Origin of the sequence: Flavobacterium sp., assembly GCF_043780635.1 — a bacterium.
Lineage (GTDB): Bacteria > Bacteroidota > Bacteroidia > Flavobacteriales > Flavobacteriaceae > Flavobacterium.
This window is the reverse complement of the sequence record NZ_JAYWCK010000112.1, coordinates 1-44428: the sequence shown is the minus strand read 5'-3', so window position 1 is coordinate 44428 and position 44428 is coordinate 1. Positions and strand designations below refer to the sequence as shown.

Annotated in this window: 34 protein-coding genes; 11 read left to right on the top strand and 23 right to left on the bottom strand. The window is 33.5% G+C overall.

Annotation, left to right across the window (positions count from 1 at the left end):
• The 4 genes from ACH2BV_RS10285 to ACH2BV_RS10270 all read right to left on the bottom strand — a co-directional run.
• Positions 1-1008 (bottom strand): DUF3857 domain-containing protein (locus ACH2BV_RS10285; RefSeq protein ID WP_395050637.1); only part of this gene is annotated, 1008 nt, incomplete at its 3' end.
• A complete protein-coding gene (locus tag ACH2BV_RS10280; protein WP_395050636.1) occupies positions 1008-2942 on the bottom strand; it encodes a DUF3857 domain-containing transglutaminase family protein in 1935 nt (644 codons plus the stop codon). The genes ACH2BV_RS10280 and ACH2BV_RS10285, both read right to left, overlap by 1 nt.
• Complete coding sequence (locus ACH2BV_RS10275; protein WP_395050635.1) at positions 2917-6174, bottom strand: hypothetical protein; 3258 nt, start codon at positions 6172-6174, stop codon at positions 2917-2919. The genes ACH2BV_RS10280 and ACH2BV_RS10275 overlap by 26 nt, the downstream gene beginning before the upstream one ends.
• Positions 6175-6239: 65 nt before the next feature.
• Complete coding sequence (locus tag ACH2BV_RS10270; RefSeq protein ID WP_395050634.1) at positions 6240-6683, bottom strand: DUF4268 domain-containing protein; 444 nt, start codon at positions 6681-6683, stop codon at positions 6240-6242.
• Between the two features lie 87 nt (positions 6684-6770).
• Between ACH2BV_RS10270 and ACH2BV_RS10265 the strand changes: the two genes are divergently transcribed.
• Positions 6771-7409 carry an NUDIX hydrolase gene (locus ACH2BV_RS10265; RefSeq protein ID WP_395050633.1) on the top strand — a complete coding sequence of 213 codons (639 nt, stop codon included), beginning with the start codon at positions 6771-6773 and terminating at the stop codon, positions 7407-7409.
• A 53-nt stretch (positions 7410-7462) separates the two neighbouring features.
• Positions 7463-8272 carry a lysophospholipid acyltransferase family protein gene (locus tag ACH2BV_RS10260; RefSeq protein WP_395050632.1) on the top strand — a complete coding sequence of 270 codons (810 nt, stop codon included), beginning with the start codon at positions 7463-7465 and terminating at the stop codon, positions 8270-8272.
• A gap of 23 nt (positions 8273-8295) precedes the next feature.
• Here ACH2BV_RS10260 and ACH2BV_RS10255 read toward each other — a convergent pair whose 3' ends face one another.
• The 3 genes from ACH2BV_RS10255 to ACH2BV_RS10245 all read right to left on the bottom strand — a co-directional run bounded on the left by ACH2BV_RS10255 (position 8296) and on the right by ACH2BV_RS10245 (position 10659).
• Positions 8296-8925, bottom strand: coding sequence for a hypothetical protein (locus tag ACH2BV_RS10255; protein WP_395050631.1), 630 nt, complete (start codon positions 8923-8925; stop codon positions 8296-8298).
• A 5-nt stretch (positions 8926-8930) separates the two neighbouring features.
• On the bottom strand, positions 8931-9425 hold the full coding sequence (locus ACH2BV_RS10250) for an RNA polymerase sigma factor (protein WP_395050630.1): 495 nt from the start codon (positions 9423-9425) through the stop codon (positions 8931-8933).
• Positions 9426-9597: 172 nt separating this feature from the next.
• Positions 9598-10659, bottom strand: a complete 1062-nt coding sequence (locus ACH2BV_RS10245; RefSeq protein WP_395050629.1) for a DUF3810 domain-containing protein — start codon at positions 10657-10659, stop codon at positions 9598-9600.
• A 100-nt stretch (positions 10660-10759) separates the two neighbouring features.
• Between ACH2BV_RS10245 and ACH2BV_RS10240 the strand changes: the two genes are divergently transcribed.
• Positions 10760-12223 carry an aminoacyl-histidine dipeptidase gene (locus ACH2BV_RS10240; RefSeq protein ID WP_395050628.1) on the top strand — a complete coding sequence of 488 codons (1464 nt, stop codon included), beginning with the start codon at positions 10760-10762 and terminating at the stop codon, positions 12221-12223.
• A 365-nt stretch (positions 12224-12588) separates the two neighbouring features.
• On the opposite strand, the gene ACH2BV_RS10235 is transcribed toward ACH2BV_RS10240, so the two are convergent.
• The 7 genes from ACH2BV_RS10235 to ACH2BV_RS10205 form a co-directional block, all read right to left on the bottom strand.
• The gene (locus ACH2BV_RS10235) at positions 12589-12936 is read right to left on the bottom strand and encodes a DHCW motif cupin fold protein (RefSeq protein WP_395050627.1); all 348 of its coding nucleotides are present in this window, start codon (positions 12934-12936) and stop codon (positions 12589-12591) included.
• A gap of 39 nt (positions 12937-12975) precedes the next feature.
• Positions 12976-13857: an amidohydrolase family protein gene (locus ACH2BV_RS10230; RefSeq protein ID WP_395050626.1), complete on the bottom strand. Its 882-nt coding sequence runs from the start codon at positions 13855-13857 to the stop codon at positions 12976-12978.
• Between the two features lie 71 nt (positions 13858-13928).
• Positions 13929-15104 (bottom strand): MFS transporter, encoded by a 1176-nt coding sequence (locus ACH2BV_RS10225; RefSeq protein WP_395050625.1) that lies wholly within the window; start codon positions 15102-15104, stop codon positions 13929-13931.
• A gap of 183 nt (positions 15105-15287) precedes the next feature.
• Complete coding sequence (secA, locus tag ACH2BV_RS10220; RefSeq protein ID WP_395050624.1) at positions 15288-18638, bottom strand: preprotein translocase subunit SecA; 3351 nt, start codon at positions 18636-18638, stop codon at positions 15288-15290.
• 87 nt (positions 18639-18725) lie between these two features.
• Positions 18726-18947, bottom strand: a complete 222-nt coding sequence (locus ACH2BV_RS10215; RefSeq protein WP_007138072.1) for a DUF2795 domain-containing protein — start codon at positions 18945-18947, stop codon at positions 18726-18728.
• A gap of 162 nt (positions 18948-19109) precedes the next feature.
• Positions 19110-19679 (bottom strand): cob(I)yrinic acid a,c-diamide adenosyltransferase, encoded by a 570-nt coding sequence (locus ACH2BV_RS10210; RefSeq protein WP_395050623.1) that lies wholly within the window; start codon positions 19677-19679, stop codon positions 19110-19112.
• A gap of 54 nt (positions 19680-19733) precedes the next feature.
• Positions 19734-20420, bottom strand: coding sequence for an ABC transporter ATP-binding protein (locus tag ACH2BV_RS10205; RefSeq protein WP_395050622.1), 687 nt, complete (start codon positions 20418-20420; stop codon positions 19734-19736).
• Between the two features lie 291 nt (positions 20421-20711).
• Between ACH2BV_RS10205 and ACH2BV_RS10200 the strand changes: the two genes are divergently transcribed.
• Positions 20712-21383 carry a hypothetical protein gene (locus ACH2BV_RS10200; protein WP_395050621.1) on the top strand — a complete coding sequence of 224 codons (672 nt, stop codon included), beginning with the start codon at positions 20712-20714 and terminating at the stop codon, positions 21381-21383.
• 67 nt (positions 21384-21450) lie between these two features.
• On the opposite strand, the gene ACH2BV_RS10195 is transcribed toward ACH2BV_RS10200, so the two are convergent.
• Positions 21451-22230, bottom strand: coding sequence for an O-methyltransferase (locus ACH2BV_RS10195; RefSeq protein WP_395050620.1), 780 nt, complete (start codon positions 22228-22230; stop codon positions 21451-21453).
• 122 nt (positions 22231-22352) lie between these two features.
• On the opposite strand from ACH2BV_RS10195, the gene ACH2BV_RS10190 reads away from it, so the two are divergent.
• Entirely contained in the window at positions 22353-23900 is a 1548-nt protein-coding gene (locus ACH2BV_RS10190) for an SDR family NAD(P)-dependent oxidoreductase (protein WP_395050619.1), read from the top strand.
• A 243-nt stretch (positions 23901-24143) separates the two neighbouring features.
• Here ACH2BV_RS10190 and ACH2BV_RS10185 read toward each other — a convergent pair whose 3' ends face one another.
• Both ACH2BV_RS10185 and ACH2BV_RS10180 read right to left on the bottom strand, forming a co-directional pair.
• Complete coding sequence (locus ACH2BV_RS10185) at positions 24144-24599, bottom strand: FKBP-type peptidyl-prolyl cis-trans isomerase (RefSeq protein ID WP_395050618.1); 456 nt, start codon at positions 24597-24599, stop codon at positions 24144-24146.
• A gap of 99 nt (positions 24600-24698) precedes the next feature.
• Entirely contained in the window at positions 24699-25397 is a 699-nt protein-coding gene (locus tag ACH2BV_RS10180) for a hypothetical protein (RefSeq protein ID WP_395050617.1), read from the bottom strand.
• 268 nt (positions 25398-25665) lie between these two features.
• Here ACH2BV_RS10180 and ACH2BV_RS10175 point away from each other — a divergent pair, with 268 nt between their 5' ends.
• Positions 25666-26430 carry a hypothetical protein gene (locus tag ACH2BV_RS10175; protein WP_395050616.1) on the top strand — a complete coding sequence of 255 codons (765 nt, stop codon included), beginning with the start codon at positions 25666-25668 and terminating at the stop codon, positions 26428-26430.
• A gap of 412 nt (positions 26431-26842) precedes the next feature.
• Here the strand turns inward: ACH2BV_RS10175 and ACH2BV_RS10170 are convergent, their stop codons facing one another.
• Together ACH2BV_RS10170 and ACH2BV_RS10165 are read right to left on the bottom strand one after the other, a co-directional pair.
• Entirely contained in the window at positions 26843-28705 is a 1863-nt protein-coding gene (locus ACH2BV_RS10170; protein ID WP_395050615.1) for an ABC-F family ATP-binding cassette domain-containing protein, read from the bottom strand.
• Between the two features lie 81 nt (positions 28706-28786).
• Positions 28787-29740, bottom strand: a complete 954-nt coding sequence (locus ACH2BV_RS10165; protein ID WP_395050614.1) for a T9SS C-terminal target domain-containing protein — start codon at positions 29738-29740, stop codon at positions 28787-28789.
• Between the two features lie 198 nt (positions 29741-29938).
• Here ACH2BV_RS10165 and ACH2BV_RS10160 point away from each other — a divergent pair, with 198 nt between their 5' ends.
• Entirely contained in the window at positions 29939-30946 is a 1008-nt protein-coding gene (locus tag ACH2BV_RS10160) for a 3-oxoacyl-ACP synthase III family protein (RefSeq protein ID WP_395050613.1), read from the top strand.
• A 129-nt stretch (positions 30947-31075) separates the two neighbouring features.
• On the opposite strand, the gene ACH2BV_RS10155 is transcribed toward ACH2BV_RS10160, so the two are convergent.
• Positions 31076-35329, bottom strand: coding sequence for a choice-of-anchor L domain-containing protein (locus ACH2BV_RS10155; protein WP_395050612.1), 4254 nt, complete (start codon positions 35327-35329; stop codon positions 31076-31078).
• A 238-nt stretch (positions 35330-35567) separates the two neighbouring features.
• Here ACH2BV_RS10155 and argS point away from each other — a divergent pair, with 238 nt between their 5' ends.
• Complete coding sequence (gene argS / locus ACH2BV_RS10150) at positions 35568-37346, top strand: arginine--tRNA ligase (RefSeq protein WP_395050611.1); 1779 nt, start codon at positions 35568-35570, stop codon at positions 37344-37346.
• A gap of 2 nt (positions 37347-37348) precedes the next feature.
• On the opposite strand, the gene ACH2BV_RS10145 is transcribed toward argS, so the two are convergent.
• From ACH2BV_RS10145 to ACH2BV_RS10135, 3 genes are read right to left on the bottom strand one after another with little or no spacing between them, the layout of a single operon-like run.
• On the bottom strand, positions 37349-39889 hold the full coding sequence (locus ACH2BV_RS10145) for a carboxypeptidase-like regulatory domain-containing protein (RefSeq protein WP_395050610.1): 2541 nt from the start codon (positions 39887-39889) through the stop codon (positions 37349-37351).
• Positions 39890-40789, bottom strand: a complete 900-nt coding sequence (locus ACH2BV_RS10140; RefSeq protein WP_395050609.1) for a FecR family protein — start codon at positions 40787-40789, stop codon at positions 39890-39892. It abuts the gene before it with no gap.
• Between the two features lie 44 nt (positions 40790-40833).
• The gene (locus tag ACH2BV_RS10135) at positions 40834-41352 is read right to left on the bottom strand and encodes an RNA polymerase sigma factor (protein WP_395050608.1); all 519 of its coding nucleotides are present in this window, start codon (positions 41350-41352) and stop codon (positions 40834-40836) included.
• 280 nt (positions 41353-41632) lie between these two features.
• On the opposite strand from ACH2BV_RS10135, the gene ACH2BV_RS10130 reads away from it, so the two are divergent.
• The 3 genes from ACH2BV_RS10130 to ACH2BV_RS10120 form a co-directional block, all read left to right on the top strand.
• On the top strand, positions 41633-42664 hold the full coding sequence (locus tag ACH2BV_RS10130) for a hypothetical protein (RefSeq protein WP_395050607.1): 1032 nt from the start codon (positions 41633-41635) through the stop codon (positions 42662-42664).
• 46 nt (positions 42665-42710) lie between these two features.
• On the top strand, positions 42711-43427 hold the full coding sequence (locus tag ACH2BV_RS10125; RefSeq protein WP_395050606.1) for a hypothetical protein: 717 nt from the start codon (positions 42711-42713) through the stop codon (positions 43425-43427).
• 141 nt (positions 43428-43568) lie between these two features.
• Positions 43569-44428: signal recognition particle protein (locus tag ACH2BV_RS10120; RefSeq protein ID WP_395050605.1), on the top strand; the 860-nt coding region annotated here is incomplete at its 3' end.

Below are 44428 nucleotides of genomic sequence, written 5' to 3'. Positions count from 1 at the left end.
AATATCAGTTTGATTGGCTTGTTTTGTTACAATAATATCGGATAAAGTTTCCTTGGCATCAATGTATCTGTCGTAAGCGATGGTTTTTTTGATTTTGTTTTCAATGTTCCAAATCTGCTCTTGTAAATCATCTGATTTTGGAATCGTCTTGCAAAAATCTTCAAGGGATTTTTGTTGTTTTTTATCCAATTCAGGATTTAGTCTTTCATATAAATTGGTTGCAAATTCCTTAAAGTTATTTAGGTTTTTACTCCCGTTATAGGTGTTTTCGTCTAGTTTGTAGCGAAACAATTTTAATTGTAATACCCAATTAGAGTATTGTTCATCGTTATCCAAAGCGGGAATATTTTTCTCTGAAATAGATAAAACAGTTTTGTTTTCAATCTTTTTTGAATCAATTATAGGCTCACCTAAACCGTTGTAAGACTTTGTTTTGAAAACAAGGTGATTTGGATAAATCAACTCAAAATTTATGTTGACAATTGGATATTCATCTTGCATTTTAATGGTTTGTCCTGAAAATTCCGGTCTTTCTTCAAGAACGTAAATTTTTTCAATTACGGCTCCTTTTTCAAGACCATGGACAGCAAAATAGCTGTATTTCATTCCCTTTTCCTGGTCAACATCCTCTTTAATATCTTTTTGGTCTAAATTAATAACTGTGCCGTTTTTGAGAATAACTCTGGCTTTATTTACCAAAACACTTTCGTTCAAACTAAAAGGAATGTAAATTTTATTGTTGCGTTCTATGGCATCATCGGAGTTGATATAGATTTTTTCGTGTAATAATTGGTATTGTTTTGCTTCTTTTCCAGTTACGACAAACTCAATTTTTGTGGTTCTATCCAGAATGACTTCTTTCTCGTTTTTGTATTTTTCCGGAATGTCAACTTTCGTCTCTTTTTCATTCCAATCGTAATTTTTAAAGGAATAGTCCTGAGCAAAAAATACCGAAGTGCTTAAGATAGCAGCAAAGGTGAAAAAGGTTTTTAGGATGTTATTTTTCATTATTTTTCTAATAAAATTAGGGTTTCAGTATACTTATTTTTTAAGGTTTTTATCGTTTTGTTCCAAGGTTCAAAATCAGATTTGTCGAGCAATAACTTCTTTTGTTTTATCTGAATATTTAATACTATTTTATTGTTTTTGACTTCATAGACAAAATCTGCTTTTACATAATCATTATCTAAACTAAAGTTCTTTGGAAGATATTTCACTGTGCAATTTTTAGGAATTTCCATTTCGTAGTGACTGTTTACGAAAGTTAAATAGTCAAATTCAAATTTAGAAACACGGTCTTTTTCTATAATTAATTTTTCAAAAGGTTTTTCGAGAAATAGATTAACATAGATTTCATTATCAGCCTTTATGATATAATTTCCCAAATCAAAATTATAGTTTATTTGATACGGTTTGTCTCTGTCTTTTATGTTTTCTTCGGTAAAATCTTTTAAATTAAACTTGTTATTCCCTTTGAGAACAAGACTTTTTATCATTTCGAATCTGGTTTTGTTTGTAGCATCACCTATTCGTAGTAAAATATGACTTCGGCTGTAACCGTTGAATTGAACTTTTCCAGAACCAACGAGTTTGTCTTTTTCAATAGTAAATTTTACTTGCTCGTTTACCTCATTTCTCTCGGCAGGAACAATTGGAACCGGAATTATTTTATAGTTATGTCCATCTCCATATAAGGCTTCTTTTCCTTGGATAAAAGCGGTGGGAATCCCATAAAGTGTTTCCTTGTCTGTACCATCTAGAAAAATGTATTGATCTCCCTTTTTATATACGGCAATCATATGATTGTCAACTGCCGGAGTCGCTAATTCGTTATAAGAATAAGGGATTTCACGGGTACCAATCCAAGAAACATTAACTCCTTTAACATTAGCATATTTCGCCATTTCAGTGATTATGCTTGCCATATCTTTGCAATCACCAAATTTTCTTTCGCAAATTAAGCCAGCTTCTCTAGGAATAAAACCTTCATAACCATTTTCGAAAGCGATGTATTTGATATTGTCTTTTACCCAATAGAAAATACTTTTTATCTTGTCTTCGTCAGTGGTTAGATTTGCGGTAATATCGAGCGTAATTGCTTTTAAAGTGGGGTCTTCGGTTTGATTTAAATTTTTTGTAAAATCCTTGTAATACGAATATAGTTTGTTTACATCATCCAAAACTTCTACCTTATTATTGTTGATGGTATAGTCTTTTATATAAATATTTATGTGTGGAATTACATATAAATATCCTGGAGAATTTTCTTCAAGTTTTACAGGTTTCACATCTTTCATCGTCCATTTATAAATCCATTTTCCTTTTTTTTCTGTTTTCGAAAATTCAATTAAATGTGATTCGTCATTAAAAATTTTGTAACCGATGTTGATGTTTTTATCTGTTTTTATTTCCAATGATGAGTTTTTTATTGGAAATCCCCCTCCGAAAATAAATTTATGCAGTAAAAAAGGATCTACAAACTCTGTTTGATAATTATATACTTTTTTTGCTCCGGCTTCAAGATTTGGAAAAATAATCTGACGTTCTTTTACATCATCATAAAAAACGGAGCCCTGCCCAGATTGGATTTCATTGGTTTGGGTAACTTTAATTTTCCTTTCCTTACCATTATCATTGATAACTGTGTAAGCTTCGTAGCCTAAAAGTTTGACTAATTCAGAATAAGTAAACGATTCTTTATTATTTTGAATACCGTTGTCCGTTAGGATTATGGATTCATATTGATTGTTCTGAATGACTTTCAGTTTATTGTTTTCAATCGAAAAATCGTATGATTGACTGTCATTTATAACCAATTCATTATAATCGGGGTATGTTTTTTTGTATTCTTCTAGTGAACTTTGAGCCTTTGTGGCAAATGCAAAAAGTATGCAAAAAGCAATGCTATAGATAAGTTTATTTGATAATTTCAACCAATTCATCCGAATCATATTTTTTAGTTAATACTACTTTGCCTTCATTGTAAATTAAAACATTTCCTTGTAATTCGTCATTTTTATATTCTGCCGTTATCCAAGGTTTTCCGTCTTCTTTAAAATATTCTTGAAGCCCTTCAAAATCGCTGTTTTTAAAGTATTCTTTTTTATAAACGTTACCGTTTGAATAATATTCTATGCGATTTCCATTTAACAAATTATTGGAATTATTGGACTCGTATTCTGGTTTCCCTAGTTCATTGTTGATCAGTAATTTCCCTTCTACATTTCCTTTTACATAGTTAATTTGAATGGCTATTTTTCCGTTAGGATAAGAAGAAGAAATAGTAGCAGTTTCACCAATTATTTCTATTTTCTCATTGAGTTCACCGGTTTTATTTTTCTTGATATAATATTTAATTCTGTTCTCTTGGTATCCAATTATCAAAATTGGTTCTCCTTTTTGATTGAGATAGATGTAATCGCCTTCGATTGAGCCATCTAATTGAATGCACTCCTGCATCTTCATTTTATTGTGGTAGTAACGAGTTAATTTCCCGTTTTCATCTCCAAAAGTGTTTTCGTCTGTATATCTCAAATTGCCAACAATATCATATATTTTGTCAATACCATTCAATTTTCCTGCATAATAGGTACTTTCTCTGTATATCGTTCCCAGCGGACTATAATTTTTATAAGTACTATGTCTCATACCATTGATGAATTCTGTTTCTGTTATTGGATTATTGAATTTGTCTTTTTCCAAAGATTTTCCATTCAATTCACCATTTACCAATTCATTAATTATTGTTGTTGTACCATTATTATAACTTTTGGTAAATTTTCCTTTTTGGGTTTTGAAATTAGTTTCATTTTCTTTTTCCTCTTTTAAATTATAGGTTTTTGAAGAAGTCATAGCATCTTCTATGTATTCTTCTTTTTCTGAAATAGTACCATTTTGTCGGTAACTTAGTTTTTCATAATTCGTGCCACCATTTATAAGAAATCCTTCAGATTTTAATGAGCCGTCAGTATAAAATGTTTTATATGGTCCATTCTGTTTTCCACTATCATAAGAATAATTCCGATCTAATTTTCCACTCTCGTATACTTCATAAAGACCATTTATGGTGTCATTTGAATAGTTTTTTATTCCATTTATTAATCCATTTCTATCATAATCGTGACTTAGACCAATTTGATTTCCTTGAGAATAAAATTCTTGTAGCCTCTTAATTCCCGAAGGATAGTAATGATTCCATTCACCTGTTTTTTTTCCTTTTTCGAAATTACCTGCGGCCAATTGGTTTCCTTCAAAGTCTTTCATAACAAATGATTTACTGGATAAACTGATTTCAACAGGATTTGGATTATTTTTTGAAAACTGAAGTGCTGATTTTAATTCTCCTGATTTGTATTTTTCTTCAAAGTATTTGTTACCATTACTGTCAAAATAACTGTAAGTTTCTATTTCTTCTTTGTCATTATAGATGGATTCGGTTGATTTTTTGCCATTAGAAAAATAGTTGGCTGATTTTTTTATTTTTCCATCTTCATAAGTATTCTCCTTTTTTAAAGTGGAGTTGCTGTAATAACTTTTGTAAGTGCCCTGAATCTTGCCATTGGCATAAACAGCTTCTGATTTTACTGTTTTACCATCAAAATATTCCAAATATTTACCATCAATTAAGTCGTCTACGGAACTATAACTTTCAGTCAAATCTCCGACTTCATTATAGCTTAAATAAGGACCATTCAATTTTCCGTTTACATAATTTCCTTCTGTTTTTTTGCTTCCATTAGGATAATTGCACGTCAATTTTCCTTCGCGTTCACCATTAACAAAGTTAACTTCGCATTGTTTTCCGCCATTTACATAATACGAAGTTCCAATGCCATTTAGAACATCATCTTTGTAATTTTCGACTACACTTAACGAGCCATTTGAATAATATGCGGTTCTTGTTCCGTCAACTTTTCCGTTTTTAAAAGATTTTTCTTCAGTTAAATTTCCTTTTTCATCGTAATATTTTTGAATTCCATCCAATTCATTGTTTTTAAAATTCAATTGACCGGCAAGATTTCCATCTTCGTTGAGGTATTTATATTTCCCTTGGCTTTTTTCATTAATTTGAGAACCAATGAGGTATGGAACCCGGTTTTTTATGGAAACAATAACTTCTTGTTGAGACCCAAAAAGGTCTAATTTTCTTTTTCCAAATGAGTTCCAAAAACTACCTCCAATGACATAATTATCATTAAAATCTGTTACTATTTTCTTTTTTGAGGTTAGTTTTTTACCTATTTTTTCTTGCATTCCCTGCAAAATATAATAAGAATAGGCTTCAAATCGTTGCTTTTCCATCATATCTTTAATCCATGGAATATACATAGTTTCAAAAAAACCATCGCCCATTTTATGCTCCTGAGAATATTCGGCGACAGCCTGAATTTGGCGAATAACAACATCGTCAATATCAGATTTAACCTTGTATGCTGGCTTTAAAGCGAGTTGGTTCCTTAGAACAACCTCGATTTCCTCAAAATTATCTCCTGATTTAGAGAAAATAAGTTTGCTATTTCCCAGATAATTTTCACCGAATTTTGCATTCAAATTTAAGATTGCTTTTTCGGCATATCGTCCTTGCGGAGCTATCATTAAATAGCTCATCATCGCTAATGTCGCTTCCGCTATTTTGCCATTATCGAGTGCAATTACTCCTAATAGATAATGTGAAGAACCGTGATTTGGGTCATTGGTGATAATTCGTTCTAATAAATCGACACTTTTTTGAGATTCTTCTTTTCGGATGTATAGAATCGCAAAATTGTATAAAAAATTTGATGAGTTTGGGAGATATTTTTCTCCTTCCTTAAATATTTTTTCTGATTGGTCGTACTCTTTTTGGTCACTCAAAAAACTTCCGTAAAGGGTATATAATGTTGGGAATTCTGGCATTAGATTTTTATTGTACAAATCTTCAAAAAAGGATTTTAATTCTTCTTTTTTGTCTAAGGCAGAAAGGGCCATTGCTTTTTCATACTGAGCATTCAAAAATTTCGGATCTACTCGATTGATTTTATCGTACTCTTTTATAGCATCTGCATATTTCTCTGCTTCATATAGCGAAACGCCTTTTTTTATTATTAAATCATTATTGTAAACAAATAAATAATCAGTTTGGGAATAAGAGCTGGAAAAATATCCAAATAAAAGGATAAAAAGTATTTTCTTCATTACGAATTTAGTTTTGCCAAATATAGATTTTTTGGCGAATAGTTGTAAGGTTTTTAATATTTTTTTTAGGTGTTAATTTTCAAATCCCGAATGTAATCTCCGTATTCCAAATAGAACATTTCGACGGCATGCATTTTCTCGTTGAAGAAGCCGAATATTTCATCCCAGTACTTTCTATTGCTGATACTTACTCCATTTTTTTCAACCCAAATACGACTGATGGTTTTGCCATTTTCAAGCACAAAGTCTTTCTCGAAAACAAGGTCTTTTACAAAATCATCTTCCAAAACGTTTCTTAAAGATTCCAGTTTTTCAAAATAGATTTTTCGTTTGTCGTCACTTCGATGCTCAATATCAATTAGAACCTGAGCTTTTTTGTTGTCAACATAAAATTTAAAAGAAAAGTCCTTGATTTTTGTGTCATACAAGACCCATTTTCGGGGATATTTTTCTGCAAAATCCACCCAGAATTCCCGCTTTAATCTTTGAGTTTCTTCTTTACTATACATTTTATTCGTTAGTTTTTAATTTGGTAAATTTGTAAAACGCTATATTTATATTTTAATACTTTTAGTATACAAAAATAGACTTTGATTATGGATTTTCAAGACTTTTTAAAATATGTTCCTAAATTTTTAGAAGTAACTCTTCCTGCCAGTGAAGCACATTTCAGAATGGCTCCATTAGATAGAATTGAGGGAATGAAAAACCTCAATATTAAAGATAAAAACCCAAAAATTGCAGCGGTAATGATGTTGTTTTATCCAAAAAAAGGGAGGACTCATTTGGTTCTTATTGTACGGAATTCATATGAAGGTGTCCATTCTGCCCAAATAGCATTTCCTGGCGGAAAATATGAAGCTGAAGATCAAACTTTTGAGCAAACAGCTTTGCGTGAAACCCACGAAGAAATAGGAATTCAACCCGATAGTATTGAAATCATAATGCCTTTTACCAATTTATACATTCAACCCAGTAATTTTTTGGTATATCCTTATCTGGGAATTTGTAGAGAGGAAATTTTTTTTGTTCCTGATGTTAATGAAGTGGCGAAAATAATCGAATTACCTTTATCCGAATTTTTAGATGATAATTTAGTTGTAAGTACCAAAATTACAACTTCTTATGCTGAAAACATGGTTATTCCAGCTTTTAAAATTAATGAGCATATAGTTTGGGGAGCAACTGCAATGATGTTGAGTGAATTGAAAGAAGTCATAAAAAAAGTGCTTTAATTTATTACTTTTCGTAAGTTTGTCCTCCAAATATACACAAAACACAATTTTTTATGGGATTATTTAAGAGAAATCCATTTGGGCACATCCAATTTATTAAAAAATTTTTAATCAGGGTTTTTGCGGTTTTAACCCACAGACGCTATAGGGGATTCAATAGTTTGAAGATAGAAGGTTCAGAAATCATCAAAACGTTGCCAGAGACAAATGTCCTTTTTATTTCGAATCATCAAACCTATTTTGCTGATGTGGTAGCAATGTTTCACGTTTTTAACGCTAGTTTAAGCGGTCGTGAGGATTCCATAAAAAATATTGGATACATTTGGCAACCTAAAATGAATATCTATTATGTCGCCGCAAAAGAGACCATGAAAGCTGGCTTATTGCCAAGAATTTTATCGTATGCTGGCGCAATTACCGTAGAAAGAACCTGGCGTTCTTGTGGCAAAGATGTGGATGAAAAAAGGGAAGTAAATCCAAACGACACTGAGAATATTAAAATTGCGCTAAAAGATGGCTGGGTAATTACTTTTCCACAAGGAACAACAAAATCATTTAAACCCGTACGAAAAGGAACAGCGCATATTATCAAACAATACAGACCCATTGTGGTTCCAATTGTAATCGACGGATTCCGTCGTTCGTTTGACAAGAAAGGGTTGCGGATGAAAAAGAAAGATATTCTGCAATCATTCATCATCAAACCTCCATTAGAAATTGATTATGAGAATGATACTATTGATCAAATTGTCGAAAAAGTAGAATATGCCATTGAGCAACATCCTTCATTTTTAAAAGTTATTCCTGCCGAAGATTTAAAAGCAGCTGAAGAACTAAACAAATTAAGAAAATGGGAATACTAATAAAAAGCTTTAAGCCTCTTTTTTTATAAATCTATTTTCTTTAATTCGTTATAATTTCTATATAGTCTTTTGAGTAAAATTCCATAAAGCAATTTGTAAAATAGCCAAAATAAACTCAAAAAAACAGCAATTGTTAAAATCAATATTCCTATCGTGATTGCTAATACCTTACCGTCACTGGCGACTTTATCTCTTAAAATCATTACTTCTGGATTGGAAGTAAATGCAATAAAAAAACCAATTATTAAACTCAAAGCTACCATTCCAAGATTATACCAAACATAGCATTGCACTGTTTTACGGGTTTTAAGAATATCTTTCATCAACTGTTTTGTAGAAACGGTAGCTGTAATAATGACGTAGTTTTTATAAAATAAATATATAAAAACTAATATCACCCCATAATTTAAAAAGTTTAATGCTTGGAAGTATACCTCAAATTCTTCATATTTTGTGTTTTTAAGATAATCGTCAGTATTAAAAAACACACTAATTGATGTCCAAAGCAAAATCTCCAGAATACTGATAATAAAAATCCACTTCACAATCGAAGACGATTTCATATGCAGCATCTTGTAAATTTCGCCTTCCGAAACTTGTTCAAAAGCGTCCTTTTTTTGCCAATCTTTTTTTAATAAATCCAGCTCTTTCATATTTCTTAAGGATTTAATATTTTTTTTAATTTCCCTTTAATTCTATTCATTTTCACCCGCGCATTAACTTCTGAAATTCCCAAAGTCTCAGATATTTCAGTATAATCCTTTTCTTCTAGATACATAAAAATTAGTGCTTTTTCAATATCATTTAGTTGATAAACTGCCTGATACATTAGCTTTAGCTGTTCTTCTTCTTCATAATTATATTCATCCTGACTAATAAAAAATTGCTGTTTTTCATAATCCACGGTCTTAACCATTCGCGTACTTTTTCGGTACAAAGTAATCGCCGTATTCAACGCTACACGATACGCCCAAGTCGAAAACTTGCTGTCGCCACGAAACTTCGGGAACGCCTTCCACAACTGGATTGTGATCTCCTGAAACAAATCCTTGTGCGCATCCTCACCATTTGTATACAACCTACAAATCTTGTGGATTATATTCTGATTGGTCTTTAATTGCTGCACAAATGATTGTTCTAAATCGTCGCTCATAGTTTTATTAGTGGGTAAAAAGTATAATTTGTTACAAATTATGTAATTTTATTTTGGAGCACAACGTCTCTTGTTTTTAATCGGCAGTTGTCCCGCTGTTATTCCAATCTCGCCAAGAAAAAATGGCGAGGATTTTCCCTTCCATCAGGGCTATTTAATAACTTTATTTTTCTTAAAGTTCTTTATCTTTATAATAATTCACAATCAAATTCACGAATTTGCTATAACTTTCCATTCCGTCTTTTTGCTGATTCATTTTCAGGAAATTGTCGTAAAAAATATGGAATCCTTTATCGATAAAAGTGTCATATTGTCTCCAGAAATCCTCACTTTCCTGATAGTTTTTCAAGATTCCGGGATGAACGGTTTTTAGTAATTGGTCATAAATTTTTTCATTACGTACATACCAATTGCCCAAACAATAACGCAAAGCAAAACTATATCCTGAATATTTAAAACACAAGTTATCATTCTTCACCGATGCCATAAACCCAATAAAATTACATTCACTTTCGCTGGCAAAACCCATTTGGTGCGCCATTTCGTGGCAAGAAGTCGTCGGGGAATTGTACATTGGCATCAAATAATTTACCTGTGCTTCATTGGTAAACGGATTCAAATAGCCGCCAAAACCCATATAGGTCAATGGCAAACTAAAAAGTGATTTCTTGATGCTTGGATTCGTGTAAGTGAAAAAAGGATATTGGTCGGAAAGCGTTTTATATCCATTTAAATTCATTTCAAAAACTTGTTCGTTTGAGTATGGAAAAACCACTTTCAAACTATCATTTTTTGTGATTTGAGTTTGGATTTCGTTAGTTTTGGCAATCAGTTTTTTGGTAAAAGTCAATAAGTCTGCATCGGTGTAATCTCTTTCGATGTTCATTTTTTCGAAAAGGGGTTGGCGGTAATAATTCATTGCCCACAAAAAATGAAACAGGAAATAAACTACCGAAAGAACACTTAAAATTTTTAAAACTTTATTTTTCCATTCTAACTTCCATTTTTTTCTAGTGTTCCAAATCGATTTTAGAATATATAAAATTACAATTCCATAGATAATATCACCTACAGAAAACGGGATTTTACCCAATGTTACGCGAGAAATTTTCGAAACTAAAACATACAAACCATTGCTGTAAAATCGTTCCACAAATTCCGGAAAAAAGGCAATTGTTTTGAGAAACAAAATTTGAATCAGGAGGAATAGTGGAAGAATGTATTTGCGTTGCATTGAAAATGAATTTGTGTAAAATTAGCATAAAATAAATGACTTTTAAAATTCATTATTCTAACTTTGAACTTTCAAACTATAATTAAAAAATAAATAAATAATGAGCCAAGAAATAAGAAATCTGGAACCAAAAGCACTTTGGAACAAATTTGCCGATTTAAATGCAGTTCCTCGTCCATCCAAAAAAGAAGAACGTGTTATCGAGTTTATGAAGAACTTTGGAGATTCATTAGGATTAGAAACTTTTGAAGACGAAATCCGTAACGTAATTATACGCAAACCTGCGACTGCTGGAATGGAAAATCGCAAACCAATTGTTCTACAAGGTCACTTGGATATGGTACATCAAAAAAATTCAGATACCGTTTTCGATTTTGACAAACAAGGAATTGATATGTATGTCGATGGCGACTGGGTTCGTGCTCGCGGAACTACACTTGGCGCTGATAATGGACTTGGAGTTGCTATGATAATGGCAATTTTAGAATCTAAAACCATCAAACATCCGGCGATAGAAGCTTTGTTTACAATTGACGAAGAAACTGGAATGACGGGGGCTTTAAATCTAAAAGGTGGAATTCTTAAAGGCGAAATTCTATTGAATATGGATACCGAAGAAGATGACGAAATCGACATTGGATGCGCTGGGGGAATTGACGTTACTGCAACAAGGGAATATCACGAAGAGGAAACTCCAGAGGATTCTGTTGGTTACACAATTACTGTTAAAGGTTTAAACGGAGGACATTCCGGAATGGATATTCACAAAGGATTGGGTAATGCCAACAAAATTATGAATCGTTTGTTGTTTGATGCTTTCGAAAATTTTGGACTTCAAGTTTCAGAAATCAACGGAGGAAGTTTGCGCAACGCCATTCCGAGAGAAAGTGTTGCCAAAGTGATTGTAGCCGGAATGTATGACGAAGCATATATTTTTGATATGCAGGAAATCATCAACGACATTAAAACTGAATTCAAAACAACCGAACCAAACCTGACTATTGAAATCGTGAAATGCGATTTACCAAAAAAAGTAATGGATTTGGGTGTTCAAGAAGGAATTATTCGTTCTATTTATGCCGCGCATAATGGTGTTTACAGAATGTCTGCCGATATGGAAGATTTAGTGGAAACTTCTAATAATGTGGCAAGAGTAATCATCAAAGATGGTGAAATTTCTATTGGGTGTTTAACGCGTTCTTCGGTGGAAACTTCTAAGTTTGATTTGGCAAATGCCTTGCGTTCTGCTTTTGAATTAAGTGGCTGCGAAGTAAATTTTGCAGGTTCTTATCCAGGTTGGACTCCAAATGTTAAATCCGAAATCTTGGATTTATTGGTTAAAATCTATGCGAAACAAAACAATGAAAAACCAAAGGTAGTCGCTTGTCACGCTGGTTTAGAATGTGGAATTCTGGGAACGAATTATCCTGATATGGATATGATTTCTTTTGGACCAACAATTCAAGGAGCGCATTCACCAGATGAAAGAGCAAGTATTGCATCTTCTCAGAAATTCTTCAAATTTGTGTTGGAAATTCTGGAGAATATTCCGGTGAAAAAGTAATCAGATTTCAGACAGCAGATTTCAGGTTGCAGTACATAGAATTAAGATAATTATATATATAAAAAGCAGTTTAAAGATGATTCATTTCATTTTTAAACTGCTTTATTTCTGCCACCTGTAATCTGTGACCTGCACCCGAGACCAAAGGACGAACTGGCGAAGCAAACTAATCCCTTTTAGGACTGTTTTTCTTTTCTCTTTTTTCCTCTTTCTTTTCCTTGGCGGTTTTAAGAGGTTCTTTTTTTACGGTTTTTTTTGCGTCTTGACTTTTTGCCATAATAGGTATATTTAAAGGTTAACTTTTCTGTTTTTGATGGAGTAAATATAAAGAATATTTTTTATAAGAAAAAGGTTTCAGGCATTTTTCATACTTGGTCTAATTTCAAGAAATCGCCATCAATTATTAACAAAGTAACGCCATTGTTAGTAAGGGAACGATGCGAACTCAAATCGTCAGAAACAATATAGGTCATTCCTTTCGATAGAAAAAATTGCTCACCGTTTTCCAGTTCGCTGATAAATTCACCTTCGAGGCAATGCACAATATGTCCTTTTTGGCACCAATGATCCGCCAGATAGCCTGAAGAGTATTCCACTTTACGAACTCGAAGTCCATTGAATTTTACAGTTTGCCAATAAGCAATTCCGGTTTCACCTTTGTGTTCCGTTTTTTCTATTTTGCACCAGTCTATGGTTTGGAATGGGATGTTCATTTGAAATGGTTTTATTACTTTAGCAATTGCTGATTTTGGTTAATTCTTTATCCCAAGAAACTTCTTTGCGTTTTTATAGAATATCATTTCTTTTTCCTCCTTTGTTAAAAAGTCCAAAGCGTTTAAGAAGTCTATTGAGTTTGTAATTGCTTCAGGCCAAACCATCTGGTCGGAACCAAACATTACCCTATCAAGAACTCTATATTCTTTCGCAGATTTTAAAAACTTAATTGCAAAATCTTTTGTCATAGGATGCAACCACATTTCCACACCCAAGTCCGCATAAAGGTTTGGGTAACCATCCATCATTCGGAGTGTATTTTCATAGAAGTTTTCACCAGCGTGCATTAAGTAAAGTTTTAATTTTGGATATTTTACTAAAACATCTTCAATCAAAAAAGGGTCGCCAAATTTAATTCTATAGTTTGGCCATCCTAAATTTTGTGCATTTGGAAAACTTCCTCCCGAATGATAGCCAACAGGAATGCCATATTTCTCACAAATTGCTAAATAAGGTTGATAGCTTGGGTCAGCAAGTGTTTTTCCTTTGTAAACAGCCATTACTTCTCCAAATACTTTGATTTTACCTGATTTTATATATTCCTCAAATTGCTTCAGGGGAACAAGAGTTTCTTCACTATCCTGATATCCTGGAATAAATCTTTTGTCAGCCTTGGTGTATACTTCTAAACTTTCAATTGACCCGCAAACAACAGCAAATTCAATGTTATATTGGTTCATTTTTTGAATAGTTTGTTCAAGTGTTTCTTTTGCTGTTTTACTTGATGCTAAGCCATTTCTTGCCGTCCCAACCCAAAAGGTTTTCTCAGTATAGCTGTGCATATGCATATCTATTATCTGTCCAAAAGAGATTTCGCTACCAATGGTAATGAATATCAAAAGCAATATTATTTTTCTCATTTCAATTTAGTTTATCCTATTATCTCGCTAATATAATCAAAATAACAATCGAATTCAGATTGTAAAACGTACTACTTCTTCTCTTTCAACCTAACCCAAAACACAAAATAAAACAAAATCAAAATAGTCGCAATTCCCGTTATCATAAAGGTTTCGCTTGCACCAAATCGATACCAAATCAATCCAGCCAATGAACTAGCGAGCATCGTACAAATACTTTGAAAACCGGAATAAGTTCCTATTGCCGTAGCCGTGTCTTTTTTGTCGGTAATGTTGCTGATCCAGGCTTTGGCAATGCCTTCGGTGGCAGCGGCGTAAATTCCGTAGAGTAAAAATAGTCCAACCAGAACGTAACTGTTCGTGTTTAATCCCATTCCTAAATATACGATTATGAATAGTGATAATCCGGAAATAAACATTTTTTTCAATCCAATTTTATCTGCTAGAATTCCAATTGGGAAAGCACACAAGGCATAAATCAAGTTATAAAAAATGTAAAGTCCAATGACCAAGGTATCGCTTAATCCGGATTGTTTAGCTTTCAACAATAAAAACACATCCGAACTGTTAAACAAGGCAAAAGCCAATAATCCAATCACTACTTTGCGATACAATACGGGACTTTCTTTCCAATAGTGGAAGGAAACCAAAAACGATGCGGTTTTTTTCTCTTTCGGTTGTATTTTGTTTTTGTCTTTGAGCACGAAAGAAGCCAGAATAGCAAAAAGTCCCGGAAAAAAGGCAATGTAAAATAAGGTTTTGTAGTCTTCCGGATAAAAATAGAGGTAAAGCAAGGCCAAAGAGGGTCCCAAAACCGCTCCCAAAGTATCCATAGAACGGTGAAAACCAAAAATCTTTCCCTTGGTTTCCGGTGTGGCTTCATCTGAAAGTATGGCATCTCTGGCACCAGTTCTGATTCCTTTTCCAATGCGGTCGATTGTTCGTGCAAAGAATATCCAAAGGGGAAATATAAAAAGTGCCATCATTGGCTTTGAAATGGCACTGAAAGTATAACCAATTTGCACAAAAGGAACCCTCTTTCCCGAGTTGTCCGAAAGTTTGCCAAAATAGCCTTTGCTTAGTCCAGCCACAGCTTCGGCAACGCCTTCAAGAATCCCGATAAGCACAATCGAAAAGCCGATGGTTTTTAAATAAATAGGCATTATGGGATACAGCATTTCACTTGCCATATCAGTAAACAAACTTACGAATGATAAAATCCAAACAGTGCGGGTGATGTTTTTCAAGGTGATTTTTTTTTATTATTTTGTCATTTCGACCGCAGGGAGAAATCACATAACGAGAACAACAAATGCGATTTCTCCCTGTGGTCGAAATGACAAATAAACGACGTTATATTCTTCTCAAATCTACAAAAAAAATCCCCAACTACTTTCGCAATTGAGGATTGAAATGGAATCTATATTTTATTAATGAACTAAAACCCAAGTTCCGTTAGCTATTAAACTTTCGGCTTTCTTGTACTTCATTTCTTGTGTTTGTCCATTGGCTACATTTTGAATGGTTACCGTGTCGTTGCGATTAATTTTTGGCTGATCACGAACAATGGTTTCCGTAACCTGACGTTGTTGTGTTTGTCCCACTTGGCTGTTTTGAGCAGCAAGACTATCACTATTAGGAATTTCGTCTTTACTTGTTTTGTAATTTTCTTTAACTTTAACTTGTTTTGCTTCTTGAATTGCAGGAGCTTGTTGCTGTGGTAAATCCCCTTTGAACAAGAACGAAATTACCTCTTTATTTACACCGTTCAACATTGAACTAAACAAATTATATGCTTCAAATTTATAGATAAGCAAAGGATCTTTTTGTTCGTGAACCGCTAATTGAACCGATTGTTTCAACTCGTCCATTTTGCGTAAATGTTTCTTCCAGGCTTCATCCACAATTGCCAAAGTGATATTTTTCTCGAAATCGGCAACCAATTGATTTCCGTTTGATTCATACGCACGTTTCAAATCTGTAACCACATTCAGCGATTTTATTCCATCAGTAAACGGAACCACGATTCGTTCGAATTGATTATTTTTATCTTCATAAACATTTTTGATGATAGGAAATGCTTCTCTCGCGCTGCGTTCTGTTTTTTCGGTATAAAATGCCAAGGCAGCTTTATACACTTTTCCAGTCAATTCTATTTCAGTTAATTTATTGAAATCACTTTCAGAAACTGGAGAAGTGATAGAGAAATAACGAATCAGTTCGAATTCAAAATTCTTGAAGTCATTGGTCGCTTTATTTTCGGTTGCGATTAAATCGCAAGTGTCATAAAGCATATTGGCGATGTCCACTTTTAGACGTTCTCCGTGCAATGCGTGACGACGACGTTTGTAAACTACTTCACGTTGCGCATTCATAACGTCATCATATTCTAATAAACGTTTACGAACACCAAAGTTATTTTCTTCGACTTTTTTTTGCGCTCTTTCGATAGATTTGGTCATCATCGAATGTTGAATCACTTCACCTTCCTGCAATCCCATTCTGTCCATCACTTTCGCAACTCTTTCAGAACCAAATAAACGCATCAAATTATCTTCAAGTGAAACATAAAACTGTGAACTTCCTGGATCTCCCTGACGACCTGCACGACCTCGCAACTGACGGTCAACACGACGTGAATCGTGACGTTCCGTACCAACAATTGCCAAACCACCAGCAGCTTTCACTTCGGCAGAAAGTTTAATATCTGTTCCACGACCAGCCATATTGGTAGCAATAGTTACAACACCTGATTTTCCTGCTTCTTCCACAATTTGCGCCTCTTGTTTGTGCATTTTTGCATTCAAAACATTATGGGCAACACCGCGCATTTTTAGCATTCGGCTTAATAATTCTGAAATTTCCACTGAAGTCGTACCAATTAATACTGGTCTTCCTGCATTCGATAATTGAGTTACATCCTCGATTACGGCATTGAATTTTTCACGAGTGGTTTTATAGATAAAATCTTCTTTGTCTTTTCGTACCATTGCTCTGTTCGTAGGAATTTCTACAACATCCAATTTATAGATTTGCCATAACTCACCAGCTTCAGTAACTGCAGTTCCTGTCATACCAGCTAATTTGCTGTACATTCTGAAATAATTCTGAAGTGTTACCGTTGCAAAAGTTTGGGTTGCATCCTCGATTTTCACGCTTTCTTTCGCTTCAATCGCTTGGTGTAAACCATCTGAATAACGACGACCATCCATAATACGACCGGTTTGCTCATCGACAATCATAATCTTGTTGTCCATAATCACATATTCAACATCTTTTTCGAAAAGTGTGTACGCTTTTAAAAGTTGTGTCAAAGTATGAATACGCTCGCTTTTGATACCGAAATCCTGAAATAATTTTTCTTTTTCTTCGGCTTCTTTGTCTTTGTCTAATTTTTGCTTTTCTATGGCGGCAATTTCAGTTCCAATATCTGGTAAAACAAAGAAATTACTGTCAGTATCTCCCGAAAGGAATTTAATTCCGTTATCAGTCAATTCTACCTGATTATTTTTTTCTTCAATTACAAAATACAAAGCTTCATCCACTTTCGGCATTTCGCGATTGTTGTCCTGCATATAAGAGTTTTCGGTTTTTTGAAGCAATTGTTTGATTCCTTCTTCACTCAAAAACTTAATTAATGCTTTATTTTTTGGTAAACTTCTGTGCGCTCTCAATAATAGAAAACCACCATCTTTAGTATTACCTTCCTTGATTAATTTTTTTGCCTCAGCTAGAAAACCATTGGCTAATTGTCTTTGAAGGCTTACCAAGTTTTCGATTTTTGGTTTCAATTCATTAAATTCGTGACGGTCACCTTCCGGTACTGGTCCTGAAATAATCAATGGAGTTCTGGCATCATCAATCAAAACCGAATCGACTTCATCAACAATGGCATAATTGTGTTTTCTTTGAACCAAATCTTCTGGCGAATGCGCCATATTATCTCTTAAATAATCGAAACCAAATTCATTGTTTGTTCCGTAAGTAATATCAGAATCGTACGCTTTTTTTCGTCCTTCCGAATTGGGTTGGTGATTGTCAATACAATCCACAGTCAAACCATGAAATTCAAAAAGAGGTGCTTTCCACGTACTGTCACGTTTGGCCAAGTAGTCATTTACGGTTACTAAATGCACACCGTTTCCGGTTAAAGCATTCAAATAAAGAGGCAATGTTGCCACCAATGTTTTTCCTTCACCGGTTTGCATTTCGGCGATTTTACCTTCGTGCAAAACCATTCCGCCAATCAACTGAACATCATAGTGAATCATATCCCAGGTAATTTGCTTTCCGGCAGCATTCCAGGAATTAGACCAAAAAGCTTTGTCTCCGTCAAGTGTGATATAGGTTTTCGTTGCCGAAAGTTCACGATCTTTTGGAGTTGCAGTAACTTTAATCTGCGTATTCTCTTTAAACCTTTTGGCAGTTTCTTTAACAACAGCAAAGGCTTCCGGAAGAATATCCATTAAGGTTTTTTCTGAAATTTCATAAGCTTCTTTTTCCAAAGCATCAATAGCTAGGTAAATATCTTCACGTTTATCAATATCTTCGATGCTTTCTGCTTCTAGTTTAAGTGAAGCAATTTTCGCGTCTTTCTCTGAACGATCTTGTTTTATTTTTTCTTTAAAAAAAGTGGTTCTGGCTCGCAGTTCATCATTCGATAATGCGGCTAGACCACTTTCAAAAGTTTTAATTTTCGCTAGATAAGGTTGTAAAGCTTTGACATCTTTTTGAGATTTATCACCTACAAAGGCTTTAAGTATGCTGTTTATGAAACTCATAATATGTTTGTATTTCTATTTTATAAAAGTGTGTAAATTTAACCAAAAAAAAAGCCTCTTTAGAGACTTTTTTCTTGGGTTATTTTTTTAATATTCGTCCTCATTCCAAAGATAATCTTCGTCAGTGGGATAATCTGGCCAAATTTCTTCCATCGACTCATATATTTCGCCTTCGTCTTCTATAGACTGTAGGTTTTCTACTACTTCTAATGGAGCTCCAGCTCTAATAGCGTAGTCGATAAGTTCGTCTTTGTTAGCGGGCCACGGCGCATCACTAAGATAGGATGCTAGTTCTAATGTCCAATACATCTTTTGTCAGTTTAGTTTTGTGCAAAAATAAATTTTTTACTGAAAAAGACAAGTAAAAAATCATTTATTTTTTATTAAAGTTAAGAACGTTTTTTTTAGTGTTCAGTATTCAGTGGTCAGTGTTCAGTTTTTCACTGCAAACTGACCACTGAATACTGCCAACTACTTTCTCGGAATCCATTTTACTTCGTCAGCGTCTAAATCATTTGACAACTTTCGTGCCAATACAAAAAGGTAGTCAGAAAGTCGGTTTAGGTACATAATCACGATTTCGGCAACGGGTTCATTGTGGTCTAAATGTACTGCCAAACGTTCTGCACGGCGGCAAACACATCTTGCAATATGACAATATGACACAGTGGTGTGCCCTCCAGGTAAAACAAAATGAGTCATTGGCGGCAGCGCTTCTTCCATACTGTCAATTTCATTTTCGAGTAATTCGATATCGCTTTCTGTAATTCCTAGATTTTTCAAACGCAATTCGCCGTTTTTCTTTACTTCTTTTTCAGGAGGCGTGGCAAGAATAGCACCAACGGTAAACAATCGATCCTGAATTTCAATCAGGATTTTTTTATAATGTGCATTTATTTCTTGGTCACGAATTAAACCAATATAAGAATTCAATTCGTCAACGGTTCCGTAACTTTCTATACGAATATGGTCTTTTGGAACTCTTGTTCCGCCAAAAAGCGCTGTTGTTCCTTTATCGCCGGTTTTTGTGTATATTTTCATTTTAATTGTTTAATTGTTTAGTCGTTTAATCGGTTAAACGATTAAACAAATAATTTACTTCGTTGTGTCGCTTTCAACCATTCCATCTCTTAAACGGATAATTCTCTTTGCGTGAGCTGCAATTTCTTCTTCGTGCGTTACCACAATTATGGTGTTGCCGTTTTTGTGAATTTCCTCTAAAAGAACCATTATCTCCTCAGACGTTTTACTGTCTAGATTTCCTGTGGGCTCATCGGCAAGAATTATGGAAGGCTTATTTACCAAAGCTCTTGCAATTGCAACTCTTTGTCTTTGTCCGCCTGACAGTTGGTTGGGTTGGTGATCCATTCGGTCATCTAGTCCAACTTGAGTCAAAACTTTAGTGGCTCGAGCTCTTCTTTCTGATTTCGAATATCCTGCATAAATCATTGGTAAAGCCACATTGTCAAGCGCAGTTGTTCTAGGCAAAAGATTAAATGTTTGAAAAACAAAACCTATTTCTTTATTTCGGATTTCAGCCAATTCGTCGTCGTGCATTTGGCTTACGTCTTTTCCGTTGAGAATATAAGTTCCGGAGGTTGGCGTGTCCAAACAACCCAAAAGATTCATTAAGGTAGATTTTCCTGAACCTGAGGGCCCCATTAATGCTACGTATTCTCCTTTTTTTATTTCTAAATCAATACCTTTTAGCACATAAACGATTTCGTTTCCAAGAACAAAATCTCTCTTGATATTGGTTATTTTTATTAGTGGTCTTGACATTTATATATGGAATTTAGCGCTTCGACTGGCTCAGCGTGAGTTTAAAGTTTTGGTTTAAAAGTACAAAAGACTTTTGAATTAATCATAAGTAGTTTTTTTTAAAATTTGTTACATTTTTATACTCAAAAGAATAAAGTTATAGGATATATAATTACAGCTATATTTTATATAATTCACATATTTTTTAATCATTTTTCATTATTTATTTAATTAGTTGTATAATTTTTGGTTTAATATTGAATATTAAGCAAGTCCCTGTAGATTTGCTTAATATTTAATAAAATAGAAATTATGAAAACTAGAAAATTATTATTAGGAGTTGTATTAATCGCTTTAGGATTTACATCTTGTAAAGATGAAAAAGAAACCCAAGCACAGAAAACGGTTGAAACTTATGTTGTTTATGTCGATTCGGTAGGTAATCTTATCGATGCTAAAACAAATTGGCAAGCAATCGATGCGGCTTATCAAATAAGAATGAGCGATGCTGAAGCAGCTTTAATGAATTTAAAAGAAACTGCTAAAGAACAAGAAAGGATTGATGCAAGTAAAGCCAAATATGAAGCTTTAAAAGCAAAAATTGAAGCAGAAAATCAAGTTGCAAATGAAGTAGTAAATCAAGCTCCAAATTCTAAACAGCAATTGAGAAATGCTTTGTTTGGTGAAGGAAAAATTGGAGATGATATGAATTTTAGTTGGGTAAATGCGGATAACATTCATGGTGTTTACCAATTATTTATTCACACTGCCGAAAATAACAAAGATAGCTATACTCGTGAAGATTGGGACGAAATTAAATTAATGTATGAGGCATTAGACAGCAGAAAAAACACTGTTGAAAAAGAAGGTCTATCATCAGATGACAATAAAAAAATTGCCGGTTTAAAATTCAAATTTGCTCCAATGTTAAAAGTGAACAGGATGGGAGAAAAATCGCAAGAAATGGCTAAAGCAAAAGAATAATTGATTATTAAATTGAATATTTATTAATTCAAAAAGAAATGACAGTCAGTGATGGCTGTCATTTTTTTTAGGAGCGAATTACAAAATTTTCCTTTAGTTGTTCTTTTCTAAAGAAAACAATTCCCCATTGAAAAGTATCAATCGATACGATAACTTTCGGATAGTTTTTAATAATTTCCCAAGCTTCTTCCATTTCTTTTGACCAATGAATATCATCGAAAATCCAAACAGATTCATTGGAAATCGTTGGTAATAAAAGTTCAAAATAATCTAAAGTAGCGCTTTTTGAATGGTTGCCGTCGAAGTAGATGAGTTTAAAGTTTAAAGTTTGAAGTTTAAAGTCGCTAAAATAACTATCGAATTTTTTTACGAGGAAATTTACATTGGTTAAACCAAATTTTCCAAATTGTTCCTGAGTGATTTTTGCCGTTTCCGGACAACCTTCCAAGGTTATGATTTTTGCCTTTGGATTTCCCAAAGCTAGGGCAGAAGTTGCTAATCCTAATGAAGTTCCAATTTCTAAAATGTTATCTGGCTGAAAATAATTTGTAATTCTAAACAGTAATTCGGCACGTTTTCTAGTAATTCCGGCTGTTTTCGCAATCTTGGCAATTTGCCTAGTATTCGATTTGAAAACTTTCGAACCGGCTCCAAAATCGGTTACTTCAATGGTATTTTTATTTTTCAAAAGTGAATCCCGATAGTTTTTTAAAACTTGATATTCAGGTTTTGATTTCGTATCATAAAAACATTTGGTAACCAAATTAAACACGAATGGCGAATGCACCGCGTGTTCGTTCTTGGAGTTCCAAAGGAATTTGAGATAAGATTTTATTTGGAATAACATAAAGATTATTACGCGATGTTTGACAAATTAGATGCGAAGATACAAAAGACAAAATTAAGACTTTATAGACTATATTTGCGCCCTTGATATTTAGACCAAGTATAATATTGATTTTCATGATGATGACCGAAAGAATAGAAAATAAAAGCACCATAACTTCGGAAGAAATTGACCGCTGCATCGCTATTTTGGCACAATTAAACACGGATACAGACCAAATATTTGACATTCCAAAAGAACAAAGAACCGAATTACTCAAAGCGGCGGGACAATTGTCACGTCCCAATCGTGATGAGTTAATTAAAAGAAAGAAGGACGGAAAAGCGGTTGCTAAACGCAAACAGGAAAAGAAAGACAGAACCGCTCGCAAAGAAACCGGGATTCGGTATGCTCGTGAAGCGAGTGTTTTTGTAGCCCCAAAATTGTTGGCTTCACATGATTTGGAACACAAAGAACAATTAGAACTCGAAACGCCTAGAAAGTGTTACGTCTGTAAAACGGAGTTTACTAAAATGCACCATTTTTACGATACAATGTGTATGGATTGCGGCGATTTTAATTATGCCAAACGTTTTCAAACTGCCGATGTAAAAGGACAAATTGCTGTGATTACCGGTTCTCGATTGAAAATTGGTTACCATATTTCGCTGATGCTTTTGCGTGGCGGAGCAACTGTTATTGCTACGACTCGGTTTCCGGTGGATTCGGCTTTGCGGTTTTCCAAGGAAGATGATTTCTTGGATTGGAACGATCGCTTAAAGATTCACGGATTAGATTTACGACATATTCCGAGCGTGGAAATTTTCTGTAATTTTATAGAACAAAAATACGAACGTCTGGATATTCTCATCAATAATGCGGCGCAAACCGTGAGACGACCAGCCGGATTTTATTCGCATTTGATGGAAAATGAAGAACTGCCAATTGCCGCTTTGCCCAAAGAAGCGCAGGAATTATTATTGGATCATACCAATTGTCTGGATGAATTAAAAGTACTGACAACAGGATTTTCATCGAATGAAAATATGCCGGTGACTTGGCATGGACCAGAACCTGGGATTGGTTTGCGGGCTTCCGCCAAATTATCGCAGATTCCTTACAGTTTTGATAATGCATTGGTTGCAACCGAAGTTTTTCCGGAAGGAGAACTCGATGCCGATTTGCAGCAAGTTGATTTGCGAAAAACCAACAGCTGGCGATTGCGTTTGGGACAAATTGAAACCACTGAAATGATCGAAGTGCAATTGGTCAATTCCGTTGCACCTTTTGTGTTGTGCAACCGACTTTCGGAAGTGATGAAGAAGGATAACACGGGACAAAAACACATTATCAATGTTTCGGCGATGGAGGGAAAGTTTCACCGCTTTTTCAAAGAAGATCGCCATCCGCATACGAATATGGCAAAAGCCGCCTTGAATATGCTCACCCACACTTCCTCAGGAACTTTGGCGAAAGCCGGAATTTTTATGAATGCTGTAGATACAGGATGGGTAACCGACGAAGATCCCGCAGAATTAGCCAAACGTAAACAGGAAGAAGAAGACTTTCAACCGCCATTAGATATTGTTGATGGTGCGGCTCGAGTTATGGATCCTTTGTTTGACGGAATTAATACGGGAAAACATTGGTGTGGAAAGTTTTTGAAAGATTACAATCCGATTCCTTGGTAGAAAGCCCCTAGCCCCTGAAGGGGAATTAGCAACAAGTAAAAAAACCACAACAGAATTAAATTTTGTTGTGGTTTTTTTGTTTTATCGTTCCAGCTGTTGCTCCGCAAAGTCTCCGACTTTGAGGTGGTGAATTTCGGTTTTTAACCGATTATATTTTATACTATTTTTATTTTTTATCTCAGTCAAAGACTGACTAACACATCCTCAAAGTCGGAGACTTTGCGGAGCGAAATTTGATAATTTCTAATTTACTGAATTTAATTTCACATCAAAAACAAGCACCGAACCTCCAGGAATTGGACCGTTTGAACTACTTCCATATCCTAAATGAGCCGGAATTAAAAGAATACCATTACCACCAGTTTTAAAATATGGAATACCTTCTGTCCAGCCTTTTATAACTTGATTCAAACCAAACGAAATTCCTGTAGTGCTTTGATCGAATACAGTTCCATTAGTAAAATAACCTTTATAGGCTACGGTTACATTCGAAGATGCTGTTGGTTGTATGCCAGTTCCAGGATTGGTAATCACATAATACAAACCCGTATCACTTCTTTGGGCAGTTAAATTGTTTTTGGCAATATATTCCTTAATTTCTAGTTCGTTTTTTGCAACATAATCAATTGATGCTCCTTTATCTTTGGAACATGAAATAAAAAGAGTCAAAGCTAATAAGGCAGTTAAGAGGCGTTTCATAGAGAATAATTTTTTTTTGAATGGCAAATATAGTACAAATTGTTCAAGTACGAAGTTGGTTGACTTCTTGCAGGTTGGTATTTTTTTTGAAAGGTATTCTTAATTCTTTTTAGTATTTAAATTGACTTTCAAACCGATAGAAACGAGCGAATAATCCTGTACAAAATTTGGATCCGTTAGATTATAACTGTATTGAAATTGTAGTTGTAATTTAACGTCTTCAAAACCTGCTTGTAGTGTTAAAGCGGGTTCTGCCAACCAAAATGAATTATTAGCTTTTAAATAATCAACATCATCGATTAAATTTCCGCTAACAGAATTGTAATTTAAATTTGCCAATCTTCCGGATAAAGAAGCAATAAAGTATTTGCTGGTAAAACTGATACTGGGTTGTAAACCAATACGAAAAAAATTGGCTTTTATTTCTTGAGGAGTATTATAATTATCTTCATATTTCATACCACCAAAGCCCATTAATCCATAAGTTTCAAAAACAAAGTTTTTCGATAAGTTTTTATAATATCCAGCTCCTAACTCTAATATATGACCAGATCCACTTGATGGGCCGTCAGAAGAACTTACCCAATCGCCATTGAGTTGCAAGGCAATTTTATTTGTCAATCCATAAGCGCCTTGAAATTCAAATCCGTCTACACTTTCTGAGGAGTTAAGACCAACGGATAAATTGGTTTGACCCTTTTCCTTCATTGCAGGAACATTTTGGGTATTTGGAACATAATAAACAGCTCCACATCCGGTTAATGTGGCACAAATCAAAAGTAAAATTAAATTTTTCATGGTTTAAGGTTTTAAATTCATTTCAAAACTAGAATTATGAAAAAAAACAAATGTCCAAGATTAACCAAATTGGAGAAATTCGGACAAAGTGAAGAAATTTGGATAAGAAAGATTTATTTTATTTTCGAATGTAGCTAGAGTTAAATTTAAAGAAATTGAAAAAGATAATCGAATAATTAATAGTTATAAAAAAACGAAGATTTTCAGCGTTTACCATAAATAATAAATTGTAATTGAATTTTTTATAAATAGTATGTATTTTCGCCGAATGAATAGTAAAATTGCCATTTCACTTTTTTTAGCTTTCTATAAAACCATTGGTTATTTATTTCTATTTATAGCCTTTGGGTTATATTTGGATAGTAAATATATGGTGCCCGTTTATGAAAACACACAACATTTAGCCACATTTGTAATGCTAATAGGGTTTTCTATATTGTTTTATAGATCGACATCCAGGATTAGATCACAAATGTTATTTGCCGTAATTATTGGGTTTGTTGGCGAACATTTATTTTCAATCGCTTTAGGTATGTATACGTATCGATTAGGCAATGTTCCTTTATACGTTCCTCCCGGACACGCCATTGTGTATATTGCGGCAGTATATTTTTGTAAAGATGCAATAGTTAAAACACATAGAAAACAACTCGAAAAACTCTTTACCATTTTCGTATTAGTATATGCTACACTTTTCTTGATTTTCGCAAATGACATTTTTGGTTTTGTAATGTCTTTGTTAGTTATTTTCTTCTTAAGAAACAAACCAAGAGAACGTTTGTTCTTTTTAACGATGTATATAGTCGTCGCTTTTCTGGAAATTGTAGGGACGCATTACCGCTGTTGGGCTTGGCCAAATACTGCTTATGGTGTATTTCCATTTTTAAAAAGTGCCAATCCACCTAGTGGAATTAGTTTGTTTTATTTCTTATTGGATTTAGGATGTTTGTGGTTGTACAAGCAAAGAAATTTAATTGCTTGGAAGCGTATGAAAGGAATCCGAAAATTGAAAGAAATAAAGGTTTATAGCTAATGGAGAAGTCTGAATATAATTGAATAGTTATCAGGATTTAGGGAACTTTTCTCTATAAAACAAAACCGAGTAAATTTGCTCGGTTTTTGTTTATCACAATTCCTTAAATGGTACTTTTTAATAAATGAATCACGTTGCAAACGCTGCGATTTGTCTTCTAATTTAAGTAGGTACTCGATGCAATCGAGCACCAGATGGGGAATTGCGTTACAAACGCTGTAATTTGTCTTCTAATTTAAGTAGGTACTCGATGCAATCGAGCACCAGAGAACACTTGCAAACGAGCAGCAGAGGGAACGAAGCAATAATCCCATTTGTTGCTCTAGTTATGTTATTGCTTCGTGCCTGGAAATGATAAATTGACTTAATAGTATAAAATGTGTTCTTTTATTCCCCCTTCAGGGGTTAGGGGCTATCCTTCTATCTTCGCACTCAACTCAAACCATCGTTCTTCTCGATCTTCAATTTTATTATTGATGTTTTCCAGTTCTTTGGCTTTGGCAGAAATATCGGCATCGGCAACTTTTCCGTCAGAAAAAAGTTGTTCGATTTTGGCCTTTTCGATTTCTAAATCTTTGATTTCTCTTTCGATTTTTTGATATTCTTTTTGCTCGTTAAAAGTCAGATTTCCACTTGGATTGTTCTGTTTCCAGTCTTTCTTCTCGGACTTGTTATCTTCTTTTTGGGCAACATCAGCGCTGTCTTCATAAGCTCTGAAATCAGAGTAATTTCCCGGGAAAGTTTCTATTTCGCCCTGTCCTCTAAAAACAAATAAATTATCGACAATTTTATCCATAAAGTAACGGTCGTGCGAAACTACCAACAAACAACCTGGAAAATCCAAAAGGAAACTTTCTAAGACGTTCAAAGTCACAATATCTAAGTCATTCGTAGGTTCATCCAGAATCAAGAAGTTCGGGTTTTGGATTAAAACCGTACACAAATACAAACGTTTTAACTCCCCACCGCTCAGTTTTTCGACAAAATCGTATTGTTTTTTCGAATCAAAAAGGAAGCGCTCCAGTAATTGCGAAGCCGAAATTAATCTGCCTTTCATTAACGGAATAAAATCGCCGTATTCCTTGATGACATCAATCACGCGCTGTCCTGGTTTTGGGTTGATTCCGCTTTGAGTATAATATCCTATTTTGATGGTGTCGCCAACGACTACTTTTCCACTGTCAAGCGCAATAGTTCCTGTCAATAAATTCAAGAAAGTCGATTTTCCGGTTCCATTTTTCCCAATGATTCCAATGCGTTCGCCACGTTGAAAATCAAAATTAAAATTATCTAAAATGACGTGATCTTTGAATTTCTTGGAAATCTTGTGAAGCTCGATAATCTTGCTTCCCATTCTTTCCATATTAATCTCGAGTTCGACCACATTCTCCCGACGGCGACTTTGTGCTTTTTCTTTGATATCATAAAAATCATCCTGACGCGATTTACTCTTGCAAGTACGCGCTTTGGGTTGGCGACGCATCCATTCGAGTTCTTTGACGAACAAGTTTTGGGCTTTGTCCACACTTGAATTTTCGGAAGCAATTCGTTCTTCTTTTTTCTCTAAATAGTATGAATAATTTCCTTTGTATTGGTATATTTTTCCGTTGTCGAGTTCGATGATTTCGTTGCAAACACGCTCCAGGAAGAAACGGTCGTGCGTGACCATAAACAAGGTAATGTTTTCTTTGGCAAAATAACTTTCCAGCCATTCGATCATCTCCAAGTCCAAGTGATTCGTGGGTTCATCGAGAATTAACAAGTCGGGACGATTAATTAAAATGATGGCAAGCGACAAACGTTTTTTCTGTCCACCAGAAAGATTTTTTACTTTTAGTTTGAAGTCTTCCAACTTCAATTTGAACAAAATTTGCTTGTATTGGGTTTCAAAATCCCAAGCATTATGTTGGTCCATTCCGTCGAAAGCTTTTTGATATGCTTCTTCATCTTCAGGGTTTTCCAACGCTTTTTCGTAGGCTTCAATTATTTTTAAAGTTTCGTTATCCGAAGCAAAAATACTTTCCTCAATCGTCAACTCATCTTGCAATTTACTGTCTTGGGACAAGAAAGCCATTTTGACGCTTTTTCGAAGCACGACTTGACCTGTATCAGGTTCATCAAAACCATTAATAATGTTCATTATAGTGGTTTTACCCGAACCATTTTTGGCTATAAAAGCAATTTTTTGGTCTTTATTGATTCCGAACGAAATGTCTTTGAAAAGCGTGCGCTCTCCAAAAGATTTCGAAATATTTTCTACTGATAAGTAATTCACAAGGTTAATTTTTTTGCAAAAGTAAACTATTATAGCACTATTTGCGAATTGTTTATTTTGTAGGGAGTTCTATTTCTGAATTTAGGGTTTCAAAAAGGGACTTAAGTTTACCGAATGCATTTGTTGAGGCGTATTAATAATCGGCTTTCGAATGATGGATTCATTGGTTAGGTAAAACAACTTTCCGTCATCAGTGGCAATACCTTCTATTTGATGAAAAGAGAGTGAAAGCATAATTTTTCGCTTATTTCCTGATGAGAAATTATTTTCTTTATAATCATACAATAAGAATAAGAAAGGCTTAAGCATTTTAGAATATCCACAGAGTACAATCTGATTTTTTGAAGCCAATTTCGTTGCTCCAGTTATTAATCCTTTTACATCAATGGTTTCTTTTAATGTGGCGATATGGTTTCCAGGAGTTTTTGGCAACATATAAACGCTCGATTTCTCCTGGCGCCATTGCTTTGTAAACAAATAAATGCTGTCTTGTGAAACCACGAAAGCCTCACAATCAAAATTGGTGGTATTTTCTTTTTGAATACTAAAATCCGTTTGATTTGAATAGGAAAATGAAATAGTATCAATAATGGGTTGATGCGACAAGAAGGATTTTTTTTCGATTCTCAGAATGTGCAAATCTTTTCGGTTTCCTTTATAATTATTCCCAAAATCACCAATATAAATGAAAGTACTGTCTTGAGTAATCTCTTCCCAATCATTATTTTTTACCTTTTCGAGTTTGATTTTAGTTTGAATTTTTCCTTTGGAATCCAAACCATAAATAGTCGTGTCGTGATCGTCATTGTGTGTCCAAAATAAATTGTTGAAAGCAATTAGACCAGAAGTTTCGATTAAAGAATCACTTAAATTTGAAGAAGATTCAGGTTTAATTTTGGTGGAAGCATATTGACAACTTCCATCATTATTAGTTGCTTTTGGATTATAATTTTTTGCAAACGAATCTGTACAGCCCGAAATTTGGCCGTAGATTGAAGTGATGCTTAAGAAGAAGAGAACAACTATTTTTTTCATTTAAAATGGAAAGAACTAATTTGTCAAAATTAAGTTTTTAAATTGGAACTTACTTTATGCGAATTTTCAAGTATGAAACAAAGAATTTCTCTGAATATTGGAACAAAAAATTGGCACTGTCAAAATTAGTGTTACATTGTACTTGATTTTAGAATATTCTTAAAATCACAAACAGAATTTTATTAAAACAACACTATTATGTTTCATTCAAAAATAACAGGACTAGGATATTATGTTCCTGATAATGTGGTTACTAATGATGATTTGTCCAAAATAATGGACACCAATGATGAGTGGATTCAGGAGCGAACCGGAATTCAAGAAAGAAGACATATCATTCGAGGCGAAGATACTACCACAACTATGGGAGTAAAAGCGGCTAAAATTGCCATCGAACGTTCCGGTATTTCCAAAGATGATATTGACTTTGTGGTTTTTGCCACATTGAGTCCTGATTATTATTTTCCTGGTCCGGGAGTTTTGGTGCAACGTGATTTAGGATTAAGAACCGTTGGTGCATTAGACGTAAGAAATCAATGTTCGGGTTTTGTATATGCACTTTCTGTTGCTGATCAGTATATTAAAACCGGAATGTATAAAAATATTCTCGTTATAGGTTCAGAAGTGCAATCTTCAGGATTAGATATGACTACTCGCGGTCGCGGAGTTTCGGTGATTTTTGGAGATGGAGCCGGAGCAGCCATTTTGAGTAGGGAAGAAGATGTTACGAAGGGAATTTTGTCAACTCATTTGCATTCCGAAGGGCAACACGCCGCAGAACTTATCGTGAAAGCACCAGGAATGGGAGGTCGTTGGATTACAGATATTATTGCAGATAATGATCCTGATGACGAAAGTTATTTTCCGTACATGAATGGAACATTTGTGTTTAAAAATGCTGTGGTTCGTTTTGCCGAAGTAATCAATGAAGGATTGGAAGCCAATAATTTGGAAGTTTCTGATATTGATTTGCTCATTCCGCATCAAGCTAATTTGAGAATTTCCCAATTTATTCAAAAGAAATTCAGATTGGATGATGATAAAGTTTTTAATAATATTCAAAAATACGGAAATACCACCGCAGCTTCGATTCCAATTGCATTGACAGAAGCTTGGGAACAAGGAAAAATTAAATCAGGTGATATTGTTGTTTTGGCTGCTTTTGGTAGCGGATTCACTTGGGGTAGTGTTATTATTAGATGGTAAATTAGATTTCAGATTTCAGATTACAGATTTCAGATTAAGAATGTTAAGCATCTCCATAAAAAAAACGTCTTGATTCCTTAGGAAGCTTTCTTTTTTTGCTACCTGCCACCTGAAATCTGCAATCTTTTTTTATCTTTTTAAAGTAAAATGGGATTTAAAAATTTTTGCAGTTCCTTTTTCGGAGTAATCAACCGTAAACCAATAGTCTGAAGAAGGTAAAGGTTCCCCGTTATACATTCCGTTCCAACCATCAGTAGAAGGCGTTATTTCTTTAATTAGTTTTCCCATTCTATCAAAAATGAATATGGGCGCATCTGGATTTGTTGATGCTAAATGGGTAATATTCCAAGTTTCGTGATAGCCATCACCATTTGGAGTGAAATATTTTGGGTAATTTATGATTACTGCATTAATAGGCTCAGGATTGCAGTGACCATTTTTATCTCTAACAGAAATAGTGTGTTCTCCAGCTGAAATATTATTAAAAATATTACTGTCTTGGAAAAGAGAATCATCAATTTTAAATTCATAATTTCCTGAACCAGCACCTAAAACAGTTATAGAAACAAAACTTGGATTTTCGAATGCATCACTATAAGTAATTTCAAGATATGGTGAGTATTTAGTGACTTTGGCTGTAGATGTATTTATGCAATTTGTATTTATGTTCGTTATTTTTACTGCATAATTCCCTACTTGACTGGTTGTGATTGAGGAAGTGTTTCCATAAGGATTTCCGTCAAGTGTCCACTCAAACGTATAATTTGAAGTTGTTATTCCTGTGTCTAAGAAAGCGGGATTCAATAAAGTTCTAGTTTCATAATCTTCACAAATATAATAATCAGGTTTTAATTGAGAAATAGGCAATGGATTTACAATCAATTTTAATTCGACAACAGCAAAGCAAGGAGTAGTTATGGAGTTGTTTGTAACTCTAATCCAAACACTGTCGTTAAATGGATTGTCGTTTTGGTAAACAGAAGGATTAGCAATAGGAACTGCATTGCTATTATTGGCGTCAGGTAAAGAATTGAAAAATGTTAAAGTAAAGTTGGCATCAGGTATTTGTCCGTTTAAAACTTGATTTCTAATGGCTAATGTGGTCAAATCGACTTGAAAAATGCCATCATTTGGACCAAAAGTATCGCAGGTAACTATTGTATTAACAGGATTTGCAACTGGCTTAGGAACAATGGTAATCGTAAACGGATTTTCATCGCTGCAATTTACTCGAAGACCTATAGTTTTATAATAAATATAATATTTGGGCAATACAGTTGCTGCCGTTACTGTAGTTCTAAAAGGGATTATTTTTCCACCGCCCGAAGGTCCTCCCGGAGCATCATAATAATAATTATTTGGTGTTGGCAATGCAGGAAAAGTAAAACTATCACAATACGATAATTGGGAAGGAACTGGGTCGGCTTCGACATTAGTTATTGTGACAAGAAAAGAACTTTCATTATAACAACTTGGATCGTTCGGATTGGCTGCAAAAACATATATAGTTTTACTTTTTTTAACTTCATAATTATTAGGTAAAAGACCAACACCAGTAGGATATTCATAATATTTTCCGTTAGTTAAAGGGGTTAATTTATATGAATTGCATATAGGTCCTTGATCCCCTCTTGAGTCTATTATTGGTTTTTGATTTATAGTAATTAGCCAAGGTTTTTCATTATAACAGCCCGGAACTATTGATGGTTTATAAATATATAAAGTTGTAGTTGTTTTTATAGCATCACCAACATTTAATATTGGCAAACCTTTGTTTGGTCCTGAATAATAAGTGCCACCATCAGTCTGAACTGGTAGTGGGAAACTCTCACAAGCTTTGACATTCGGAGGCGTAGTTAGGAACGGTGCATTTATTGTAATGGTAAAAGATTCATTATCAGTGCAATTTGGCGTTCCTGCTCCAGGAACATAAATATATACTATTGTTGTTTTTTCAATAAGTCCTGGAGGAATTATGTTTCCTCCACCATTTGCCGCATCTCGGTATTCTCCAATAGGTGCGGGAGGAAGATTAAAAGGTTGGCATTGGTTTATTACAGAATCTAAACCTATTGTGTCAATATAGACTGTAAAGATAGTATCTGGAGTTCTGCAAGAATTATTTGTTGCAAAAACATAAAGAGTTGTTGTAGTTGTAATTGTTAAATTTGCAGGAAAGTAATTCCCAGATATATCTCTGGTGTAATAATTACCAACGGTTAATGGCGGCAAATCATAGGAAACGCAAGCAAAAGCATTAGGAATAGGGGCAATTGTTGGTGTAACGTTTATAGTAATATCAATTTGACTATAAAGTTCGCAAGGATTAATGATATCTGTAGACTTAAAATAGACATACACAATTCCTGAAGTTTTTATTAATGCTCCTGCAAAAAGTTCTGTTCCGCCTCCAAAGGGTCCTCCAGGCAATGAAAAATAGCGAGCTCCATAACCTAATGTTGGCAATATATATTGATCACAAGCCGTTTCTATAGTTGGTCTTATATCAGTGGGCACAACAATGTTAACATAAAAACTTCTTTCTGAAGGACAACTTGGAGTTTCTCCTGTTTCTTGGTAAATATATATTGTTTGGTCAGTAGTAATTGGATCTCCAGCATGTAAAATTGTTCCTGTTTTGTTAGAACCAGAATAATAATTTCCAGGATTAATAAGTTCGGGCAAAGTATAACCAGGACACACAAATTGATCATTTATAAGATCTAATACAGGTCTTGGTTTAGCAATTATATTAAAACTGGTAATTTTATAGCAAGTAGGATCGGTACTGTTTTGAATCCTTACAAATACTGTTGCATTTCCTGAAGGATAAAAGACAGAAGTATTAATTCGATTTCTTCCAGCGTCTGCATCTTCTACTTTGGTATAATAAGTTACATTATATATTGTTGGCAATTGTCCTCCTAAAACTATGGGAGTTTGTAATGCAAGATCAAAATTAGCAGTATTTGTTCCTATTTTATTTTCACATTCAGTCAAATCTCCAGGTTTATTAGCAATTGGCGGAGGTCTAAGTCCTAATTGAAACGACTTTGTAATAGCACAATTTGTTGCTGTGTTCAAAATCCTCACCCAAATTGTTGCTGGTAAATCTCCCCTAACTATAGCATAATTATTTGGCAATGAATTACCTTTAGAATCTGCCTCTGCCTTAGTTCCGTGATAACTTACAAGAGTTCCGAGAACTTGTACGATAGGTGTGTTAAAAGCTAAATCATAAGTAAAACCTGTCTGGTCACCAGAATCACATTGATATAAATCTACAGGATCTGGAGTTATTATTGGTTTATAGTATTCAATATTTATATAATCAGTAGTTACAACGCAACCAGATTTAGTCGTATAGGTTAGGCCGTATATGCCAGGTTGGGTTACAGTTAGATTAGGTGTATTGTCTCCTATTAGGTCTCCTTTAAATGTCCATTTAAAAGAAAAATTTTCTGGAATTAAGCCTGATTTAAGGATATATGTGCTGTTATCACAAATCGCGGTATTGTTTGCTACGGTCAAATCTGGACCTAAAACATCTTGACCAACATTAAAACTATTGGCTCCTAAGAAAATAGCAGAATCGACATCGGGTAATTTATTATCAGCAATTACTAGTTTTATATGATAAGGTGTGTTTGGTTCTAAAGTTGATGAAGCTGCATTCATAATAACAGTTTGACCATTAAAATTTGTTGCTGAACTAGCAGCATTAGAACCGCCGTTAAATGCTCCAAAATATGCTATGTTTTCATCTGTGCAATTGGAATTATACAGTGAATTACGGATAGTACCTACCGAAATGGGTTCATTAGTAATTGGAACAACAGCAAGATTTGTTGTAACTTTTGTTGATTTGTTGGTTAGCAAGAAAGCAAAAGCATCTGAAAATTGGCATTGAAAATTTCCGTATTCTTCGGAAGCAAATAAAAACTTAAAGTCAAAGTTTGAAGAAAAGGGAACAAAGTCAAATTCTAAAACTGTTGCATTTGTAGAAACCATAGATATTCCTGCTGCTAAAAGCGTAGCTTCTAAATCGCTATCTCCTGTCCAAGCATCATTACCAGTGCCAGGATCACTTGTACCAGTAATATTTGGTCCAGGTGCATTAGTCACATTTCCTGTACTTAAAATCACACCTTTTGATAGAGGGAAAGCGAGATTTGTATTTTCAAAATATCCAATTCCATTGGAAGATCCAAAACCATTAGTATTTCCAGTTCTCCAACTAATGTTAGTTACGGTAACACAATCTTTATCTACTAATACTTTAGTTACTAATTCAGGAACAGAAATGCTGGTATCAACGGTAATAGCCTGCGAATAACATCCTATCCAAAAAAGTGAAGTTATGAGAAGTAGGCTTTTATTCATAAAGAAATATTTTTTGGGCAAAAATATAGTTTAATCGACAAAAAGTTTGTTTTTACCGATAAAAAACACAGTAAATTTAGGATAATTTTCAAATGAAACAAATAATTATCCAAATTAACATCTAAATTAATAGGAAAATCTATTATTTGAACGAAAAAAGACAGATATTATTTCATCCAAATCTAAAACAGTTTTCCTCTTAAATGTCTATCTTTGCAGCCTTAAAATTGACAACAAAATGACATTAACACAGATTCTTACACCTTCTATTGAAAAAGCAGTCCAAGTATTATTTGACGTTGCCATAGACAAAGTTGAATTTCAAAGCACACGCAAAGAGTTTGAAGGCGATATTACAATGGTAATCTTTCCTTTATTGAAAGTGGTAAAAAGCAACCCAGTCGAATTAGGAAATAAAATAGGAAACTATTTAGTCGAAAATGTTACTGAAGTAAGTCGTTTTAATGTGGTTTCTGGTTTTTTAAATATTGTTATATCTGATGAATATTATTTGAATTTTTTTAACGAAATTAAAGATTCAGAAAAATTTGGGTTTGTTGCTCCAAGTTCAGAAGATAAAGCCATAATGGTCGAATATTCTTCGCCAAACACTAATAAACCATTGCATTTAGGTCACGTTCGTAATAATCTCTTAGGATATTCTGTTGCCGAGATTATCAAGGCTTCAGGCAAAAAAGTTTATAAAACCCAAATCATAAACGATAGGGGAATTCATATTTGCAAGTCGATGTTGGCTTGGAAAAAATTTGGAAAGGGTGAAACTCCTGAGTCAACGGGTTTGAAAGGTGATAAATTAGTTGGAAATTATTACGTGGCTTTTGATAAAGCGTATAAAGAACAAATTGCTCAATTAATCTCTGAAGGAAAAACCGAAGATGAAGCAAAAAAGCAAGCGCCAATGATTCTCGAAGCACAGGAAATGCTACTGAAATGGGAATCTGGTGATGCTGAGGTAATTGAACTTTGGAAAACAATGAACCAATGGGTTTATGACGGTTTTGCTATTACTTATAAAAACCTTGGAGTTGATTTTGATAAATATTACTACGAAAGCAATACTTATTTGCTCGGAAAAGATGTAGTTCAAATTGGTTTAGAAAAAGGAGTTTTCGAAAAAGATCCTGACGGTTCAGTTTGGATTGATTTGACTGACGAAGGTTTGGATAGAAAAATTGTATTGCGTTCAGATGGAACTGCAGTTTATATGACTCAAGATATTGGAACAGCCATTCAGCGCGTAAAGGATTTTCCGGACGTTGGAGGAATGGTTTACACTGTTGGGAACGAACAGGATTATCACTTTAAAGTGTTGTTTTTGATATTGAAAAAACTGGGTTTTGATTGGTCAAAAAACCTCTTTCATTTATCTTACGGAATGGTCGATTTGCCTTCCGGAAAAATGAAATCTCGTGAAGGAACTGTTGTCGATGCTGATGATTTGATGCAGGAAATGACAGATACTGCGCAGAAAATTGCTGAAGATTTAGGAAAATTAGACAGTTATTCGCCTGAAGAAAAATTAAAATTATACAAAACCATTGGACTCGGTGCTTTGAAATATTACATTTTGAAAGTCGATCCCAAAAAGCGAATTCTTTTCGATCCAGAAGAATCAGTAGATTTTGCCGGAAATACAGGACCATTTATCCAATATACTTATGCGAGAATCCAATCGATAATTCGCAAAGCCAACTTCGATTTTTCAATTAAAACAGAGATAGTTTCGCTTCACGAAAAGGAAAAAGAATTAATAAAACAACTAGAATTGTTTCCTGAAGTTATTCAAAATGGGGCTCAAAATCACAGTCCTGCGTTGGTAGCTAATTTCACATATGAATTGGTTCGTGAGTATAATTCGTTCTATCAGGCAGTTTCTATTTTGGGCGAAGAAGATTTGGCTAAGAAAACGTTTAGAGTTCAACTTTCGAAAAAGGTTGCTGAGACAATTGCTTTAGCATTTCAACTGTTAGGAATTGATGTTCCCGAAAGAATGTAGTTTTAGAAAATCACTCTGAAACTTAGATTTGGTGTTCTTTCGAGCGAATATGTTTTTACGTCTTCAATAGAATTTGTAGCGGTATTTATTCTATAATATTCGTTAATCTCATTTTTTTGATTAAGTACATTTAATACAGATAACCCTAATTTATATTGGGTTTTATTAGAGCTTTCCCATTTGTAAGTTGTCGAAAAATTAACTTGGAAAAAGTCTTCCAGATTTTTATTATTTGGAGAATTATAATCAATTGTTGGATTTGAAGGATTGCTGTAATTTATATCTAAACTTGAAGGAGTTGTTTCGGGTCTTCCGGAATACCATTTTGAACCCAATGATATTTTTAGATTTTTAACTTCATAAGTTCCAGCCCAGGAAACGACATGTTTTAGTTCAAAATTATTTGAAAACTCTGTTTGTTCTGTGCCTGTAAAATGATAATTATTTTCATTATAAGCATAACTTACCCAGGTAATAAAGTGATTTATTTTCTTCTGTATCAAGACCTCAGTTCCATAAACTCCATAATCGCCAATGATATTTTTAAATTCTAATTGATTTTGGAATCCTTGTGTTGAGCTGTTTATTCCGTCGACTTTTTTATAATAAGTATCAACAGTTAATAGCCAATTATTTTTGTTAAATGAAAAACTTATTGATGCTTGTTTACTTCTTTGAATTGGAATCGTGGTGTTATTTGACAATATCCAGCGTCTTTTTTCTATTCCAAAGTAATCTTGTTGTCGGTCAATAATCTGATAACAATTCTGGCTTTTAAATTCACCCAATACTTCTAAACCAAAACTTTTTGAAATACCATAATTAAACTGCAATCTAGGCTCAAAAAGGTATTTTTTGAATTGTTCAATATAATTTAATCGCATTCCTGCATTAAAATATATTTTTGATAGTGTATCGTTGTATTTACCCTCAACGATGAGAGCATGAGTTCTTAAAACTTCTTTAATTTGTCTGTAAAAAATTGGATTACTGACCCTATCTAAGTTTGTCGTTCCTGTTTCGTCAAACTGATAGCCGTCATTAATTGTAAATTTTGGACTGATGATATGGCTGTTTTCTAATTTAAAACCATCCTCGAATACACTGTTCTCCTGTTTGATAATTTGATTGTCCTGAATTTTATTTTTTTCTGCATCGAGTTCGTAAGATGAGACAAAAACGTTGATTTTACTTGTGTATTTTGAGTTCCAATGTCGTTTCCAGGCAACATTTCCTCCTTGATTTTTTTGTATTAAAAAGTTGTTTTCAGATTGAAATACATTGTCAATTGTGGCATTTTGATCAATATTAAGTTGGTCACTAATGGTTATTAAATCTAATATAAGTTGGTCTTTTTTACCAATTTTTTGTGAATATTTTAGCGTAACATCATAGAACTTAAATTTCTCTTCACTATTATAATCTATACTATGATAATTGGAAAAATTTGTAATTGATGTGTTTTGAAACGCCTTGTTGTAATATTTTGTATAAGTAGGAGTTTCTATTAAATCGGTGATTGATTTTCGGGCGGCAATTTCCAGAAAGCCTTTTTTATTGATATTAAACTTTGAATAAACATCAACATTAATCATATTGATTCCAGCACTAAATTGAGGTTTTTCGAATTTATTTGGATCCGAAGAAATATCCACAACACTCGAAACACTTTCCCCATAAAAGGCGGAACTACCGTTTTTTGATATTGAAACAGTATGCGCCAAATTTGGGTTAAATGCCGATATTAAACCAAAAAAATGCCCCGTTTGGTACATTTTTATTCCATTCCATAAAAATAAATTTTGATCGTGAGTTCCGCCTCTCACGTTGATACTCGAAAGGCTTTCATCGGCACTATAAATTCCCGGAATTTGCAACATTGTTTGCAGCACATCAGGTTCAATTAAACCTGGTAGTATTCCTAATTTTTTTGGTTTTATTACAAATGTTCCATCAATTGTTTTTGAAATACCGGAAGCTAAATAATGATTGGTTATTACATTATCAAGTTTCAAAACTTCAAGTTCAAGAAATATTTTGAGACAATTTGTATTTTGGGAATCTGGAATGTAAATTTTTTGAGTGTCGTAGCCAATGTGACTCACTATAATTTGACTTGATTTATCTTTTGGAAGTTTAAAGTAACCTTTAGAATCAGTTGAAGTACTTTTACCATTTGACAACTTAATATTTGCTCCTTCTGCGGGAGAATTATTATTTTTTGAAAACACGTAGCCACAAACTAATTCTATTTCATTTTTTTTGGAAATATTGACAAATTTATTGTTAATATTCTCAAATATGAGATTGGTTTCTTTCAGGAGATAATTTAGTTTTTCAGATAAAGACAGAGAGGAATTTGGAGGAATTATTTGAACTTCAACAATGTCAGTTTCGATATAATTAAAAGTTATATGATGTTTTTTTTCTATTGATTGTAGAACATATTTTAAAGCAATTGCTTTGTTTTTATCCTGAGCCGTAATGGTCAGGGCAAAAACAAAGCAAAAAAATAAAATGTAAATATGTTTTATAGAAAACATCTATTTTTCTTCAAAAATTATTTTGTTTTTATCAATTTTATTGGGTTCTAAATTATACGTTGTTGCTATTATATGAAGAGCAATTTCGAGATTATCTGTAGGTATTTTTCCAGTAAACAATTCATTGGAATATCCTGAATTAACGCTTATAGTGACGTTATATTGTCTTTGGATTTCGTCTAAAATATTAGGTAAGTTTTCTTTGGTAAAAGAGATTTTATTTTCTAACCATTCTGGTTTTGAAGAACTAGAAGATGTAGTTATTTGGTTTCCGTTTTCAAATGTAACGCTTTGTCCATGAGTCAAAATAATTTCTTTGTCTTTATAATTTACTTTTACTCTCCCTTCAAAACAAGTGATATCAAAACGATTTTTTCTACTTTTCACATTGAACTGTGTTCCAAGAACTGCTACTTTTCCAAGACTAGTTTCCACTTCAAATTTTTGGCCTTTTGCTACTTTAAAGTAAGCTTCACCTTTTAACTCAATATTTCTGTGATTGTTCCAATTCCATTTTTTATATTCAATTTCAGAACCAGCGTTCAAAACTACTTCTGAATTGTCGGGAAGTGAAAATGTAGTTCTTTTCCCATTGGAAGCATACTGTGTTTCGGTTGCGAAATTTTGAGTTACAAATGTAATTCCCAAAGCAATAATTAGAATGGCAGCAATTCTAAACAACCAGTTTTTATATAAAGGAATTACTTTTGGCGACACTTTTTTATGACTAAGAATGTTTTCCAAAACTTTTTCCTCATCAAAATCAGACACTTTTAATTGAGCAGAATAGTTTTTGATTTTTTCGTAGTTGTAAAAATCAGGATCGGCCTTAATCTCGGCTAATTCTTCTTTTGTTATATCGTTATTAAGCCATTTGGCTAAAAAGTAATTTTTTTTCATCATATTCGATTTATATGTATATAACAATTAATTCTGTATTTACCCTACTTAAAGTCAATTGATTTTCTAAGATCGACTAAAGCAAGATGAATTCGCTTTTCGACAGCTTTAACGCTAATGTTTAATTCGTCTGCAATTTCACTGTATTTTTTGCCGTCAATTCGATGCATTAAAAAGGCAACTCGTTGGGTTTCATTTAGATTTTCGATTGCTTTTAAAAGTTTGCTTTTGAATTGTTTTTCTTCTAAAATAAATTCGGGGTTTTCATTTGTTTTATCGGCGCCACTGAAATTATTTTCATATTCCAGAACTACTTTTTGGTGTTTAATTTCGTTTAGCAAGCTGTTGTTAGCAATAGTATAAATATAAGATTTAGCTTTTTCAATGGGAACCGAAGCACAATTTTGCCAAAGTTTTATGAAAGCTTCCTGTGTTAAATCTTCGGCTTGGTCTTTATTTCCATACTTATAGAAAAGAAAATTGCGAAGAGATTTTGCGTGGTTTTTAAAAAACTTTGAGAAAATAATTTCGTTACAAGTCTCTGATAATGAATTAGTTGACATTATTTTTATTTTTTTTATGGCTTACAAAGATATATTTATTTTATTTCAGGTAGGGTATATTGATTCTAAATTGTTTTTATTAAAACGATATTATTTTTTACAACGTTTATAGAGTTAATATTATTGTTTTTTATTATTTATGTTTGTTGGGGTAACAAACATTAAATAATTGTTTAGTTTGTTCCAATCTTCCAAGTGATATTTCCTCAAAATATCGCTTGGATATTTTGGATTTAATTTTTAATACATTTGCAATAATTTGATCTAGCTAGGGGTAATTATGAAGAAATTTATATATTCATTTTGTGTTTTAGTTCTGTTTGTAAGTTTGTTTACAGCTTGTCAAACCGAATCTACGGTGGAAATATACAGCACAAAAGAAACTATCATTAAAACTACTCCACTGACAACCTATATTGAGAGAGTTGTAATGCAAAAAACTTCGCAAGATAATATTATTGACAAATCAAATTGTTTTATGGTAAAGTTGCCATATATAGTTACTGTGAATAATGTTCAAATCTCAGTTAATACGGTTAACGATTATCAATTAGTGCAAATGAATATTAATGCATATTCAAATGACAATGATATAGTTAATATTCATTATCCAGTAACAGTAATTCTCAATGATTATTCTGAAAAAATTCTGGAGAATCAAAATGCTTTTAATAATTTGATTATAGAATGTCAAGCTAATTCAAAGGATTTTGGAAAGATAAATTGTATCACTATTAATTTTCCAATAACTATTAATGTCTATGACAGTAGTAACCAAATTGCAAGCACAGCTTCAATAATCAATAATAAGTTACTATATAGTTTTTTCGAAAACCTTGAAGATAATAAATTTATTGCCATTAGTTATCCTATTACCATTACAAACTCAAATGGTCAGAACACAGTTGTAACAACTAACAGCCAATTTGAAGATCTTATAAAAAGTGCTGTAGATACTTGTCCTGATAATACAATACCGTCTCTTGATTTTATACAAACATTAGTAAGTAATTCTTGGAAAATTTCCTATTACTTCCATGAAAGTGAAAAAACCTCGGCTTACGATGGTTATACTTTTACTTTTAATTCCAATTATAAAGTTGTTGCAACAAAATCAGGAATTTCATATAATGGAACATGGTCAACTAAAGTAGATAATGGAGTTAGAGAGTTTGAAATAAAATTTGAATCAGACCCTTTAGGAAAATTAAATGAAGGTTGGAAAGTGTTTGAATTCAATAATTCTCAATTGCGTTTTAGACATACCGAAGACATTAATGACAATGATTACCTTTATTTTGAAAAACAATAATTAAAACTAAATACTAATTTACTTAACCCTTTAAATATTAAATATTATGAAAAAATTTTCAACTTTTGTATTAGTAGCCCTTGCGATGAGCTCTTGTTCAAACAATCCTTCTACTAGTGGGAATGTTTCATTCAAAGCTTCTGCGGTATCTTCTACAGGCAAGACTTCTTCGACTGCTCGTACGGCTGCGTCCACAGTAGTTATCACTGATTTTAAGGTTAACATCGGAAATATTAAATTGGAAACTGATATGGAAGATGCTATGCACTCCACGGATCCAATACATGAAGACGTAAAACTAATGGGGCCTTTTTTATTGGATTTACTTGATCCAAACAAACCTTTGAGCCAATTTATTACATCTGTTGATGTTCCAAATGCAAAATATGAAGAAATAAAATTTAATTTTACAAAAAGTCTTATAGCTGGTGACTTGGAAGGCAAAACTTTTTTGATTAAAGGAACTATCAACGATAAACCTTTTGTTATTTGGAGTGCTGAAAATATTGAACTTGAAATGGATTTTATGGATCCAACCAAAGATTTTGCAGTCAATGATAACACCGTTACTCTCAATATAAAAATACAACTTGATGCATTAATGGCAAAAATAACATCATTGGCTAATCAAGGTTTATTATTGGATACTGATGGAGATGGAATTATCGAAATTACAACTGGATTTGATGATGGGCATTCAACTATTGGACATCAAATAAAAGAATTACTCGAAAATGAAACGCATTTAGACGACAAAGACTAATCTTCATAAAACAACCTACTCAAAAAACCAGTCAATTAGGCTGGTTTTTTATTGAATAATATCGAAATTTTACAAGTTTGTAACTTTGAGACTTTACAACTTTAGCTTATATTTGCACCTCAATAAAAGACAATTACAATTATGTTCGATAATTTAAGCGATAAATTAGACAAGGCCTTTCATATACTAAAAGGTCACGGAAAAATCACGGAAGTAAACGTTGCCGAAACGCTAAAAGAAGTTCGCCGTGCTTTATTAGATGCCGACGTTAACTTTAAAATTGCCAAAGATTTTACCACTAAAGTAAAAGAAAAAGCAATTGGTCAAAACGTATTAACAACTCTTCAACCTGGACAGTTATTAGTAAAAATTGTCAAAGATGAGCTAACTGAATTGATGGGTGGAGATGTAGCAGGAATCAATCTTTCTGGGAATCCAACCGTTATTTTAATGTCAGGATTGCAAGGTTCAGGAAAAACTACCTTTTCAGGAAAATTAGCCAATTATCTTCAAACCAAAAAAGGAAAAAAACCGCTTTTGGTTGCTTGTGATATTTATCGTCCTGCAGCAATTCAACAATTATATGTTGTTGGAGATTCTATAGCCGTTGAGGTTTATTCTGAACCTGAAAATAAAAATCCTGTCGAAATTGCTCAAAACGCAATCAAACACGCTAAAGCCAATGGATTTAATGTTGTGATTGTCGATACAGCCGGTCGTTTGGCTGTAGATGAAGCGATGATGACCGAAATTTCTAACGTTCATAAAGCCATTCAACCTCACGAAACCTTGTTTGTTGTTGATGCAATGACTGGTCAGGATGCTGTGAATACTGCGAAAGCTTTCAACGACAGACTAAATTTTGATGGTGTAATTTTAACCAAATTAGACGGTGATACTCGTGGTGGAGCTGCTATTTCGATTAAATCGGTTGTAAACAAACCAATAAAATTTGTTGGAACAGGCGAGAAAATGGATGCTATTGATGTTTTCTATCCAAC

Coding starts and splice junctions, on each gene's coding strand:
- ACH2BV_RS10265 (WP_395050633.1), top strand. CDS start 6,771: ATGGATTTTCAAGACTTTTTAAAATATGTTCCTAAATTTTTAGAAGTA.
- ACH2BV_RS10135 (WP_395050608.1), bottom strand. CDS start 41,352: ATGTCAACTAATTCATTATCAGAGACTTGTAACGAAATTATTTTCTCA.
- ACH2BV_RS10235 (WP_395050627.1), bottom strand. CDS start 12,936: ATGAACATCCCATTCCAAACCATAGACTGGTGCAAAATAGAAAAAACG.
- ACH2BV_RS10185 (WP_395050618.1), bottom strand. CDS start 24,599: ATGAAACGCCTCTTAACTGCCTTATTAGCTTTGACTCTTTTTATTTCA.
- ACH2BV_RS10145 (WP_395050610.1), bottom strand. CDS start 39,889: ATGTTTTCTATAAAACATATTTACATTTTATTTTTTTGCTTTGTTTTT.
- ACH2BV_RS10140 (WP_395050609.1), bottom strand. CDS start 40,789: ATGAAAAAAAATTACTTTTTAGCCAAATGGCTTAATAACGATATAACA.
- ACH2BV_RS10215 (WP_007138072.1), bottom strand. CDS start 18,947: ATGTATTGGACATTAGAACTAGCATCCTATCTTAGTGATGCGCCGTGG.
- ACH2BV_RS10205 (WP_395050622.1), bottom strand. CDS start 20,420: ATGTCAAGACCACTAATAAAAATAACCAATATCAAGAGAGATTTTGTT.
- ACH2BV_RS10280 (WP_395050636.1), bottom strand. CDS start 2,942: ATGAATTGGTTGAAATTATCAAATAAACTTATCTATAGCATTGCTTTT.
- ACH2BV_RS10230 (WP_395050626.1), bottom strand. CDS start 13,857: ATGAGAAAAATAATATTGCTTTTGATATTCATTACCATTGGTAGCGAA.
- ACH2BV_RS10190 (WP_395050619.1), top strand. CDS start 22,353: ATGACCGAAAGAATAGAAAATAAAAGCACCATAACTTCGGAAGAAATT.
- argS (WP_395050611.1), top strand. CDS start 35,568: ATGACATTAACACAGATTCTTACACCTTCTATTGAAAAAGCAGTCCAA.
- ACH2BV_RS10270 (WP_395050634.1), bottom strand. CDS start 6,683: ATGTATAGTAAAGAAGAAACTCAAAGATTAAAGCGGGAATTCTGGGTG.
- ACH2BV_RS10130 (WP_395050607.1), top strand. CDS start 41,633: ATGAAGAAATTTATATATTCATTTTGTGTTTTAGTTCTGTTTGTAAGT.
- ACH2BV_RS10200 (WP_395050621.1), top strand. CDS start 20,712: ATGAAAACTAGAAAATTATTATTAGGAGTTGTATTAATCGCTTTAGGA.
- ACH2BV_RS10180 (WP_395050617.1), bottom strand. CDS start 25,397: ATGAAAAATTTAATTTTACTTTTGATTTGTGCCACATTAACCGGATGT.
- ACH2BV_RS10160 (WP_395050613.1), top strand. CDS start 29,939: ATGTTTCATTCAAAAATAACAGGACTAGGATATTATGTTCCTGATAAT.
- ACH2BV_RS10155 (WP_395050612.1), bottom strand. CDS start 35,329: ATGAATAAAAGCCTACTTCTCATAACTTCACTTTTTTGGATAGGATGT.
- ACH2BV_RS10275 (WP_395050635.1), bottom strand. CDS start 6,174: ATGAAGAAAATACTTTTTATCCTTTTATTTGGATATTTTTCCAGCTCT.
- ACH2BV_RS10165 (WP_395050614.1), bottom strand. CDS start 29,740: ATGAAAAAAATAGTTGTTCTCTTCTTCTTAAGCATCACTTCAATCTAC.
- ACH2BV_RS10175 (WP_395050616.1), top strand. CDS start 25,666: ATGAATAGTAAAATTGCCATTTCACTTTTTTTAGCTTTCTATAAAACC.
- ACH2BV_RS10210 (WP_395050623.1), bottom strand. CDS start 19,679: ATGAAAATATACACAAAAACCGGCGATAAAGGAACAACAGCGCTTTTT.
- ACH2BV_RS10245 (WP_395050629.1), bottom strand. CDS start 10,659: ATGCAACGCAAATACATTCTTCCACTATTCCTCCTGATTCAAATTTTG.
- ACH2BV_RS10240 (WP_395050628.1), top strand. CDS start 10,760: ATGAGCCAAGAAATAAGAAATCTGGAACCAAAAGCACTTTGGAACAAA.
- ACH2BV_RS10260 (WP_395050632.1), top strand. CDS start 7,463: ATGGGATTATTTAAGAGAAATCCATTTGGGCACATCCAATTTATTAAA.
- secA (WP_395050624.1), bottom strand. CDS start 18,638: ATGAGTTTCATAAACAGCATACTTAAAGCCTTTGTAGGTGATAAATCT.
- ACH2BV_RS10250 (WP_395050630.1), bottom strand. CDS start 9,425: ATGAGCGACGATTTAGAACAATCATTTGTGCAGCAATTAAAGACCAAT.
- ACH2BV_RS10195 (WP_395050620.1), bottom strand. CDS start 22,230: ATGTTATTCCAAATAAAATCTTATCTCAAATTCCTTTGGAACTCCAAG.
- ACH2BV_RS10125 (WP_395050606.1), top strand. CDS start 42,711: ATGAAAAAATTTTCAACTTTTGTATTAGTAGCCCTTGCGATGAGCTCT.
- ACH2BV_RS10255 (WP_395050631.1), bottom strand. CDS start 8,925: ATGAAAGAGCTGGATTTATTAAAAAAAGATTGGCAAAAAAAGGACGCT.